Annotated in this window: 44 protein-coding genes; 21 read left to right on the forward strand and 23 right to left on the reverse strand. The window is 58.4% G+C overall.

Annotated elements, in window-relative coordinates; genetic code table 11:
- Both EOA23_RS03695 and EOA23_RS03700 read right to left on the reverse strand, forming a co-directional pair.
- A partial coding sequence (locus EOA23_RS03695) for an NAD(P)-dependent oxidoreductase (protein WP_189341484.1) occupies window positions 1–694 on the reverse strand: 694 nt, incomplete at its 3' end.
- A 4-nt stretch (window positions 695–698) separates the two neighbouring features.
- A complete protein-coding gene (locus EOA23_RS03700; protein WP_127302914.1) occupies window positions 699–1,424 on the reverse strand; it encodes a class II aldolase/adducin family protein in 726 nt (241 codons plus the stop codon).
- A 416-nt stretch (window positions 1,425–1,840) separates the two neighbouring features.
- On the opposite strand from EOA23_RS03700, the gene EOA23_RS03705 reads away from it, so the two are divergent.
- Complete coding sequence (locus EOA23_RS03705) at window positions 1,841–3,667, forward strand: EAL domain-containing protein (protein WP_126060778.1); 1,827 nt, start codon at window positions 1,841–1,843, stop codon at window positions 3,665–3,667.
- Between the two features lie 63 nt (window positions 3,668–3,730).
- On the opposite strand, the gene EOA23_RS35550 is transcribed toward EOA23_RS03705, so the two are convergent.
- The 5 genes from EOA23_RS35550 to EOA23_RS03725 form a co-directional block, all read right to left on the reverse strand.
- The gene (locus EOA23_RS35550) at window positions 3,731–3,883 is read right to left on the reverse strand and encodes a hypothetical protein (RefSeq protein WP_189341485.1); all 153 of its coding nucleotides are present in this window, start codon (window positions 3,881–3,883) and stop codon (window positions 3,731–3,733) included.
- Window positions 3,884–3,919: 36 nt separating this feature from the next.
- On the reverse strand, window positions 3,920–4,147 hold the full coding sequence (locus tag EOA23_RS03710; protein WP_127302916.1) for a hypothetical protein: 228 nt from the start codon (window positions 4,145–4,147) through the stop codon (window positions 3,920–3,922).
- A 64-nt stretch (window positions 4,148–4,211) separates the two neighbouring features.
- Window positions 4,212–4,931: a Crp/Fnr family transcriptional regulator gene (locus tag EOA23_RS03715; RefSeq protein ID WP_126060780.1), complete on the reverse strand. Its 720-nt coding sequence runs from the start codon at window positions 4,929–4,931 to the stop codon at window positions 4,212–4,214.
- 708 nt (window positions 4,932–5,639) lie between these two features.
- Window positions 5,640–7,940: a mannose-1-phosphate guanylyltransferase/mannose-6-phosphate isomerase gene (locus EOA23_RS03720; protein WP_127302917.1), complete on the reverse strand. Its 2,301-nt coding sequence runs from the start codon at window positions 7,938–7,940 to the stop codon at window positions 5,640–5,642.
- 13 nt (window positions 7,941–7,953) lie between these two features.
- Window positions 7,954–9,474, reverse strand: a complete 1,521-nt coding sequence (locus tag EOA23_RS03725; RefSeq protein WP_127302918.1) for a phosphomannomutase/phosphoglucomutase — start codon at window positions 9,472–9,474, stop codon at window positions 7,954–7,956.
- Between the two features lie 206 nt (window positions 9,475–9,680).
- Here EOA23_RS03725 and EOA23_RS03730 point away from each other — a divergent pair, with 206 nt between their 5' ends.
- The 3 genes from EOA23_RS03730 to EOA23_RS03740 all read left to right on the forward strand — a co-directional run bounded on the left by EOA23_RS03730 (window position 9,681) and on the right by EOA23_RS03740 (window position 12,954).
- Window positions 9,681–10,019, forward strand: a complete 339-nt coding sequence (locus tag EOA23_RS03730; RefSeq protein WP_126060783.1) for a hypothetical protein — start codon at window positions 9,681–9,683, stop codon at window positions 10,017–10,019.
- 143 nt (window positions 10,020–10,162) lie between these two features.
- Window positions 10,163–12,031, forward strand: a complete 1,869-nt coding sequence (locus EOA23_RS03735; protein ID WP_127302919.1) for a GNVR domain-containing protein — start codon at window positions 10,163–10,165, stop codon at window positions 12,029–12,031.
- 128 nt (window positions 12,032–12,159) lie between these two features.
- The gene (locus tag EOA23_RS03740) at window positions 12,160–12,954 is read left to right on the forward strand and encodes a sugar transferase (RefSeq protein ID WP_245456454.1); all 795 of its coding nucleotides are present in this window, start codon (window positions 12,160–12,162) and stop codon (window positions 12,952–12,954) included.
- Window positions 12,955–12,967: 13 nt separating this feature from the next.
- Here EOA23_RS03740 and EOA23_RS03745 read toward each other — a convergent pair whose 3' ends face one another.
- From EOA23_RS03745 to EOA23_RS03755, 3 genes are all read right to left on the reverse strand, one after another.
- Window positions 12,968–13,204, reverse strand: coding sequence for a hypothetical protein (locus tag EOA23_RS03745; protein WP_127302920.1), 237 nt, complete (start codon window positions 13,202–13,204; stop codon window positions 12,968–12,970).
- 305 nt (window positions 13,205–13,509) lie between these two features.
- The gene (locus EOA23_RS03750) at window positions 13,510–14,823 is read right to left on the reverse strand and encodes a polysaccharide biosynthesis/export family protein (protein WP_245473977.1); all 1,314 of its coding nucleotides are present in this window, start codon (window positions 14,821–14,823) and stop codon (window positions 13,510–13,512) included.
- Window positions 14,824–14,837: 14 nt separating this feature from the next.
- The gene (locus tag EOA23_RS03755; RefSeq protein WP_127302922.1) at window positions 14,838–15,710 is read right to left on the reverse strand and encodes a glycosyltransferase; all 873 of its coding nucleotides are present in this window, start codon (window positions 15,708–15,710) and stop codon (window positions 14,838–14,840) included.
- Between the two features lie 294 nt (window positions 15,711–16,004).
- Here EOA23_RS03755 and EOA23_RS03760 point away from each other — a divergent pair, with 294 nt between their 5' ends.
- Window positions 16,005–17,189: a glycosyltransferase gene (locus EOA23_RS03760; RefSeq protein WP_245473983.1), complete on the forward strand. Its 1,185-nt coding sequence runs from the start codon at window positions 16,005–16,007 to the stop codon at window positions 17,187–17,189.
- Here EOA23_RS03760 and EOA23_RS03765 read toward each other — a convergent pair.
- Entirely contained in the window at window positions 17,182–18,312 is a 1,131-nt protein-coding gene (locus tag EOA23_RS03765) for a glycosyltransferase family 1 protein (RefSeq protein ID WP_127302924.1), read from the reverse strand. The genes EOA23_RS03760 and EOA23_RS03765 overlap by 8 nt on opposite strands.
- Window positions 18,313–18,502: 190 nt before the next feature.
- Between EOA23_RS03765 and EOA23_RS03770 the strand changes: the two genes are divergently transcribed.
- From EOA23_RS03770 to EOA23_RS03785, 4 genes are all read left to right on the forward strand, one after another.
- Complete coding sequence (locus EOA23_RS03770; protein ID WP_126060790.1) at window positions 18,503–19,771, forward strand: glycosyltransferase family 1 protein; 1,269 nt, start codon at window positions 18,503–18,505, stop codon at window positions 19,769–19,771.
- A gap of 257 nt (window positions 19,772–20,028) precedes the next feature.
- Window positions 20,029–21,459 (forward strand): DUF4214 domain-containing protein, encoded by a 1,431-nt coding sequence (locus tag EOA23_RS03775; RefSeq protein ID WP_127302940.1) that lies wholly within the window; start codon window positions 20,029–20,031, stop codon window positions 21,457–21,459.
- 238 nt (window positions 21,460–21,697) lie between these two features.
- Window positions 21,698–22,759: an SDR family oxidoreductase gene (locus EOA23_RS03780; RefSeq protein ID WP_127302941.1), complete on the forward strand. Its 1,062-nt coding sequence runs from the start codon at window positions 21,698–21,700 to the stop codon at window positions 22,757–22,759.
- Between the two features lie 5 nt (window positions 22,760–22,764).
- Entirely contained in the window at window positions 22,765–24,087 is a 1,323-nt protein-coding gene (locus EOA23_RS03785) for a DUF4910 domain-containing protein (protein ID WP_127302925.1), read from the forward strand.
- Here the strand turns inward: EOA23_RS03785 and rfbC are convergent.
- On the reverse strand, window positions 24,082–24,633 hold the full coding sequence (gene rfbC, locus EOA23_RS03790) for a dTDP-4-dehydrorhamnose 3,5-epimerase (protein ID WP_127302926.1): 552 nt from the start codon (window positions 24,631–24,633) through the stop codon (window positions 24,082–24,084). The two genes, EOA23_RS03785 and rfbC, sit on opposite strands and share 6 nt — an antisense overlap.
- Before the next feature lie 326 nt (window positions 24,634–24,959).
- Here rfbC and EOA23_RS03795 point away from each other — a divergent pair, with 326 nt between their 5' ends.
- The 3 genes from EOA23_RS03795 to EOA23_RS03805 are packed head-to-tail and all read left to right on the forward strand — an operon-like array spanning window position 24,960 to window position 27,717.
- Entirely contained in the window at window positions 24,960–26,255 is a 1,296-nt protein-coding gene (locus EOA23_RS03795; protein WP_127302927.1) for a class I SAM-dependent methyltransferase, read from the forward strand.
- Window positions 26,252–27,067, forward strand: coding sequence for a sugar phosphate nucleotidyltransferase (locus EOA23_RS03800; protein WP_042642461.1), 816 nt, complete (start codon window positions 26,252–26,254; stop codon window positions 27,065–27,067). Before EOA23_RS03795 ends, EOA23_RS03800 begins: the two co-directional genes overlap by 4 nt.
- Window positions 27,064–27,717 (forward strand): PIG-L deacetylase family protein, encoded by a 654-nt coding sequence (locus tag EOA23_RS03805; protein WP_127302928.1) that lies wholly within the window; start codon window positions 27,064–27,066, stop codon window positions 27,715–27,717. The genes EOA23_RS03800 and EOA23_RS03805 overlap by 4 nt, the downstream gene beginning before the upstream one ends.
- Window positions 27,718–27,794: 77 nt before the next feature.
- On the opposite strand, the gene EOA23_RS03810 is transcribed toward EOA23_RS03805, so the two are convergent.
- The 3 genes from EOA23_RS03810 to EOA23_RS03820 form a co-directional block, all read right to left on the reverse strand.
- A complete protein-coding gene (locus tag EOA23_RS03810) occupies window positions 27,795–29,153 on the reverse strand; it encodes a glutamate-1-semialdehyde 2,1-aminomutase (protein WP_127302929.1) in 1,359 nt (452 codons plus the stop codon).
- 222 nt (window positions 29,154–29,375) lie between these two features.
- Window positions 29,376–30,131, reverse strand: coding sequence for a response regulator transcription factor (locus EOA23_RS03815; RefSeq protein ID WP_189341488.1), 756 nt, complete (start codon window positions 30,129–30,131; stop codon window positions 29,376–29,378).
- Between the two features lie 603 nt (window positions 30,132–30,734).
- Window positions 30,735–30,953: a hypothetical protein gene (locus tag EOA23_RS03820; RefSeq protein ID WP_126060797.1), complete on the reverse strand. Its 219-nt coding sequence runs from the start codon at window positions 30,951–30,953 to the stop codon at window positions 30,735–30,737.
- Window positions 30,954–31,476: 523 nt separating this feature from the next.
- Here EOA23_RS03820 and EOA23_RS03825 point away from each other — a divergent pair.
- The 4 genes from EOA23_RS03825 to EOA23_RS03840 all read left to right on the forward strand — a co-directional run bounded on the left by EOA23_RS03825 (window position 31,477) and on the right by EOA23_RS03840 (window position 37,005).
- On the forward strand, window positions 31,477–32,925 hold the full coding sequence (locus tag EOA23_RS03825; protein ID WP_127302930.1) for a hypothetical protein: 1,449 nt from the start codon (window positions 31,477–31,479) through the stop codon (window positions 32,923–32,925).
- A 179-nt stretch (window positions 32,926–33,104) separates the two neighbouring features.
- Complete coding sequence (locus EOA23_RS03830) at window positions 33,105–34,127, forward strand: GNAT family N-acetyltransferase (RefSeq protein ID WP_127302931.1); 1,023 nt, start codon at window positions 33,105–33,107, stop codon at window positions 34,125–34,127.
- 50 nt (window positions 34,128–34,177) lie between these two features.
- On the forward strand, window positions 34,178–35,701 hold the full coding sequence (locus EOA23_RS03835; protein WP_127302932.1) for an oligosaccharide flippase family protein: 1,524 nt from the start codon (window positions 34,178–34,180) through the stop codon (window positions 35,699–35,701).
- A 167-nt stretch (window positions 35,702–35,868) separates the two neighbouring features.
- A complete protein-coding gene (locus EOA23_RS03840; protein ID WP_126060800.1) occupies window positions 35,869–37,005 on the forward strand; it encodes a glycosyltransferase family 2 protein in 1,137 nt (378 codons plus the stop codon).
- 50 nt (window positions 37,006–37,055) lie between these two features.
- On the opposite strand, the gene EOA23_RS03845 is transcribed toward EOA23_RS03840, so the two are convergent.
- The 5 genes from EOA23_RS03845 to EOA23_RS35485 all read right to left on the reverse strand — a co-directional run bounded on the left by EOA23_RS03845 (window position 37,056) and on the right by EOA23_RS35485 (window position 42,097).
- Window positions 37,056–38,021 carry a glycosyltransferase family A protein gene (locus EOA23_RS03845; protein ID WP_126060801.1) on the reverse strand — a complete coding sequence of 322 codons (966 nt, stop codon included), beginning with the start codon at window positions 38,019–38,021 and terminating at the stop codon, window positions 37,056–37,058.
- 36 nt (window positions 38,022–38,057) lie between these two features.
- Window positions 38,058–39,374 carry a polysaccharide pyruvyl transferase family protein gene (locus EOA23_RS03850; RefSeq protein ID WP_127302933.1) on the reverse strand — a complete coding sequence of 439 codons (1,317 nt, stop codon included), beginning with the start codon at window positions 39,372–39,374 and terminating at the stop codon, window positions 38,058–38,060.
- A gap of 287 nt (window positions 39,375–39,661) precedes the next feature.
- Complete coding sequence (locus tag EOA23_RS03855; protein WP_245473979.1) at window positions 39,662–40,819, reverse strand: glycosyltransferase; 1,158 nt, start codon at window positions 40,817–40,819, stop codon at window positions 39,662–39,664.
- 268 nt (window positions 40,820–41,087) lie between these two features.
- On the reverse strand, window positions 41,088–41,411 hold the full coding sequence (locus EOA23_RS03860) for a hypothetical protein (protein ID WP_189341486.1): 324 nt from the start codon (window positions 41,409–41,411) through the stop codon (window positions 41,088–41,090).
- 413 nt (window positions 41,412–41,824) lie between these two features.
- Window positions 41,825–42,097 carry a hypothetical protein gene (locus tag EOA23_RS35485; RefSeq protein WP_145966394.1) on the reverse strand — a complete coding sequence of 91 codons (273 nt, stop codon included), beginning with the start codon at window positions 42,095–42,097 and terminating at the stop codon, window positions 41,825–41,827.
- A 556-nt stretch (window positions 42,098–42,653) separates the two neighbouring features.
- Between EOA23_RS35485 and EOA23_RS03865 the strand changes: the two genes are divergently transcribed.
- Both EOA23_RS03865 and EOA23_RS35555 read left to right on the forward strand, forming a co-directional pair.
- Window positions 42,654–42,917: a hypothetical protein gene (locus EOA23_RS03865; protein ID WP_127302934.1), complete on the forward strand. Its 264-nt coding sequence runs from the start codon at window positions 42,654–42,656 to the stop codon at window positions 42,915–42,917.
- A 61-nt stretch (window positions 42,918–42,978) separates the two neighbouring features.
- Window positions 42,979–43,137 carry a hypothetical protein gene (locus EOA23_RS35555; protein ID WP_189341487.1) on the forward strand — a complete coding sequence of 53 codons (159 nt, stop codon included), beginning with the start codon at window positions 42,979–42,981 and terminating at the stop codon, window positions 43,135–43,137.
- Between the two features lie 578 nt (window positions 43,138–43,715).
- Here EOA23_RS35555 and EOA23_RS36305 read toward each other — a convergent pair.
- Window positions 43,716–44,237, reverse strand: a complete 522-nt coding sequence (locus EOA23_RS36305; protein WP_245473980.1) for a hypothetical protein — start codon at window positions 44,235–44,237, stop codon at window positions 43,716–43,718.
- 149 nt (window positions 44,238–44,386) lie between these two features.
- On the opposite strand from EOA23_RS36305, the gene EOA23_RS03875 reads away from it, so the two are divergent.
- Complete coding sequence (locus tag EOA23_RS03875) at window positions 44,387–45,574, forward strand: FkbM family methyltransferase (RefSeq protein WP_127302935.1); 1,188 nt, start codon at window positions 44,387–44,389, stop codon at window positions 45,572–45,574.
- 100 nt (window positions 45,575–45,674) lie between these two features.
- On the opposite strand, the gene EOA23_RS03880 is transcribed toward EOA23_RS03875, so the two are convergent.
- Window positions 45,675–46,388, reverse strand: a complete 714-nt coding sequence (locus tag EOA23_RS03880) for a hypothetical protein (RefSeq protein ID WP_127302936.1) — start codon at window positions 46,386–46,388, stop codon at window positions 45,675–45,677.
- Between the two features lie 77 nt (window positions 46,389–46,465).
- On the reverse strand, window positions 46,466–49,258 hold the full coding sequence (locus EOA23_RS03885) for a glycosyltransferase family 25 protein (RefSeq protein ID WP_127302937.1): 2,793 nt from the start codon (window positions 49,256–49,258) through the stop codon (window positions 46,466–46,468).
- Window positions 49,259–50,103: 845 nt separating this feature from the next.
- On the opposite strand from EOA23_RS03885, the gene EOA23_RS03890 reads away from it, so the two are divergent.
- Both EOA23_RS03890 and EOA23_RS03895 read left to right on the forward strand, forming a co-directional pair.
- A complete protein-coding gene (locus EOA23_RS03890; protein WP_127302938.1) occupies window positions 50,104–50,418 on the forward strand; it encodes a hypothetical protein in 315 nt (104 codons plus the stop codon).
- Window positions 50,419–50,506: 88 nt separating this feature from the next.
- Window positions 50,507–51,753: DUF4347 domain-containing protein (locus tag EOA23_RS03895; RefSeq protein WP_127302939.1), on the forward strand; the 1,247-nt coding region annotated here is incomplete at its 3' end.

A 51,753-nucleotide genomic window follows, 5' to 3' on the forward strand; every position in this document is an offset into this window, starting at 1 on the left:
CGTCGAGATGGTCGCCACGCCCCAGATTGACCACATAGGCGCCCGGCGCCAGCAGGCCGAAGACCCGCCCGTCGAGAATGCCGCGCGTGCGCTGGTTGGACGGCAGCAGGTTGACAAGGAGATCGGCCACCGTGACGGCCGGAACCAGTCCGCCTTCGCCATGAAAGGCGGTCACGCCGACACGTTCGCGGGGCGTGCGCGACCAGCCCGAGACCCGGAAGCCCGCTCCCGCGAGGCCCGACGCGACATGGCCGCCGATCATGCCCAGGCCAAGCACCGCGACCGACAAGGCGCCGCGGTCGCGGATCTCGGAAACAGCCCGCTGCCACCTGCGTGCGCCCTGGCTGCGGCGAACGGAAAAATCGTCCTGCTGGCGGGCGAATGCCGCGTGCATGGCGTAGTCGAGAATTTGCTGTGCTTGCGCGGGATCGCGCAGGCGCAAGACAGGCATACCGCCGGGAAGGCGCGGATCGGAGGTCAACTGATCCGTGCCGGCGCCCAGGCAGAGCACAGCGCGCGTCGAGGCAGGCAGCTTCGCCATGTCCGGCGCAAAAGCCCAGGTCACCAGCAGGTCGTAGTCGGTGTCCGGCGCGCATTCGGTCCAGCGGCGGAATTCCACGCCGGGACAGGCCGAGCGCAACGCGGTATCGAACGCCTCCGAATAAGCGAGAGGATCGGCAAGCACGACCCGCACGGCGTCAACGGCCGTGGAAGACGAGGCCCGAGAGCCGACGCAATGCCAGCCACTCCAGTTCGGCGGCGCCGTCCGGATCGGCTTCATATTGCGCGGCGGTGCGTTCGCACACGTCGCTGGACGGAAGACACACGGGCCGGCCGCTGCCAAGCACGGCAAGCTGGATGCGGCACGCCTGCTCGAGGTTGTACATCAGGGAAAACGCCTCGCCGACGGAACGGCCAACCGTCAGCAGGCCATGGTTGCGCAGGATCATGGCGCGATTGTCGCCGAGATCGGCGACGAGGCGCTGCTGCTCGTCCCGGTCGAGAGCGATCCCCTCGAAAGCGTGATATCCGACACGGCCGTAGAAGAGCAGGGCGGTCTGGTTGAGCGGCAGCAGGCCTTCTTCAAGGCAGCTGACCGCGACGCCCGCGGCGGTGTGCGTGTGCATGACGCAGATTGCGTCGGACCGTGCCGAATGGACCGCCGTGTGGATGACGATGCCTGCCGTGTTGATCGGAACCTGCGTGCCCCGCACCTGGTGTCCTTGATGGTCGATCACCGCGAGCGAGTCCGCGGTGACCTCCCGGAACAGGTCGCCGTAACGGTTGATCAGCAGGTGGTTCGGCTCGTCCGGCAATCGCGCCGAAATATGTGTGTGGATCAGGTCATCCATGCCGAAATGGGCAACGAGCCTGTAGGCCGCCGCAAGATCCTTGCGCATCGCCGTCTCGGTGGATGAAGTCATTTGCAGGTCGCCTCCTGTTAACGATCGGCATACCTGAACTCCTGTATACAGGTCAATGGTGCCAACTCGGCCTTGCGCCTGATCGCGATGCGGCCTGCCAGCGTCGTCGCGCTCGGCCGACGGCTTTCAAAAAGGCGGAGCTGCGACAGGAGATTTTCGAAGATGTTAACTTTAGCCGGGCAAAATATTAGCCGCCTCGGTACGCCACCGCGTTCGGCAATATAACATGCAACCCATGGCACCTTGCCTCGTCACATTGATTTGCGCCACGGGACCGGCCGATGCCGAACATCTACCCGATGTAGGTGCGGTACGCCGAACGACGAAGAAGTATGTGCGGGGGGCATCAAGATGCGGAACAGGATGATCGTGCTGCCAGTTCAACAGTCCATGCAAGAGTGACTGCGGAAAAGCCCATGCCGGAGCAGCTTCAACAAGCCGTCCTGGATATGATCGCCAAGGGACGATCGATCGAGGAAACCGCAGCTCATATCTGCCTTTATGCCGAACAACTTTCGGCAGACACGCTCTGCTCGATCATTACAATCGATCGCGAAGGGATCATCCATCCGCTGGCCGGGCCAAACATATCGAGTGACTACTCCTCGGCATTGGACGGGATACCGATCGGACCCAATGTCGGCTCATGTGGAACCGCCGCCTTTCGGCGGACGCCTGTCGCGGTCCAAGACATCTTCACGGATCCCCTTTGGGGTCCCTATCAGGCGCTTGCCGGCATTTTGGCCAGGGATCATAGCGTCAAGGCCTGCTGGTCCAGTCCGATCATGCAAAGTGATGGCCGCGTGCTCGGAGCCTTCGGATTTTATTATCGGGAGCATCGAGGACCGACAGACGAAGAATGGTTGATCGTCAACCGATGCGTCGATCTTTGCTCACTCGCGCTGGAGCGAGAGGAAGCAAGGGCCGAAAACCAGCGCCTGGCATATTATGATCTGCTCACAGGGTTGGGAAATCGCGCGCATTTCATCAAGGCGTTGGAATTGGCTTCCAGTGCGGGCGAAGATCCACTCGCAATCTTGTTGGTTGATATTGATCACCTCGGCCGCGTCAATGACACCTTTGGTCATGCGACCGGCGACGAAGTGATCCGCAGAGTGGGCCGCACCATTGCGCGGATTGCCGCGCCTGAAAAGACTTTCAGGGTGGATGCGGATGAATTTGCCGTGTTGATCGAGGGGATGAGCCCGGCCATCAGCCTGTCGAGGATCGCCTCGCAGATATTGAAGGCGACAGAGGAACACTCCTTTCCCGGCGAGGAGGCCACATTCTCCCTGTCGGTCAGTTCTGGCGGGGCGGTGTCCAATCAATCGCAGTCCTGCCAGGTGCCAATACTCCTGCAGCATGCAAATCTTGCGCTTCACCATGCCAAACAGGCGGCACGAGGAAGCTTCGTGCTCTACAATGACGATCTTGCCAGCACGATCGCTCAGCGGTTCCGCATTCTTCAAACGGCAACAAGCGCGCTGGCTGAAGGCCGCGTCGAGGCTCACTATCAACCGATCGTGGATCTGAGCACCGAAAGAACGGTGGGCCTGGAGGCGCTTTGCCGTGTTCGAACTCGGGACGGCGAAATCATCTCGGCCGGCCTGCTGTCGGACGCGCTGCAGGATTTTTCCATGGGAAATCTCCTGACCGACCGAATGCTGGATCAGGTGGCGAGCGCCATCAAATACTGGCTCGAGCAAGCGATACCGCTGCAATATGTCAGCGTGAACGTCTCGATGGCGGATTTTCAGAAAGGGAGCCTGCGCGAGCGGATTTCTCGCGCCTTTGCGCGTCATGGCATTCCGGTCGGGCACGTCGTTCTTGAGGTGACGGAGTCTGTTTATATGGATGACAGCGATGGCAAGGTCGCCCGGGCAATCGAGGAATTGCGTGCCGATGGGCTGCTCGTGGCGCTGGACGATTTCGGAACAGGCTATGCCTCGCTCACTCATCTGCTGAACTTTCCTGTCGACATCATCAAGATCGACAAGAGCTTCGTGGATCAGATGTCCGATGGCGGCGCGGGCGAAATAATCGTCAAAGCCATTATCGATATGGCGAACGGGCTTGCCATGCGTGTCATTGCCGAAGGCGTCGAGACGGCCGATCAGGCGATGCAGCTCAAACGCCTTGGCTGCCGCTTCGCTCAAGGATACTTCTTCGACAGGGCCGCCGACCGCGATAGAACGACCGAAGCCTTACGGCTCGACATGCCGCGAAGATCGTTCCGGGCATAACGGGCGCGCGGCTTGCGCGCTCGTTTTGGCGGCATCTGCTTTCGGATGCCTCGTCCTATCCGCTCAATTGTCCCTGAAAGAGCGAGTAGGGGAAGCCTGCACCGGGGCCAGCATATAGTCGAACAAAGTGTGTTCGCCGGTCAGGATCATGACTTCCGCCGGCATGCCGGGGAACAGGCGCACATCATGGAGCTCTGCAAGATCGGCAGTGTCCACTTTGACCTTGGCGCGGAAATAGGGCTCGCCGGTTTCTCATCCGTAAGCCGGTCGGCCGACACCGAGACGAGCAGAGGAGCTGGAACTCAGTCTCGCCAATCTGTTGGCGTTCTTCGCCACCTGCGCGCGGTTCGATGCCTGGTTGGCGCGAATGTCGGCCTGGGAGCGCTGCAGCGCCAATATCCGCGGCAGGCGCTCGAGGCCCTTCTTGTACATTTCCTGCGCGGAGGCGAAGGTAACCGGCGTTAAGATGCTCCTCGTCATTCTCCAGGAAGTCGGCCTAGTCTTGTAGAGCCGGAATTTTCGAGGAAGCGTTTTGGATGAGCGCTCAGTCCTTCACATAGGCGCCATCAAATCCCACAAACTTTGTCAGGCCCGCAGCGTCGAGCAGGCGGACATGACCCTGGCGGAACTCGAGGAACTTGCGCTCGCGGAGTTCCCGCAACATTCGATTTACATGGATCGGGGTAAGGCCAAGGGCGTCAGCGAGATCGTATTGCGTGAGGGGGCAATCAAAGCCGTTGCGGTCAACGGCGCCAACACGCCGCAGACGCCCCGTCAATTCAAGCAGCAAATGCGCCGTTCGCTCCAAGGCGGTACGCCGTCCTACATTGGCGAGGTGCTGAGCTATCACAGCACCGTTGCGCACCAGAACGTCCATGATGAACGAGAACAGATGAGGCGATTTCATAGCGGCCAGCCTGAGTGTCTTGGTAGGCGCCACCAACAACGACAGTTCGGTTAGGCTCGCGAACGTTTCGACGGTGCCACTTCCATATGATTGAGGCAGAACCACATCACCCGTTAAGGCAAAATCTAAAATTTGTCGCTGTCCCCCAGGTAGCTCGTGGGAAATGCAGCCCCACCCCGACTCAACGATGTATATACGATCGTTGCTGTCGCCCTGGCTGAAGATTACCGCGTCGGCTGGATATCGCTTGGCAGCGAACCCGAGCGTCTTCATCAACGCGGCGTCGTCATCGTTAAGTCCAACGTATGACGAACGGTGCTCGTCCCCTTTCGAAAAAGAACGTGAAGCAAACGTCATCCGTACCCCTCGCCCTCAACTGCCTGTATCCCTCCCTCAACCTCATCATGTATATGAAATTTCACGTGATGAGCAACCTTTTTAAGTCTGGAACGGGAAGGCATTGTGACATCAAACCGAGCGCTAACTCTGGCTCAAAACCAGTTATGGTCCGGTTGATATCCGCGAGGTCGGGTAGCATCTATGACTTACTTCTCTTAAAGTTCTCTCTCATTGACTCAACTATCTCACTGGCAACCAGACAGCTCCGGTTGTCCGCCTGGTCGGCAGCATTGCGCAAAGTCAGCGACGCGTCCCTCAGCAGCCCCCTGATCTCCGCCGGCGACAACACTTCCGAGGCCTCGAGTTCCAAAAGGACCGATTCACTCACATGCAGCGCAGCGAGCGCGACCGCCCGCGGCCTTGTTGCCAGCAACTTCAGGAGATCGCCACTACGCCTGCCTCTCGATTTCTTTTTTGCCATCGTCGTCTTAACTACCCGGACAAAAAGCTTCCTATTTTCAATATCTTGACGAGTGTGCGCAGTCCAAGAGACCGAGGGTTGGACCCTTCTCTTTAGGGGTGTAGCCAATGGTGACGGTAACCCAGTTTACAGCGGTGACCCAGAGGCAAGGGGATACCGAATTAGCGGTAGCTCGTGTTCTTCGGCATTAAGGACATTCCGCCGGGAGATCCGCCGCCGTCGCGAAGCGAGGCCCCGTCGCTTCTTCAGCCGTAGACCTGCTTCGATGAGGGGCTGTCCTTTTTCTGGGAAGGCAGCGGAAACGGTTCGACCTGTCCCTCGGTCTTGTCGAGATACTGCGTCAGCGCCGTCACCAGATGGTAGAAGATGCTGGCTGGAACCTCAGTCGCAAGCGACCGACCGCGCTCGTCGATCCTGTCCACCCACAGGCCAAGCGGTGCGGGATCGATATGCCATCTGAAAAGGCGCGCGACACGGGCTTCGATTTCGGGTTTCAGATCAGGCCCGCCGATATTGTCCAGCGCGATCGCCGCCTTGACAGCCTCGCATTGCGGCCAGCTGCGCGAGAGTCTGTCGAGAGGCATCCCTTGTCGCGACACGGCCGCATACGCCAGCCCTGTGGCTCGATTCAATCCGCTGGCAACTGCTGAGGAATAGAGTTTCCTGGCGTAAGCAGCCAAGTCCTTTTGCCCGCTGGCCCGCGCGAAGTCCGCGAGCAGGGAGGCCCATTCGAAATGATGCCCCGGTTCGGTCCATTGCCCTTTGTCTCCGGGCAACGGCAGCCAGTCGGCGTCAAAATATTCGCCAAGCGTCCAACTTTCCTGATCGAAAAAATGACACCGGAAGAGATCGATCACGCGAGCCGCTCGACGAAGATATGTGCGGTCGCCGGTCGCGTCATGCCAGGCAAGGAATGATTCGAGCATGTGCATGTGCGGGTTCGAGGACCGGACGCCGTTCCAGCCGGGTGTCTCCAGGAAGCCATTCAGGCTGCCATCCTCGAGGTGGGAATCGATAAAATGAAATGTCTCCTGTGCGAGCTGCAAAGCCGTCTGGTGACCGCATCTATAGGCGTGGGCAAGCGCAAGAAGCACGCAGGAATGGTCGTAGGCATCCTCCATCGGATCGGCCACGCTTCCATTGGAATTCAGGGCGCGCACCCAGCCGCCCCGGTCGGTGCGGCCGTGTTTTGCGATGAACTCAATTCCGTGGTCGATGAGCTTATCGGCGGCCCCGGCCCAGCCCCGTTCCTTGGCTACAGCGAAAGCATAGATCTGGCGGGCCATCGTCCGCATCCGCTTGGGCTTGCCCAATGGCCTCGCATCGAAACCGAGCGCTTCGTGAAAGCCTCCATGAACAGTGTCGACCCCTGCGGTCGACCATAGCGGAAGAGTCTCGTTGAAAAGCCAGTGCTCGACGCGCTTGCGCCATGATCCGCTGACAATGACCCGGTCTTCCGATGCCGTGAACTTTGTCTCCAATCGCCCGCTTTTCTCGAGCTGTTCCACGACTTTCTTCACATTCTGGCTATGGCTGACCGGGGCGACGAATATTGCGTCCGGGGTTGCGACCACCGCCACATCCTTCATTCCGATCACGGTGAGCAGCCGACCTTGGCTCCTGAGGTAGGAACCGTCGCAGTCCAGGGCCATGACGTCGCCCATTACCACGTTTCCGTTGCCGTCCGCGGGGCTGGACTCCAGCAATGATTGCCATGACCCAAGATCGTTCCAGCGGAACGAAGCCGTCACCATCGCGATGCGCTGCGCATGTTCCATGACGGCATAGTCGATGGATGTAGAGGGGATCGCCGAATAGAAGCCTTGGGGTAAGTAGAGGCCTGACACGTCGGTCCTTGCTGTCCTGAAGGCCCGTTCCGCAGTATGCCAGATTTCAGGCTGAAACTTGATCAAAGCTTTCTGCATCGTGTCTGCACGAAACAGGAAGATGCCCGCGTTCCAGTAGAACCTCCCCGACGACAGATATTGTTGTGCCGTCTCGATGTCTGGCTTTTCGACAAAGCGGGAAACCGCGGCCGCCCCATCATCATTGGCGGCAACCTCGATGTACCCATATCCGGTCTCCGGATGAGTGGGCTGGATGCCAAACACGACAATGCTTCCCGAGTCAGCGGCAGGCATGCCCGCCTCCACGGTCTCCCAGAACTGCGTTTCGGTCGATATCTCGTGATCGGAAGGGACCACAAGCACAAGCGCATCCTTGCCGTGTTCGGAAATCGTCTGCAGTGTCGCTATTGCGACCGCCGCCGCAGTATTGCGGCCCAGGGGTTCGAAGATCGGCCTTCCACCGTTCAGTCCGAGCGGACTTATGTCAGAGATAACGCGTTCGGCATGACGTTCGGACGCTATCAGATAGATCGGCGTTTCGCTGCTCGGCCACGCCTTCAGGCGGCGGACCGTTTTCGCCAGCATGGAGCCATCCCCCGACAGGTCGTGGAACTGCTTGGGGTTGTCTTCGCGCGAGAGCGGCCATAGCCGCGACCCGACACCTCCGCTCATGACAAAACTTACGATCCGGTGTGCCATGCTTCAGTTCCTCTCAGAATGTCTGGTTGTACGCTCCGACCTCTGGATTGCGGCGCAGCACCGCGTCGATTGCCTCGAACATCTGTCGCCGCCGCTCCGACGAGACGGGGCTTTCGACGACGACGACGATCTCGGGCTTGTTCGACGAGGCTCTGACCAGACCCCAGGTGCCGTCTTGAGCCACAACGCGCACTCCATTGATGGTCACGAGGTCGGCCAGCGGTTGACCCGCGAAGTCGGCACCGTCACCTTTCATTTTCATGAAGTCGCCAACCACCTTGTCGACCACGTGGTATTTGACTTCGTCGGGACAATGGGGCGACATCGTTGGGGTGCCGAAGGTTACCGGCAGGGCTCGGTAGAGTTCGGCCAGCGTCTTTCCCGGATTCCGGTCAAGCATCTCGCAGACGGCGATTGCCGTGACGAGGCCGTCGTCATAGCCGCGCCCGATCGGTGGGTTGAAGAAGAAGTGCCCCGACTTCTCGAAACCGGCGATTGCGTTAAGATCGGCAACCCGTCGCTTGATGTAGGAATGGCCCGTTTTCCAGTAGTCCGTGCGTGCGCCGTTTTGCGCGAGAACGGGATCCGTCATGAAAAGTCCGGTTGATTTCACGTCAACGACAAAAGTGGATCGTGGATGCAGGCTTGAAATGTCTCGCGCCAGCATGACGCCGACCTTGTCCGCGAAGATCTCGGCCCCCTCATTGTCCACGACGCCGCAACGGTCGCCGTCGCCGTCAAAGCCGAGGCCCAGGTCGGCACCGGTCTCCAAAACCTTGTCCCGGATCGCGTGCAGCATCTGCATGTCTTCGGGATTGGGGTTGTAGCGCGGAAAAGTGTGATCAAGCTCTACGTCCAGTGAGATCACGTCACAGCCGATCTTTTCCAGCACCTGCGGAGCAAAGGCCCCAGCCGTCCCGTTGCCGCAGGCGACGACTACGCGCGGCTTTCGGCGAAGCTTCTTTCCGGCGGTCAAGTCCTCGATGTACCTCTCGCGGACATCGGATACGAATTCATAGCTGCCACCACCGACAAGGTCGAAATCGCCGTTCAGCACGAGCGCCTTGAGGGCTGTCATTTGGTCAGGGCCGAATGTAAGCGGCCTCTGCGCGCCCATCTTCACTCCTGTCCAGCCGTTCTCGTTGTGAGAAGCCGTAACCATGGCGACGGACGGGGTGTTGAGCGAGAACTGCGCGAAATAAGCGGTCGGGGAAAGCGCCAGCCCGATATCTTTGACCCTTGCGCCAGCCGCCATCAGCCCTGAAACCAGCGCCATCTTTATAGACATGGAATAGCTGCGAAAGTCGTGACCGGCGATGATTTCCGGGCCGACGCCCATGCGGCGGATCAGAGTGCCGAGACCGATGCCCAGCGCTTGGGCGCCCATCAAGTTGAGTTCGGGCTCGTTCTCGGAGCCCGGATGCCCGAACCACCAGCGCGCGTCATATTCCCGGAAACCAGTGGCCTTGATGAGCGCGCTGTTTTCGAACGCGAATGTGTTCGGCTTGGCCTGGCTGACTATATTCAAGGTCACGGCTACCACTCCGAAATTGTCGCAACTTTTCTAGCATGGCGGCGTGCCCCGGCCCCTTCATGAATTCGGGTAGCTCTACACCCCGGTTCGCGCGCTATCATCCAATAGGTGATACCGATCGGTGATCGAAAGGATATCTCGCCCGGTCATAGCCATCAGGTATCGTAGGGTTGGTCCGCATCGGTGCCGACCCTGGTTGTGGCTGCATGATGCCGCTCACATCTCTCGAATTGATTTTTCGGAAGAGTGTCGATGACCGGCGCTTCAGAAGCTTGGCACGTGTGCTCGACGGCATTCAGTCGGAGGTCGAAAAGGAAGCGGAGCAGCTTCGCCGGGCTCGAAACCGGATGATGGACTGTGCGGCATTTTCCCTCGAGATGGTGGAAAATGGCGAGCGGAGCGAAGGCATGTCTGCCAAGCTCGATACTCTCGCCCGGGGCCTCGAGGCAAATCGGGCACGACAGTTGCTGCTGGGGCATCAGATGTCATTGCTGACCACAATAAGGGACATCATGCCGAACTTTCTCCGTTCTCATAGGGCGTAGGTCTACGCCAATTGGTGGCGTTTACCTTCCCTCGCGCCGGCGTACTCTTTTTGCATAGTTTGGGATCGCGGGGCCGCCATGAAGCACCTGTATCAGGGCGTTGTGCAGGAGGGATTGTCCTTCGTGCACGTCGAAGACGTTGAATGAACCGCCTTTTCGCCAACCAATGGCCTTTGGTGACCGATCAGCAGGCCAGTGCCGGACAGGAATTCATCGGCCTCTCGGACATAACCGGATTTCTGAGGCACTACGTCGGAACCATCACGGCCTGCCTTGCGGCGGCTTTCTTGGTGGCATGGTTTTACAATTTGACCACGGATCCGGTTTTTACAGCCAGCGCGCAGATTCTGATCGAGCCGAAACTGCCGCAACATCTGCAGGAAGGCGGCGAAGTGAATCTGTCATTGGACACCGCCCAGGTGGAAAGCCAGATCGCCGTGATGCAATCCGAGAAGATCGCGTCGATGGTCATCGACCAGTTGAAACTTGTCGATGATCCCAAATTCAATCAGCCAAAGGCTCCGACATTGCCGGAGAGATTCAAAAAAGTCGGGAAAATCCTTGTCGGGGCTCTTGGGAACAGCACCTGGGCCACATCCCTTCAGCGACGTCTCGGTTTGAGCGAACCCGATGCGCCCGTGACGCTGACCGAATACCAGAAGTCCCGGCGCAGTATGTCGATTTTCCGCAATGACCTCGACATTCGGAGGGTGGGCGTCTCGTACGCGATAGACATCTCTTTCACCTCCGCCGACCCCGAAGGCGCCGCTAATATTGCCAACGCGACTGCCAATGCCTTTGTGCATGAACAGATCGAAACCAAGGCGGAGGCGGCAAAGGAAGGTGGGGCGTGGCTTGAAAAACGCCTCCAGCAACTGCGCACACAGATGAACGAGGCGAGGGCGAGGGCACAAGAGTTCCGTTCCCGACACGATTACAGCGTGAGCGGTGAGGCCGGTGACGGTATCAATCCCGAACCAACTCTCGAAGAGCTGGAGGTGACTGCAGACACGTACCAGAAGATATATGAAAGCTTCCTGCAGGCTTATACCAATTCCGTAAGTCAGCAATCTTACCCGGTCGCCGATGCAAGGGTGATCACAGCCGCGACAGCTCCGCTTTCTCCTAGTGCCCCGAAGCCGAAGCTGGTGCTGGCTTTCGCGGCTGTCGCAGGGCTCATTCTTGGCATTGGCGTATCTTTCGTGCGGCATTCGTTCGATTGGACCATACGGTCGCCACGTCATATTCGCGACAATCTGGGAATGGAGTGCGTGGGTGAATTGCCCCCTACGAGGAAGCGGAGGGAATTCGGAAACGTCGACGAGGTGACCAGGCATCCTTGGTCGCGGTACAGCCAGAGCCTGAGGAAAGCGCGGACGGAAATCAGCCTCGCTGAAACGAGCAACCCGATGAAGGTCCTTGGACTAACCGCGGTCTCGAACAACAGCCAGAAGAGTGCTGTCGCAAGCAATCTCGCCACGCTTTACTCGATGTCCGGGCTGAAGACTTTGGTGATCGATGCCGATGTTCGGAGACCGACGACCACCACACGACTGGTCGGGCGTTCCGATGGCCTGGGCATGGAGTGCCAGAATCCCGTTCGATACAACATCGTCCGCGCTCTGGGGCGGCATTTCGACGTGCTTTCAAGTTTCGTCGTGGTTTCAAGAGATCTGCTCGTGCCTGGGAATATGCAGGCTTTCCTCAGCGAGGTTACCGCCGGCGATCCGGCTGCCCAGGAGCTGGCTGCCTACGACATAGTCATCGTCGACCTGCCGACGCTTGAATCCGGACCCGATGATCTCGTTGTTGGATCGGTGCTCGACGGTGTCGTGGTCGTAGCGGAGTGGGGCAAAACCCATGTCGATACGCTGCGAGAACTTGTCAGAACACTGCAAGCCTCCAGGACACAGATATTTGGCGTGCTTCTCACGAACGCGCGGTCGATGACGTCCAAGTACCGTAGGGTTGCGACCAGCCATGGCGCTTTCGGAAGTCGGCAAAGCGTGTAGAGCAATTCATACGTGAGGATTAGGGCGTAGCCCCTGCAGTATCGCGCTACCTCCTTTGCATTTCTTGCCCGAGAGTTCCGCACTTGGGAGACTGTCGGCGTCAAACAACTAAGAACAATGGCCGCCACATGACAAACGCCTTCGAAAAGCAGTCGCACCAGGGGGCGCTGATCTGGGGGCAGTCGGTTGTGCCGGCGGCGGTCGAGAGCGGGGCTGTCCTGAATGTCGTTTCCTCGCGCGATTACGCCAGTGCCGGGGCGGTATTGAATGACCTGTCGAATGTCATCAACGGGGGAACGACAAACCCTCCGGTTGGAGGTCTGGTCAAAAGGATCATGGACCTGGTCATAGCCGGGATAGCACTCGTTTTGGCCGCGCCTGTCATGGTTCTCGTCGGGGTGTTGATTAGGATTACGGCCGGAGGTCCGGCGATATTCTCGCACAGCCGTGTCGGGTTCGGTGGACGGCCGTTCAATTGCTACAAGTTTCGCTCGATGGTCGCAAATTCGGACCAGGTTCTCGACGCATACCTCGATGCCAACCCTGATGCACGCAAGGAGTGGGAAGATACCCACAAGATCAGGAACGATCCCCGCGTTACGTTCTTCGGGCGACTGTTGCGCAAGTCCAGCTTGGATGAGCTCCCCCAACTCATCAACATACTGCGCGGGGAGATGAGCTGCGTGGGTCCACGACCGATCGTCAGGGACGAGCTCAGGCGTTATGGCGATCACCAGGGAGAGTATCTCGCAACGAGACCCGGCCTCACCGGCCTTTGGCAGGTGAGCGGAAGGAGCAGCATGGACTATGATAACCGCGTCGCGCTGGACAGCCAGTATGTGCGGAACTGGTCGATATGGCTCGACATCGTGATCTTGCTGAGGACTATCGTCGCGGTCATGCGGGTCGACAGGGCCTCTTGAAACGTCGACCGGATCACTCTTCGTTTCGATTCCGGAGGACCAACAGGGATAGGCCTACGAGGTAGGCGCCGGCCAAGAAAAATATCAAAACCAGAGATTTGCCCACGGTCACATAGCCTGGCGATCCCAAGCTATTCCAGGCGACGATTCCGATCACCAGCAGGGCAGTCGCCGCGAGCAGCGCCGCAACCCTGAAGCGAAAACCCAGTAGTATTCCTGCCACCGATACGGCGAGTATGCTTGTGAGCACCAATATCTCCAGTGGCACCCGCAGAACCGGTTTGGCTTGCCGCGGCAGGCAGTTTCGTCAGGGATCAACAGCCCAGCGTGCGCCAACTGATATGCGCCCTCGGAGTGCAAGGCAAGTGTTAAGGAAAGTGCTTGGGAATGCCGTTCGAAATATCGAAACCGGCTCTTGCAGAGGTTGGCGTTTTCCAACAATGGCCGACGACATCACCATGCGTGACTGTGACCGATCATCCAACCGCGACCTGCAGCAGGAACGGCATCGGCCGAGCCGGATGTAGCAACGGGTCGGCGCCGATATAGATCCGGTCAGTTCGTACTTCCAACAGCGTTTGTCTCCGCCTGGACGCTGGCATCCGCTGCAGGCAAGCTATCCAGGCCCGATTTCGGCAGCGGGATTTCTACTTTCACGGTATCGCCCGGCTCGACAAGAGTTGTCTCTTGGGCAGCAAGCTCTTCCGTGCCACCGTCTTTCGGCCTCACAATCGTGAAGATCGGCTTGGCCTTTGCGGCGTTTTGCCGGAGCGCCAGCAGAGCGGGGGCAGTAACTTGTGTCTCGTGCAGCAACTGCACCGCGGTGTCGGATTTGCTGGTGACCTCGTTGAGCTGTTGCTGTGTCTCGCGCAAGCTCTCTGCGATCTCGCTGGAACGCTGGTTGCCGAGATTGAGGATTTCGATGTCGGTCTTGCTCATGTCCTGCCTGACACGCAGCATCGAGGTCTCGGCCGCCAACCGGTCGCTCTGCATCTGGGCGACGGTCCCCTCCAGGGAAAGTTCCCGCGGCGCAACCGCAAGACCTTTCTGGACGAGATTCGAGACACCGGCGAGTTCCTTTCGGATGAGCTCGATCTGTTTGTCATGGAAGGTCAGCTGTTGCTCCAGCGAGGCCAGTTCCTGTTGCAGAAAGTCCTTGAGTTCGCGCAGTGAGCGGAGCTGGGTCGCCAGTGAATCCTTGCGGATGGCGAAAATCTTGCGTTCCTGGTCCATTGCCAGCGCGACGGTTTCGTTCGAAGCCCTGTCCCTCAGTTCAGAGGGGAAAGTTATATCCTCACTGCCGGCCAATTCTGCCTGCAACCGGGCCTTGCGAGCAAGCAGGCTGACGTTGCTCAGAGCGAGCAGTCCGACCTCGCCCTGGCTTGAGATGACCTCTCGTTGGAGCCGAGACACATCATCCTCGCGTATCGGCAAACCGCCGGCGATACCCAGCGCCTGTAGCACCGTCAGGCCAGGCCGGTAGGGAAATTCGCCGGGTTGCTTCACGTTGCCGACAATATAAAACGGTCTGTATTGCGCGATCTCCACCGCCACGTCCGGCGGGCGGCCAAGGCCCATATGTTGCATCAGCCGATCGCCTATGGAGCGGGCCAGATCGCCGGGAGCGGTCCCTTCGGCGCGTATCTGCCCGACAAAAGGCAGGAAGAGGGTGCCGTCAGCGCCGACCACGAAACTGTCGTTGAGAGCCGTCCATTCGAAGATCACATCACGTGATGCGCGCCATTCGTAAACTTTCAGCCTGACCTTGTCCTGCGGTCCAAGGAGGTACTCTGCAGCTGACGCCGGCGAGGGGCAGGCAGCTGTTGCGGCTAATGAAATCCCTGCCACTGTTGAAAGCCATTTGCGCATTGTCATTCTCGCCGTCAGATTTTCAGGATGTATTCGGGTTCGATCCGGCCCATGGCGATGTGCAGGATCGCGAGCGCGTTGCCGACGAGCCGGCCTCTGCGATCGACATACGGCTCGGGCCAAAGGCTCTTTGCGAGGTTGGCCGTTATGTTCCTGAACATGAGGGGCAGGGCAAAGGAGGCAGGGACCGTGCCTTTCCTTATTAGATAGATCGCATTGGCGACCTGGGAGTAGCCGAATCGCTTTCCGCTGACGCGACCCGTCTTGATCCCGAGATGGACGCCCGTGATCGACGTCACGCATACAACGCGACCCCTGGATCGCATTTGACTGGTGAAGTCGATGTCTTCCTGCCAGCCATAGAGGACCAGGCGCTCGTCGAATCGCAAATCGCCAATCAGCGACGCGCGGAACGACATGTTGCATCCGTAGGCGCCAACATGATCGATCACTGATGGTCCAGTCGTTTCTCGGCCTTCTGAATCCCTTAGCGCAGCTTCTGCATCGTCCCAGGTCAGACCGGCATTGGTAGCGCCGTCCTTGACGACCCTGCCCATCACTACCGCCCATCCGTCATTTCCAGCAAAAGCCTGCTCGATCTGCTCCAGGTATCGGGCGGACGGAACGAAATCGTCGTCGAAGAACGTTATGATGTCGAAGCGGCCCAACGAGGGCACAAGAGCAGTGTTGCGTTGGGCAGCCAATCCTTTGGGCCCGAAAACACTCGACACCGAGAAAGGGCAGTGGTCCGGGAGTTCGATGTGCGTGGCATCGGGCGCCGACAGGATGACCTCGTCGGGAAGCCTTGTCTGGCCACCCAGATATCCCAGCAGGCGAGCAACTTGCTCGCTGCGACCGAGGGTCGGGATAATCACCGCAAGTTTCATTTTTCGTCCAGGTGTCGCTTGCACTGACCCTAGGACGACGCGAGGGCTCAAACAGCCTGCATAAAAGTGGGCCCGATCAACTCGGCCTACCCCTGGGCACCCGCTTTTGAAGTATTGGTCACCGGCAGCTCGCGACCATAAGCGGTAGGTGGAAAATGACCCGGAGCAATCCGTAACCGATCGGACAACTTGCGATGCTCGTGGGACAAAACAGAAACTGAGGCTCCAAGGAGGAAGGGGACATCAATGCTGCATGAACGCTCTTCCGACCTGGCCGTCGCAGCCACGGTCGAAATGCCCATTGAGGATTTTCCGGCTGCCCCGCCGCCCGACTTCGACAGATATGCCAGGATAGCGGTCGTCCACGACTGGTGCCCCAACTTTCGGGGCGGCGAGCGGGTCTTGGCGCAGATTTGCAAGCAATTTCCCAATGCAGAGGTGTTCACACTTTTCGATTTCCTCCCGACCGAGGTGAAAGAGCAATACTTCCGCGACGTGGAATTCCACACCTCCGCGGCCAACCGGATACCGATGGTCCAGAAGTTCTACCGGTCTCTGTTTTTCTTTTGCCCCTTCCTGATCGAACAGTTCGACGTGACCGGGTATGACGCGGTGATCTCCTCTTCGGCCGCATTTTCGCGGGGCGTGATCACCAGACCTGATCAGCCGCATCTGTGCTACGTGCACAGCCCCGTCCGCTATGCCTGGGACGAGCAGTTTTCCTATCTCCAACAAGGCAAGCTCGGCTTTGGCCCGAAGGGAATGCTTTATCGGTACATGCTGCACCGACTGAGGACGTGGGACACGAGAACCGCTCACGGTCCGGACCTGATGCTGGCGAATTCGAACTATGTCCGTTCCCGGATACAGCATATCTATGGACGGGACGCGCGGGTTGTTTTCCCGCCCGTCGCGCTCAAGGAGTTGCCATGTGTCGACGACAAGGACGACTACTACGTCTCTGCGTCCTTCCTCGCGCCTTACAAGCGCACCGACCTCGTCATCAAGGCCTTCAACGAGATGCCATCGCGAAGGCTGGTTATCGTTGGCGAAGGCCAGCAATCAGCTAGCCTACGGTCGCTGGCAGGTCCGAATGTCACATTTTCGGGGTTCCTTCCCCGCAAGGAGTATGTTGCTACGCTTGCCCGGGCAAAGGCGATGGTCTTTGCGGGGTGCGAGGACTTCGGCATTGCGCTGGCCGAGGCGCAAGCCTGCGGGACGCCGCTGATTGCCTTCGGCCGCGGCGGCGCGATCGATATCGCGCGGCGCCTCGGAGCAGATCCCGAACCGACCGGGGTGCTGTTCAGGGCTCAGACCATCGAGCATCTGAAGGAAGCGGTCAAACGGTTCGAGGAAAACAGCCACCTTATCACGCCCAAAGCCTGCGCCACGAACGCACAGCGCTTTTCGGAAGAGAATTTCGACCGGGCCATCCTGGAATCGATCGGCGCGGTCCAGTCCCTTCATAGCATCATGTGAGCTCGTGCAGCCTGACGACCTTGGTCTCTGTATCGATGCCGTCGGCAGCGGCCATCGCCTGCAGGTAGCGCATCGCGCTCGCTCTCCAGCTATATGCCTCGGCTCTGGCTTTTCCCTTTGCTGCCAACCGCAGGCGCAGCGCTTTGGAGTTGCGCAGCCCCATGAAGCGGTCGAGCCATGCCAGTGGGTTGTCGGCAGCGGCATAAAGAGCTGCATTTCCGCAGACCTCCGGCAGGCTGGCACGTTCCGACACCACAACCGGACAGCCGAGCGCCATCGCCTCGACAACCGGAAGACCAAAGCCTTCGGTCAGCGAAGGAAAGGCCAGGCAGAGCGAGTCGGTCAGAAGCGCAGCCAGCTCACTATCGGAAATGCGTCCGAGCCAATGGATGTTTCCAGCTTCAGCCCTGGCTGATCCTGTTTTGAAAATGTGCGAACCCGGCATGCCGACAACCGCGATTCTAAATCCGGCTTTGCCAAGGCGGTCGGACATGCCCAGAATGAGGTCCACATTTTTGTGTGGCGCGGCGCTGCCGATCATGACGATGGTATCCCGCGAGGCCGCCAGCCGCGTCGCTGCCGAGTGTTCGGGCTTCCACTGCAAGACGTGTTCGTGGCCGTTCGGGGCAACGAAGGCCTTTTGCGCCGGGACAATGTCCCGGCGAACCAATTCGCCCAGCGAAAAATTGGAAACAGTCGAGATGTTGCATGCTGTCTTGCCAAGGCATGGCAGCAGCGTTTTGTAAGAGGCCCTGAATCCAAGTGAATAGCTCTGTGGAGCATTCCACACATTTGCATCATGAATGCAGACAATATGCTTGCGAGACAGAAGCGGTCCGGTATTGCACAGACTGAGGAGCCCGCCTCCGCGCAACGAGGTTGCTAGTTGGGTCTGCTCCCACAGATGCCCACCAGTGCTGCCAATTTCGCAACGTTCGATGGAATTGAGCAGGACGTCCGAGCTGCCCGGCGGACAGTGGAGCCTGATCTCGAGTCCACGGGTAAGTGGCGCACGCTCGGCGATTAAATCGTCCAGTGAACGGACGATCTCCCTTGCATAACGCTGGACGCCAGTTGTCGATTGGGAAAGGAAACGTCCGTTGATAGTCCAGCGCCGTGCCATGTCACCCTCTCGATGTCCTAGTTTGAGACCGCCGGCGCGTGCGGTCACTACGGCCGTTGGGTCATTCGCAGGCGCGGAGGATCATCCAGCCAGGCGAGGGGCAGACGCTGGAACTACCTCAAACGTTTGAGGGCCGTCGTGTCTCCCGGAGTGTTAGGGTGGCTGCTCGTTCGGCAAGGCGGAGAAGGCGATGGGCAATTCTGAGTTCAATGCGGCGCCGGCCGGGCGGTCCAGGCATTTGAACGGCCACAGCACTGCCGCACTGGTTGCCCAGTCGCTTCCAGAAAGCTCGCAATACCTGATTGGCCATCCCGGCAGGACATCGGCGGACTTCGAGCCGCCAAGACGACGTTGGACGATAAATGGCGACTTCACCACGCTTCGGCGCAACGGGGTAGCGCGTTACGGACTGGAGGTGACGACGGCTCTCGACGCCCTCATTTCGGAAGGGCATCCGCTTGGCCGTGACCTGGAAATCGATCTCGTGGTGCCGCGGCCGCTTGTCGAACCTCTTCCTCTGAAAGCTATAACAGTCCGGGTCGTTCCCGAGTTCAATAGGCCGCGACTTCCGCAGTTCTGGGTGCAAGCGCAACTGCCTTGGCATGTGCCTGGCGGATTGCTCAGCTTTTGCAACCTTGCGCCAGTCGTGATGAGGCGTCAGATCGCATGCATCCATGACATGCACACGAGGCTGATGCCGTCGAGCTATGCGCGGGGATTCCGTTGGGCGCATCGCCTGATCCTTCCGCTGGTTGGCAGGCGAGCCGCACGGATCACCACGGTTTCGCAACTCTCGCGGAGCCATCTGGTCAGGTTTGGGATTGCACCTGAGAAAAACATCGTCGTTACCTACAATGGCAGCGACCATGCGAAAAAGTGGGATGCGACCAGATCGTCCCTCGTCGTCAATCGAGACAGGCCATATGTCGTTTGCCTTGGCCGAGGTGATCAAGAATACAAGAACATGGGACTTTTGGCTAAGCTTGCCCCTCGTCTCGATGAAATGGGACTCGACCTCTGGATGCCAGGCGATGTCGACGAGGAAACGATCTTGCGGCACGTCCCCGAATTGCCGGGGAACATCATCCTTCTCGGGCGCATAGGCGATCACGACTTCAAAAAAGCGCTTGAGGGCGCGGTTTGCTTCCTGTTTCCATCCCGGATCGAAGGTTTTGGGTTGCCCGCCGTCGAGGCGATGGCGTCGGGATGTCCGGTCGTCGCCTCGACTTCGCCGTGTCTGCCCGAAGTCTGTGGCGATTCTGCTCTCTATGCAGATCCGGACGATGTCCAATCGTGGGCGGAAAACGTTGGGAAGCTGGCGCTCGACCCGGATTTGCGCAAGCGAATGGTTGGCAAGGGCCATACCAGGGCGAGCAGCTATTCCTGGCGTTGGATTGCATGGAAGTATCTTGAGCTCATGATCCAGGTCGACGCGGATTTCGGGGAAGTCTACGGATAAAGGCTCAGAAGGTGTAGCCGGCCCGGTGGTTGTCGGACGAAGCGAATGTCAATTCGATTCATCCGCGGCAGTCACCGCCAATCATCCGAGCGCTGACTCGAGAAGCGCAATCAAATAGTCATGCCGCCTGATGGCTAGGCTACAGCCTCCAAAAGAGGTAAAGCGCGGCCTCTCATACCCGTATGGGCAAATTGCTTCCGACTCCTGCAGTTCCGACTATCCCGATATTGAAAGTCGCGTAGGGAGGCATGATTGCCATGTCGTTTCGTTTCGCAGCTGCGGCTGCTTTGCTGCTGACAACAGCCGCGCCCGCATCTGCTGATTTGCTCTGGGGGGTGAACGGCCATCCGGTGGTTTCCTACCCGGGTGTTCCAATCGAAAAACAACTCGATTTCGTCAAGGATCTCGGTCTCAAATCATATAGGGTCAACATCACGGCCGAAGACGAGGCAGATACCCTGGCCCAAGTCGTCGAGGCCGGGAAAAGGAGAGGGATCGAAATCCTCCCAGTGATTACACCCGGGATGGACCTGGACAAGGAGAAACCGGACCAACTTTATGTTGAGGCCCAGAAATTGGCGGTTGCGCTCGGCACCAGGTTCAAGAACGACATCCGCGTTTGGGAACTGGGCAACGAGATGGAGGTCTACGCCATCATAAAGCCGTGCGAGCAGCGTGACGATGGATCGCAATATCCATGCGGCTGGGGGCCGGCAGGTGGAACTGGAGTGCTCGACTACTACGGTCCGCGCTGGGTGAAGGTAAGCGCAGTCCTTAAGGGGCTGTCCGATGGCATGACGGCCGTTGACCCCAGCATAAAAAAAGCCATGGGCACGGCTGGCTGGGGCCATACCGGCGCCTTCGCGCGGATGAAGCAGGATGGGATCGCCTGGGACATCTCTGTCTGGCACATTTACGGGGAAGACCCCGAATGGGCTTTCCGCGAGATTTCTTCCTACGGCAAGCCGATTTGGGTTACCGAATTCAATAACCCCTACGGAAGTCAGCGGAGCGAGCGGCAGCAGGCTGACGGTGTCAAACAGACGATGACACGGCTCCGCGATCTCCAGGAGAAGTACAAGCTGGAGGCAGCGCATATCTATGAGCTGCTGGACGAGACTTACTGGGCCCCGAGCTTCGAAGCCAATATGGGTCTGGTTAGACTCGTCTCGAATAACAAAGGCAAATGGATAACCGGCGAACCGAAACCCGCCTATAAGGCTGTCCGCGATATCACGCGCGGCCCGCAGCCGTTGCCCAAGCCGCAGCGGGGGTGCAACCCCGAGGCGACGTTTGCCGATGGGGACACTTATGTCCACCAGGCAAGTTTTGCCTATTGTCTCGTCCTTGGCCATGACGGCGACACCGCAGGATTGGATCGCTGGTCGGCAGCGCTCGAGAACGGAGACGCTCGGCTTACCGACTTGGTCATGGAGTTGATTCGCTCCGAAGAATTCGAGGCCAAATATGCTACTATAGGCCTGACGGACCGCGCCTATATTGGGTTTCTTTACATGCTTTTGTTGGATCGCCCAGCGGACGGCTACGGGATGGAAACCTATTCCCGACAGTTGCGCGGAGGATCAATGACGCGCGACGCCATTGCCTTGGGCATCGTCGGCTCTAGTGAGTTCAAATCGCGGCACGCCGTCATGCGCGACGCTTCGGACATGCCCGCGCCCGGCTAGGCGAGGAAGCGACCATGGGATGGCTGGTGGCTGGCAAGTCCATTGCCATGCCACCTGCCACAAAACTTCAGGCCATCGCCGGCAGATACGCCTTCGAAAGGCTTAGCCTCGACCTCCCCGAAAGAAGTAGCCGACGGCTCGTCCAACAGGGCGTCCTGACCGCCTATTGGCGTTCTCCCCGAGCCTTGGCCGCCCAAGTAGCTTTCACGGTAATCAATCCACTCTTGAGAGGTGTACGATGAAAGTCATGGTAACCGGCCATCAAGGCTATATCGGGTCGGTGATGGTGCCGATGCTGCTTCGCGCGGGGCATGCGGTGACCGGCTACGACAGCGACCTTTACCGGCGCTGCACCTTTGCGGCGGGAGGGGAGCGAGCATCCGTTCCATCCATTCAAAAGGACGTCAGGGACGTGCAGCCTCGCGATCTCGAAGGTTTCGACGCCGTAATACACCTGGCAGCCCTCTCGAATGACCCGCTCTCCGATCTCGATCCGGAGATCACATACGAGATTAACCACAAGGGCAGCGTTCGCTTCGCGAAAGCGGCCAAGGAAGCGGGCGTGTCACGCTTTCTCTTCGCATCGTCCTGCAGCAATTACGGACAGGCGGGCGATGACATGGTGGACGAAACCGGAGAGCTCAATCCGGTCACGCCCTATGGCTGGTCCAAGGTACTTTCCGAACGCGATATTTCCGAACTCGCCGACGGGAACTTCTCTCCGACCTACTTCCGGCCCGCCACGGCCTATGGCTTGTCGCGCCGGCTTCGCTTCGACATCGTGCTGAACAATCTCGTTGCCTGGGCGGTGACCAAAGGCGTGATCCTGCTCAAATCCGATGGGACCCCGTGGCGGCCCATCGTTCACATCGAGGATATTTCCCGCGCTTTCATCGCCGGCCTCGAAGCCCCGCGGGATGTGATCCACAACGAGGCTTTCAATGTGGGGCAGACGGCCCACAATTACAGGATCCGCGACATAGCCGAGATCGTCGCCGATGTGGTGCCCGGCTGCCGCCTGGAGTTCGCGGCCGATGCCGGCCCCGACAAACGTTCCTATCGGGTAAGCTTCGAGAAGATTGCGCGAGCTCTTCCGAGCTTCCGGCCGCAATGGGACGCCCGCAAAGGCGCCGAACAGCTCTACCGGGCCTATCGGCAATCAAATGTCACCTTGGAGGAGTTCGAGGGTCCTCGCTTCCAGCGCATCGGCCACATAAGATATCTGTTGGCGAACGGACTTCTGGACGAGCGCATGCGTGCCGTGGAGGCCTCAATGGCCCTGGAGGCTGCGGCGGGCTAATCCAAATGACGTATGTGGGTCCAGCTGGGCTCGGCTCGGCGCCGCCGGCCGCCGCCGGGGCCGGCCAGGAGATCTATGACCTGGCCGAACGGCTATTTCCGATTTGCCGAAGCATCACCGGCGATGGCGTGCGGAAGACCTTGGACGTTTTGTCCGGGCACATTGACTTGCGGCGGCATGAGGTTCCCACTGGCACGCAGGTATTCGATTGGACGATTCCGAAAGAATGGAACATCCGGTCGGCCAGGATCGCCGCGCCCGACGGTCGGACGATCGTGGACTTTGCCGATTCCAACCTCCACGTAGTCAACTACAGCGTACCCTTCAAAGGTACCTTGCCGCTCAATGAGTTGAGGCAGCATATCCATACCTTGCCTGAACAGCCGCAAGTGATTCCCTACCGCACCAACTACTACACCCCGACATGGGGGTTCTGCATGGCGCATGATCGTTTGCTCGAGATGACCGACGGTCTCTACCAGGTAGAGATTGATGCTGAGCTCAAGGACGGCAGCTTGACCTATGGAGAATACCTGCACCGCGGACAGACCGAGCGGGAATTCCTTCTTTCAGCCCATATATGCCATCCCTCACTGGCCAATGATAACTGCTCGGGCCTCGCTCTCCTGGCGACGCTGGCGAGGACCCTCAGAACCCGGAAGACAAAGTATAGCTACCGCTTCCTCTTTGCTCCAGGAACGATCGGCGCGCTCACATGGCTGTCGCGCAATGAGAACCGCATACAACTCATCGATCATGGGCTGGTAGTGTCTTGCGTGGGTGATGCTGGATGCCCGGCATACAAGCGCAGCCGTCGCGGCGACGCCTTCATTGACCGGGCTATGGCGCACCTGCTCGGCGGTCGGCCCGGAGCGAAGCTGATCGATTTTTCCCCCTATGGCTACGACGAAAGGCAATATTGCTCACCGGGCTTCAATCTTCCCGTAGGCATGTTCCAGCGGAGCATCCACGGCACCTTCCCCGAGTACCATACGTCGGCCGACAATCTCAGCTTCATCGCGCCGGAGTACCTTGAGGATTCCTTGGCGGTTCTCATGGATCTGATCGACGTGGTCGAAGGGGACTGGACGCCCTTGAATCTCTTCCCCAAGGGCGAGCCGCAACTCGGCAGGCGGGGCCTCTACAGCGCCTTGGGAGGGCAGAAGGCGTCCGGCATAACTTCGATGTCCCTGCTATGGGTGCTCAATCTGGCCGATGGACAGCACTCGATTTTGTCGATGGCCGAGCGCTCCGGACTGCCGTTCAAGGAGCTGGCAGCCGCTGCCAGGTTGCTGTCGGAGCATGGGCTCTTGGCTGCGATCCTATAAGGCCTCGATTGCAGCCCGCTGCTTGACGAGCGGCCATGTCCTGTCCCTTTCCGACATCGCGGTCGGCATCAAGGGCCAGTTTATTGAAAAGGCGGGATCGTTGAAGCGGACGCCCGTCGCTGAGTGCGGCGTGTAGAATTGCGATATCAGGTACGAAACCTCGGTATCGTCTGTAAGTGTCTGCAGTCCATGCGCGAATCCGGCGGGAATATAGATCTGCCTCATGTTTGCGGCCGTCAGTTCGAAGCCCAACCACTTGTAGCGCGTCGGCGAGTTCGCGCGCATGTCAACCACGACGTCGAAGATCGCGCCACGGACGCAGGAGACGAGTTTCACCTCGGCATAGGGGTCCTCCTGAAAATGTAACCCCCGCAGCGTTCCTTTTTTGACCGAATGTGCCCGGCTGTGCTGGACAAAGCGCGTCGCCAACCCGCAATCGGCCATTTCCTTCTCGCAGAACAGGCGCGTAAAGGAGCCGCGATCGTCGACCACGGGTGTCGGCTCGATCAGCCACACGCCTTTCAATTCGGTCTCGGCAAACTGCATGTCGCTTCAAGCCCCTTTGGCGGGCAAAAACCGAGGGAATTCTTGGCGTCGCGAGTACCGGCTGGAAGAGCTACCAAAGCCTTAGGTGGCTTCATCGATAGCGGTATGCCGGATGGTCAATCCTACTCGTTCGGCTTGCCTGATGGGGTCACTGCCTCACCCCCTTGCCCTTTAAGGATTAAGGCAGCCGACGCATTGGCAAATCGGACTCAAAGGCGCGTCGCCTTAGGCTTGCGTAAATTCCACGGAGACGCGACGGCAGCAGGTACTTCGTCAGGCCACCGCGTCTCCAATTTTTTCTCCAGCAGGCGGACAAGGAGCAGCCAATGAACATACAAGCCGTCGAAGTCGTCCGCGACCAAAACCCGATACGCCGCGGCGTCGGCTGCAGGCTTTGTGGTACGCGTCTGCGGCATACGCTGGTCGATCTCGGCATGTCGCCGCCTTGCGAAAACTTCCTGCGGGCCGACCAGCTGGATCAGGTGGAACTGTACTATCCGCTGAACGTCCTAGTTTGCGACACCTGCTATCTGGTGCAGCTCAAGGAGTACATGAGTCCCGAAACCATCTTCAGCGAGTATGCTTATTTTTCTTCTTTTTCGACAAGCTGGGTGGCCCACGCGAAAGCCTATTGCGAGGCCATTACGAAACGCCTCGGCCTTGGTTCCGACAGCCTCGCGGTCGAGCTCGCCAGCAACGACGGCTACCTGCTCCAGCACTTTCTTCCGCTTGGCGTTTCCGTTCTAGGTGTCGAGCCTGCCGCAAACGTTGCGAGCGCCGCGCTTGAGAAGGGTGTGCCGACCAGGGTTGATTTCTTCGGGGTTCGCCTGGCTCTCCAGATGGTGGCCGAGGGCCTGCGCGCCGATCTTATCATCGGCAACAATGTTCTGGCCCAAGTGCCCGACCTGAATGACTTCGTCGCAGGAATGAAGGTCCTCCTCAAGCCGGAAGGCGTCATCACCATCGAGTTTCCGCACATCGAGCGACTGATGGCCGAGAACCAGTTTGATACCATCTACCACGAGCATTTCTCATACTTCTCGTTATTGACCATCGACCTTATGGCTACCCGCCACGGGCTGCGGCTGATCGACGTCGAGGAACTGCCTACGCATGGCGGTTCGCTTCGCATCTATCTCGCCAACGAGGAAAGCAGCTGGCCCGTGAACGACCGCGTTCAACTGCTGCTCGATCGCGAAAAGCGGCATGGGCTGATCGACATGGGGACCTACGCCTCCTTCGGCGACAAGGCGCAGCGAGCGAAGCGAGATCTCCTGGCCTTCCTGATCTCGGCCAAGAACGAGGGCAAGAAGATTTGCGGCTATGGCGCGCCCGGCAAAGGCAACACGTTGCTTAACTATTGCGCAATCGGCCCCGACTTTCTCGACTTCACGGTCGACCGGAACCCCTACAAGCACGGTCGTTTCACGCCCGGCATGCACATACCGATCAAGCCGATAGAGGCGATCGACCATGCCAAGCCGGACTACATCCTGATCCTTCCATGGAACTTGAAGGACGAGATCATCAAGCAGATGCATCACGTCGCCAGCTGGGGCGCGAAATTCGTGGTGCCGATTCCTTTCGTTACAGTGATCGATCCATCGGAGTTGCCGAGATGAAAGTCGTCCTATTCTGCGGCGGGCGCGGCACGCGCATACGTGACTATTCCGACAGCATACCGAAGCCGATGATTCCTCTGGGCCACCAGCCGATCCTGCGCCACGTGATGCAGTGGTACAGCGAATACGGGCATGACGAGTTCATCCTTTGCCTGGGCTATAAGGCCAACGTCATCAAGGATTTCTTCCTGAACACCAGGCCGCAGACCTTCTCTGACTGCGTCGTCACGCAAGGCGGTCGGGATGTGAAGCTGCTCGGCGATACTCCAAAGGACTGGAGCATTACGCTGCTCGACACGGGTATCTGGCGCAACATTGGAGAGCGACTCTGGGCCGCCAGGGATCATGTCAGGAACGAGAAGATGTTCCTGGCCAACTACTCCGATGGCCTGACCAATGTCGACCTCGACGACGTGATTGCGAAGTTCGAGGCCAGCGGCAAGATCGGCTGCTTCCTCGCCGTGCGCGCGCCGCTGACATACCATCTGGCCGACATCGCTGAAGATGGCCGTGTGCGCGAGTTCCGCACGACGGATACATCCGAGATATGGATCAACGGTGGGTACTTTGTCTTCCGGCCGGAAATCTTCGACTACATGCGCGACGGCGAGGAGCTCGTCCTCGAACCATTCAAACGATTGATCGACGACAACATGCTGATGGCCTACAAGCACGAAGGCTTCTGGCGCTCGATGGATACGCTGCGCGACTGGCAGTCGCTCGAGGACATGGTCGAAAAAGGCGATATGCCCTGGAATCGCAAGGTCACCGCCGAGAAGATCAAGCGTAGCATGGTGATGGCTGCATCATGAAGGGGCTTGGCCTCGCGCGCCGAGGGGAGGAACTCTCGCTCCTCTGCCTTGGAGCCCATTCCGACGACATTGAAATAGGCGCCGGCGGCACAATTCTCAGCTTGATCGCTTCAGGAGTGAAACTCCACGTCCATTGGTGCGTGTTGAGCGGCGGCGGCCCCCGTTCGGCCGAAGCCAAGGCATCGGCCGAGGCCTTCCTTGAAGGGTCGAGCTCATCCAAAGTCGAGATCGCGGATTTTGAAGACAGCTACTTCCCAATCCATAGCCGATCGATAAAACACTGGTTGATCGATGTGAGGTCGCGCATCAATCCCGACATAGTGCTCACGCATGCCAGGCTCGATGCCCACCAGGACCATCGGGAAGTCAATCAATTGACCTGGAATGTCTTTCGCGACCATCTGGTGCTCGAATACGAGATTCCGAAGTGGGATGGCGACCTCGGCCGGCCGAATGCATATGTTCCGCTTGCGGCCGACGTACTGGAACGCAAGATCCAGTTTCTCCATAAGTACTTCGGGACGCAGCGCTCCAAGGACTGGTTCGACCGTGACACTTTTGTTGGGCTTGCCAGATTGCGCGGAATGGAATGCAGAGCGCCCGAGCGTTTCGCCGAGGCGTTCACGGTCAGAAAAGCCAGGATTTTCTAACAGTCAGCAATGCCCATCGCCGAAGGGACTTCCGCCCCGAGCGGACCCGCGCAGCGGCGCAAGTGCACGCCGCTCGGTTAGCTGGCCGCGGCGGAAACCCGTACTTCGGCCCCTTCGTTAAATCGACGGAAGACCACCTGGGATGGCCGGCCGACCAAAAACCGGTCCGTCCCCGCTTCCAGGGCCTGGGCATACACCGCCAATGCGCTGTCGACCGCCTCTATGGTCTTCATGATCGCCGGGTTGTCGTGAGTGTAGCTGACGACCAGTGACGGCATCAGCACTCCGCGCTTGATTGTCTCTTGAAGGAAAAGCGAGCGATATGCCTGCGACGGCTTGCCGTTGGGGTCGAGTGTGGCGAATGCCAGGCAAGAGGGGCGGCCGACGACCTTGAAGTGGTCTCCCACGCCGTGGCGTTTGGCAGCCTCGGTGATACCGTCCTTGAGCTTTGTGCCTTGGAGGTGCAGGTGCTCTATAACAGGTTCGGACTGGTATGTTCGCATGGTCGCGATGGCCGCGGCGAGCGCATGGGTCTCCGCGCCGTGCGTGGTTGACAACAGGAATACCCTTGGGCGGTCCATATGCTCTAACCCGCCAAGCCGCATATATTCGCGCTTGCCCGCCAATGCTGACACTGAGAAGCCATTGCCGAGCGCTTTGCCGAACGTCGTCAGGTCCGGCTCAATGCCATAGAGTTTCTGAGCTCCAGCCGCGTGCCACCGGAATCCGGTGATCATCTCGTCGAGAATGAGCAGCGCGCCGTTTTCCCGGCAGAGACGTTGCACTTCATGCAGGAAGCCGTCTGCCGGGTCGTCTCCGCGGGATGGCTCGAGGATCAGCGCGGCCAGCTTGCCCGGATATCTGTCGAACAGGTCTTTTACGCTGGCGATGTTGTTGTATCGGAAGGTGACGGTGAGATTTCGGACCACCTCCGGAATACCGGCATTCATCGGTGTCGTGCCGATGAACCAATCGTCCGTCGAAAAGAATGGATGGTCAGCGCAACAGGCCACGAGGTCGCGCCCTGTATAAGCGCGGGCCAGGCGCACGGCGCCGGACGTCGCATCCGAGCCATCCTTGCAGAATTTTACCATCTGCGCGTCGACAAGCTCCAGAAACGTCTCGGCGCAGTCGACTTCGATCTTAGCCGGTCGCGTGAAATTGGAACCGCCACTCAACGCTGCCTCAACCGCTCTCAGGACGGTCGGGTAGGCATGCCCCAATCCAACGGAACGATTGCCCATGCCATATTCGATATATTCGTTGCCGTCGACGTCCCAGACATGACATCCAAGTCCACGCTCAATGAAACCCGGGGCGAGAATGGGATACTGATCATCGCCCTTCGCGTATGTATGGCAGCCACCTGGGATCAGTTGGCGCGCGCGACCTTGCAAACGGACAGATTTGCGAAAACAAGGGCTCTGCTCAGACATGTACCACACTCCAGCTGTTGGAAAGTCTACATGTCCGGTCCAAAATTTCGCGATCATCAAATGGCTGCCGATTTAGCACTTATGGTGGATGTTGGAGCCCAATACCGGCGTTTTATGCCGAAAACGCCATTTTGCAGCGGCTGCGGAACAGCCGATCACGAAACGAGGCTAACAAAGACGGCCCGCAGAAGTGAACTCTGGCGGGCCGTCTGAAACCACCTGTCATTCTTCCGCGAGAGCACCTTCCCCGAAAAGGTCGTTCACCTTGTAGGCAACCTCAGTCCTGTTGGTCGCCTTCAGTTTCTTCATGATATTGCGGATGTGAACTTTCACGGTGCTTTCGCGCAGGTTCAGTTCGTAGGCTATGATCTTGTTCGCCTTGCCGCGCCGAAGCGCCTGAGCCACTTCAGCTTGCCGGTGCGTGAACATAGTCGTCAGCGGACGTGCGTCGCGGCTGCCTGAATCGATCAGATGCCGCATGGACAGCACGCTACTGGCCGGTACGAAGATGCCGCCAGCCGCCGCAAGGTTGACGGCTTCGACACAGACGTCAATGCCAACAGAAGTCGGAATGTATCCGCGCGCGCCGCTTTCAAGGGCGGTCAGTATCTGTGTAAGATCTTCCGTGTCAGCCAGCAGAATCACTGGAACAGAACTGAACTCTGAAGAGATCATTCGGACCTCTTCAGCTATGCTTTGATCGGTAACTTTGCGTCCACCAAGATTAAATAGGATGGCGGCTAGAGGAGGGTATGCTTCCTTCTTTATTCGCCATTCTTCGATCCGGCCCATGGCGGCAACAGCCATGCCAAGCTCATGATCCTCCAGAGCCGATGCTAGACATTCCCGGTCTAGCGCCCTTCCGTCAAGAATAAGTAGGCATTCCTTGTCTAGTTGTTCGTTGCTCTTTGCGCTGCTCGACGAGATTTCTGATTGATTTGTCGAAGCAAGATTATGCAGTCCGATTGCAGAACTCATACTAGCACCCCAACTTTTGCCCAAAACGACCGCCTCATGGCGGCCGACAGCCCCCTCAAATCCTAGATTTTTTTGAAAGTTTCTACCAATCTGAGAGTCCAGCCAGGCCCCCCCAGCTTGGACGCTCATCGCTTCTCCCGTACACCACCTAAAATTCAGTAGTTGATGCTTTACTAGCGAGAGCTAATCTAAGTTAATTTTTTGTAAATTTTTTTGGCTCTCAAGGGATCCCGCTGATGGGCAGGCCATGCGGGCCGAAACCATTGGGCCGGGTTCCTGGACTCGTGCACAAAAATGATTTCAGGCAAAGCAGCGCCGCCAAGCTCATCCGATAGGCGGAAGCAGGACCGTTAATCCACGGCGGCTTCTTACTCCAAAGGCTTCGTTGACGTCATGCATTGCCAAAGAAGAACATCTGTTTGCCAGCGTTTGCCCGGGCGTACGCCGGTCTGTCTGCGGATAAAGCGAAGACAGGGTAGGGGAGCCATTCGCCCGCCCCAATGGCTCCCCTATCGCTTTTGCGGTGAGCGGCACAGCAGAAAATCCGCCTGCCAGCATTGTCTGGCAGGCGGATAGATGCTCCCAGAATTGACGATTGGAACCTCAGGCGTGTCCCTGGGGTTCAGTCTCGCTCAGCCAACGGCAGACCGCCTCATGGCTACGGGTCACTGTCTCAAACGCATCGATCAACTTCTTGGCGGCTTTGTTAGCGACGTGCGATTCAGGATACTGGGCGGTCACAGCCTGCGCTCGCTCATAAATTTCCTTGAGTTGCTTCACCTGCTTTGGTCCAAATGCGCCGTGTACAACACGGGTGGTCATACGGATTGTCCTCCTCATGCTGGAACTCTAGAGAACCCACTCCATTGCCCAGAGCTCCCGATATCTCCAATTATCACGACATTTCACGATCGTAAGCAGAAATGTGCCCGCGAGCCTGTGTATAAGGGGGACATAACTCGCCGTCGAGCCGTTCTTTAGTGTGCGTTCGCGAGTTAGCCGTTTGCAGGAAGGGGTAGGCAGGATCCCGGCAGGCCGACGTGTCGACACATTCTGAGCCTGCAACCGCCAGCAGCCCAAACACGAGCGCTTCTCAGCCGCAGCGGATGGCATGCAGCCGGCGATCGTGGCTCGCGGTCGGTTGACGGGCCTCAACGGGCCGAGCCTGGTTGCAAGCCGTGGGGTATTTTCGGTTCTCAAGGAGACCTACGGCTTCTTGCGGAATGCAGGACTACGCCGTTTGGCTCACTTGCCCAAGGTTCGTGCCCGTCGAAAGATACCTGCCGTCGGGTAGTGTCTTTCGTCAACATTGGCGGGACCAACCGAGCGAAAGGCTCGATCAACAATGCAGGTTTCTTTGCCGGGTCTGCTGGTGTGCGTGGCCGTTCTTGCCATTGCATACTATGCCCGGGGAGTGCTGATTATCGGGCTGATTGCTTCCCAGGCATTCGGCGCTACGGCCGTCATGACCCTGACTTTCCTGGGCGGGTCATCTCCGCTCATCTACACCATGTTCGAGGCTCTACTCGTCGCGGCCGTCGCAGCCAGACGCCGTATATGGTTCGACCTCGGAAGCGTCTTCGGGAGTATCCGCCCGGTCTGGATACTCGCAAGTCTCATGGTCTACGCGATCATCGGATCGTGGCTGTTTCCCAGGTTCTTCGCCGGGCAGACCGTCGTCTTCGTCCAGTCGAAGACCAGGGGAGCGGTGGTGGAAGCGTCCTTGGCGCCAGTTTCAGGCAACATCTCGCAGACGGGCTACTTTATCCTTGGCGGGCTTGCTGCCATCGCGCTTTGCGTCCTGACGCTGCGCTCTGACCGTATCGATCAGATTCGCCGCGGCTTCTTCGTTTTATGCTGCTTGCACGCCGGGATGGGATTGATTGACTTTGTCGGTAAAAATGCAGGGCTGGGTGATCTCCTCGCCCCCATCAGAACTGCCAATTATGCGATTATAACGGGTGCGTACGAGGCTGGATTCGCTCGCATCACGGGACCTTTCTCCGAGGCATCTTCCTTCGCCGCTGCTACTCTGGCCTGCCTTGCGTTCTGCTATACCTACTGGCGAAAGACCAAGTCGGTCGTTGCCCAATGGTTGTCGGGCATCTTGCTCTTCCTGACCATTCTGTCGACGTCGTCGACCGCCTATGTTGGGCTTATGGTGCTGTGCGTTCCCGTCGCCTTCTCGATGTTGGCCTCGGTCTTAAAGGGGAAAATTGAGCGCGAGGATATACTGATAGCCGTTCTGATGATTGTCGGCACGGCTGCGGTGTTGGGCATCAGCCTCTACAAGGCAAATGTCCTGGATTCCTTTGTTGGGCTCTTCAACAAAACCATCGTCAACAAAGCGAATTCCGGGTCAGGCCATGAGCGAACCTATTGGAACCTGAAAAGCCTGCAGTCCGTCATCGACACCAACGGCCTCGGCGTGGGTTTCGGCAGTTCGAGGACATCGAGTTGGCCGATCGCGGTCCTGTCCCAGCTCGGGTTTTTCGGATCAGCGATGATGGCGATGCTGCTTGGTGTCTTGGCTCGAGGCGTAGGCGGGGTGCGGCGGTGGTTGGACCCCGAGACGGACGCTGTGGTGACGAGTGTCAGGAATTCCGCTCTTGCCGGTTTAGTCGCCGCCTCAATATCAGGTGGCAATGCCGATCCAGGCATTCTCTTCTTCGTCGCGCTGGCCGTTGTTTGGGTCGCACGGGTGCGCGCATTGGGCGCCACGCAACCGTTTGATCGAGCCGGTGGCCAGTATCCAGAAACAACGCCTTTTGCGCGCGCCATCGACGCCGCGTAGGTTAGATGACACTCCGCAACGACGCCAGTTGCCTCACCAGGTTCAAGTGAAGCGTTGCGGCAAACCATCGCAGAAATTTGAACTACTGCTTTCGTACGCAATCGCAGCCTTTTTGGGAGGTTTGCACGCTATCCGCCGGCCCGTAGTGTGAACGCGACATTTGAATCCGGAGTAGTCGCATGCAGGCGCAACCCGAAGCGATAGGGACCAGACCAATCCAGCCGGTCGTTGAGGAGAACCAGCCGGCGCGCGCCCAACGGTCCCGTCCTCACGTCACCTCGTTCAGGCAATGGAATTCGCAACTGGATGATGCATTGTCGCGGCTGCCTGAATCCGACGCGTGCCCGCATGAGCTGTTCCGGATACTGGCCACAAATTCGATCGACAATAGAAAGCTCATCGCGCTTGTGCGTGAGCGGGACGCGCCTGTCGCAATAGTGGCCTTGCGCCGGACGCCTGATGGATGTTGGGTGCCCGTAACCCGCTACATCGTTCCCGGATTTGTCTTGCCGTCGCAACCTGGCCGGCTTCTGGATGCCGTGGCAAGCGTAGGCGTTACTGTCGAGCTTGGCTTCTGGCGCCTGGAAAAGGAACCGCAAAGCCACGGCGCGGTGCGGGCGCTGTGGTCTGAACCAACCTTCGGAATGGATGCCACGGACGACTTTGAAGCGTACTGGCGAAAGACTGGTCGATGGGACGCAATACGAAAGTCTCGCAGAAAATGCAGCGGCTTCTCCGTTGGGATCAATCAGCCGGGCGCGGCGAGATTGATTGTCAAAGAGTGGGGTAAGACCTGGGGGATCGATGGCGCGGAGATAGCGGACCGTGTCGCGGCTGCGGAGTACATGGAGGCCACCGGCCGTCTTGTGTCCATCCTGCTCAGCGACGGTGATCGTCGAGTCGGGGGCGTGACTTGCCTGATACATGAAAATGAACTAGTTGCCCAAGTATATTTCAGAGATCATGAATACGATCGCTTTGATATAGGGACATATTTAATCTATCTGACATTCGAGATGGTCGGCAGATTCAATCTGCGAGGTATCGACTTGGGTGGGGGCCACGACTACAAGCAACGTTTTGCTCCGATTAAAGGAGTCAAGCACGAAATGCGAATCTGCGGCAACATCATGAGATACCAGTTCGGCCGGGCAGTGCGAAAGCTGCGTGGAGTAACAAATATCAACCGGCCTGCGGAATAATCGGAGATCAAGACCCTTCGCCAGACACTCCAATCCTGTGAAGTCGATCAATGAATTCAGTTAGACGAGCGCTAATTTATACCACTGCTGATCGATACTTCGGTCTTGCCGTCAATTTTGGCCTGACGATGGTCGTGTCGAGGCTTCTTACGCCGAGCGAAATCGGTATATCGGTGACTGGATCGGCTGTTGTCGGTCTTGCGTTGTCGCTGCGAGAGTTTTCCAGCACTGCATTCATAGTTCAGCGGCCCAATCTTTCGAAAGAGGACGTGCGCGCAGCATTTACCGTGATGTTGTCGCTTACGTCCTTGATCTCAGCAGGGCTCCTTCTATTTGCCCCGTTGATCGCCCATGTCTACGGCGAGGATGGCCTTGGGCCCTATCTACGTCTGATATCGGCAGCTCTTGTCATCGAGGTGGTGGCCGCTCCCATACTGGCGCTCATGCGGCGCGAGATGGCATTCGGACAGGTTGCCTTGGTGAACATTGCGATTGCTGTCTCCAGCGCGGTCACCGTCCTCACCCTCACGTCGCTCGGGTTCAGCTACATGAGCTTTGCCATGGCGTGGTTCGTCTCGGCCACTTTCGGCAGCATCCTCGCGCTCCTGCTCCGGAGTGAGTTCTGGATATTCAAGCCGCTGTTCAGCAATTGGCGGGGCGTGATTGCCTTCGGTTATTACAATGGCCTCATCGTGATGCTTGCCCGAATGTACGACCAGATCCCATATCTGGTGCTGGGACGATTTCTCTCATTCAATGCAGCGGGCCTTTTTAACCGGACGCTTACGGTTGCCCAGCTGCCCGACAAGATCTTTCTGGCCAGTTCAATCTCCGTTGTTTTCTCGGGATTTTCATCGGAGGCAAGGAAAGGTGGGGACCTCAAACATCATTACCTGACCGCGCTGACCTACACCACGGCGGTCCACTGGCCGGCGCTCGGCGTGCTTGCTATCCTGGCGCACCCAGTCGTGACGTTCCTCTATGGAGACCAGTGGCTCGAGATAGTGCCGCTGGTCCGGATCGCTGCGATTGCCTCCTTTTTCTCGTTCAGCTATGCATTGAACTACTGCGTGCTCCTGGCGGTTGGCGCCATTCGCGATGCCTTCTTGCGTTCGCTTGTCATATGGCCGGTTTGCGCCGTCCTGCTTTTGGTCGCTGCTCCTTTCGGTTTGCGCGGCATGGTGCTCAGCCTGCTTCTGACGGTTCCTTTCCAGGCTATGGTTTCGCTACTTTTCGTACGACGCCACATAAGCATGACTTGGACAGAGTTCGTCCTTGCCTTGTGGAAGAGTGCAGCGGTGACGATCGGCAGCGCCATTGGTCCCGCCGTGGTCGCCCTTGCGTGCTACCCTGCGCAGATCCACCTGGCTGCCGCAGTGGTTGCAGCCGTCCTTTCGGGGCTAGGCTGGGTGCTGGCGATCTGGCTAGTCAAACATCCGGCAATGCACGAACTAGACCACGTCGCCGAGTGGCTGGCCCGGATGCTGCGGACAGGGCGGCAGCCCCATCCGGATTTGTTGGTGATCGCCGAGCCCGTCCAGGCTGCGGCGGTCCTGCCGAGCGAGGTGAAATGAAAGCTACAGTTATGTCGATGCCGCATCTCCTGCCGAACCTAGGGTCCGGCATGAGGAAGTGTTGTCCTGGACAACCCTAGGCGCATTGCCACAGTAGACGGTGACTTACCCGTTTCGAACATGCCACGACGCCGGGGGGTGCAGGCAACATTCGAGAGTGATCTTTGATGTATCGACCCCGCGCTGAAGTATCTATTATACTACCAACCTACAATCGCGCTGACACAGTCATGCGCGCGATAGATAGTATAATTGGGCAGACTTTCGAAGATTGGGAACTCATCATCGTTGACGACGGGTCAACCGATTACACCGCGCAACTGACTTTTGAGTTCGACTCGCGTATCCGTTTAATTCGGCAGAGCAACCAGGGCGTGGCCGCCGCGCGCAACGCCGGCATCGCAGCCAGCACTGGTCGACTGATTGCTTTCCTCGATTCCGATGACGAGTGGCTTCCGCATTTCCTGTCCCTATCGGTTGCCTTCTTCAATGAATTTCCGGACGATCAGTACCTTACTTTCGAGTTTTTTCAGGACGATACCGACCATCGGATGATCAAGGGGACGATCGTCAATTGTTATCGGAGCATAGCCCGCGTGATTGGCTCTGATGCGTTCGAACTCCCGGATGGCCAAACCGACGACTATCTGCGCGTTTTTCATACAAAGCGCGCGCTCGGAACTTGGGCGACGCGATGCTCGACCGACAGGGAAGCGTCCGAAGCATTTCTTTACCAGGGGCACATCTTTCGCTACACGCGTTGGGGGTATTTCGCTTGGCTTCCGGCCACGGTAATGACTCGCCAGGCGCTGGAGCTCGTCGGCCGCTTCGACGCCTCCAAGCGCAGCGCGGAAGATTATCCCTTCCAGGCATTACTCGCTCGTCATTTCCGCACGAATTTCATCTCGTTACCTTCCGCACGCAAACACGAACATGGTTTGCATTCCGATCCCCTCAAGGAAGATCACCTTGCGACGGGGCCGAACGCCTACGCTTTTCGCGTTAATCGTCTGCAATATTTTGACCAGCTTCATTGGAACCAAAATCGCAGTGATCCCGAACTCTCGCTGTTGCGGAAGCATTATATTTACGAGACGGCCTGCCTCGCACTGAGATCAGGATATCGAAACAAATCCATAGCGCTGTTCAAAGAGGCTGCATGTTTTCGTAACCGGCTCTGGCACGCCTATTTTTTGGTGGCCCTGGCTGTTTGCTGCCCGTCCGACAAGACAGCTTCCGCTGCTTACGGCACATTGCGCCTTGTCTTGCGGGTCTTGCGGCAATTTCCCTGGGAAACGGCGTAGCAGGGCAGGCATTTGCAGCGACGAGCAGTAACGCTCGGCGACTTGCGAGTTCAGCGAATTCCGGCCGATAAGAGTTCGGCTACCCGCTTGAGGGCACCATTCGTGCGAAACAAGTGGCTTACCGGCGGTATCAGTGCCAATGATGGTCTTAGGCTGAGGCTGTATTTGAACAGGCCAAGGCCAACGGCGGTCTTGCCTCTGTAGATGTGCGAAGCCGCCGACCAAAATGCGGTTTCAGCTGTTCGCCGTGTCGCTACGCGATGTAGTTCAAGAGAACGCGGAATATTTCGCCCTTCCCGACGAAAGAAGCTGTCGAAGGCTGCCTGTTGCTCCCGAAGATCCTTGAGACGATCTTCCCACAGAGCATTACTCAAATTCGCAGCGTGTAGGCGCTGAATTGCCAAGGCCGCGTGAAGGCATACAACCGATCCCATGCAGCCGAGTCTGAGGGCCATCTCCAGGTCGTCCATGTGCTTCAGCGAAGCTCGGTAATGCCCTGCTGCTTTTTGCGCCGAAGTCCTCACCAGTATTGCGTGCACCCCGGGATTCTTGCCGATTGCCTGGCAGCAGAGCTCTATATAGTCCAGCCCGGATTGAACGCTCCAGCCTTCAGGCTGGTCCGTCGGTTCGGGTGGCATTTGGCCCGCCCACGGCGTGCTGGCGCCGACAACAAAAATCGCACCAGGGTTTTGTTCGAGCGCCTCGATCCCACGCTTCAGAGATCCTGCCTGCATGAGGTCATCGGCGCACAGAATGACAAAGTAGTCCGCGCGTGCCAAGTCGATCCCTTCATTGAACGAGGCATGCGGGCCGAGATTTTCCGGATGGCAGACGAGCTCTATTCTCGGATCCGACTCAGCCAGATGTCTTGCAACCTCGACACTGTTGTCAGTCGAGGCATTGTCGATGATGACAATTCTGACCTCGGAGACACCTTGGGAGAGCACGCTGTCGACGCATTGAGGCAAATAATCCGCGTAGTTGTAGCAGGGGATTATGACGTCCACACTTGGCATCCCAGAGTCTCCAGAAACTGCTAGCCAGCAGCATGTTCACGACAAAATTTCCGACAGAAGTCGCTTGTCTTGCAGATCGAGTTGCTCCATGAAAGCGAGATTACCCGCACGGATCGCGTTTTTGATCTTCTGGGTCTCGATGATGCCCTTCTCAAATTGGGCGATAAGCACCTCGACGTCGAATGTGTCGACATGCTGGCAGTATTCATCGAGGCCCATCTCTGCCAACAGCGCGTCGTTCTTCGCCGAATATCCCAGGGAGATAACGGGTTTTTCCATCTTCAACGCGCAGACGATGTTGTGAAAGCGTGTGGCGATGACGATATCTGTCTCGGAAATCTCTTCCATCAGATCATGCAGCGAACTCACCAACCCGGTGGATACGCGTTCCGACGCAGAGCCGGCGGCGACCACGCGCAGCCGTGCAAGCAGTGCATCCACGGCCTCCATGTCGGTGGTTTCTCCCGTCAGCAATTTGACGCGATGTCCGCGTTCCAGCAGATGGGTGACGAACTGTGCCAGTTTATCCAGATAGAGATCGAAGATTGCCCCGCCGTCGTGAGCAAATCCGTACCAGCCATCGTATTTCATCACCCCGAGGCCGACGGTCAGGACGCCGGTTCTTGAACTGACCGAGGTCGACTCCGCCGAATTGGCCGGCTTCGGGGTAGGCAGTTTGAAAACGACGTCGGGATAAACCGCGTCGTTCTCCACGTCCAAACCCGCATTCCGCATGAATTCCTTCGAGCGGGCGTCGCGGTAGGATCGATAATGCGCCAGCTTCGCGGCCGAGACCATCAGCCATCGGCTGACGGGATGGCCAATAGGACCGGCTCCTATGCTGGCAAAGGCCACCTTCGTGCCTGACATCCGTGCTGCGAAACACCACATCAAGATATCAAGAGGCATCCCATGCGGCGGCTCACCGAAGTCGTCAAGAATTCCCGTTCCGGGAATGATCATGACGTCGGCGCGCCGGATATCTCGGAATGCCTTGGCGAGGTTGCGAACCCTCCCTAATACCTTGAGAGGAGTCCTGACAATCTTATGCGATAGCTCACCAAAGCGCCCGGATCGCCGGATTGGAATGGCGGGCATTCCAAGTGAGTCCCTGATGGCGGAGGGGTCGGTGCATATGCAAAAAAGCCTCGCATCGGGCCGCTCGCGGCGGAGGAACTCCACCATTGCAAGAAGCGATCCTTCATTGCCGAAATTGTTGCTTCCAAAATTCCCGAAGAGGGCAATTGTGGAAGTCGTGCTTGCCGGGCGTTCCTTGCGGGACAACCAACCTCGCGTGGCAGCGGGCGTCGTCGCCGCCAGATCGTCTACATGGATGTCGGCGCATGTGTTCATCTAGATTCCGTTAGCGCGAATTCTCAAGGCGCTTCGCGCCGAAAGAGGTCAGGCGACGCTTTCATGTCCTGGCAATGATGCATGTTGGTCGAGATACATTGAACGCTGCAGCGCAGATAGTAACCCCAAAACTCAATGTAAGAGCGCGGTCACGTTGTCGGCTATTTGCCAATTTTGATGCAGCACGGCTACCACTTTTGGATAACGCCTAATATGGGATGTATTTCGTGCCTCGAAACATCGGACTTCGATGGACACGCCTTGGGCAATTAGGTGGAATTTTGTTCCTACCGCGCCTGCAACAGGCTTCTCCAGCGCTGCAGAAAGCGCTCTTTCGAGGCGCGTGAGGCGACCTCGCGCAGCTCGCGGCTAGTCTTCGCTTTCTCGGCTGAGCTTCGTGAAAGCGCATTCCGCATTGCCTGTCCGATTGCGGCCACGTCCTTGGGTGGTACTTGTAAGCAGACGCCGTCTACGGCTTCCACCAATGCGCTGCCTTCGGAGACGATCGGGAGCAGCCCCATATAGGCGGCCTCCAAAGCGGGCATGCCGAACCCTTCGAGGAGGCTCGGCAAAACGAATGCCTCGGCGTGCGCGTAGAGCCAGCGCAACTGGCTGTCAGGAACGTACCCCGGCATCACAACTCCCGGTATCGATTTCGCAAGATCAAAGATCTTCTCACGTCCGTCGCCTCGCGGACCGCAAAGAACGTATTGCACACCTTGCTCGCGGAACCTGCAGTCCCGATACGCCTCGAGCGCAGCGATCTGGTTCTTGCGTGTTTCAAAAGCGCCGACAGTCAAGAAGAACCGCCCGTCGATACCTGAAAGGGGCTCCAGGGGTCCGTCAAACAAGCCTGTACGCACGTATAGCGGAATGGTGGTAAGAAATCGAAAGTTTAGCCCGTAGAGGGAAACGAACTTATCCTTTGACCAATCGCTGACGAAAACAATCCCGGGTCTTTGTCTGCGAATTTTTTCGTACGCAATACGATAATTCGCAACCGTCACGGCGTCATACAGGAAGCTATGACTCAAAGGGCCTACGTCATGGCAGAGCACGATATCTTTTTCAGTCAGCTCTGATCTCAGCACAAAGAGCGGATCGAGAAAGACCTTGGTGTCGTGGTCGGCGGTCTTGCCGCCGATCAAGAAGTGTCGGCTGTCCTTGAGCCAACTGATTTCCAGCATCATCAGCCTGGCGGCGATCTTGCGCGCCAGCCCCTCGGGGGCAAACGCGCCAAGTCGCCAATATCGAACCCGAGCGTGTTCCGGGACGAACTCCTGGCAAAGGTCTTTGGCGATGTGCCAAGCACCGGTCCTGTTCAGAATCGATAGCGAGTTTTCAAAGAGCAGCCGACCTGCGGCTGCGCCGGCGAGTGGTGTGGGGCTAGCCGCCGCAATAGTTGTCTTCTCGACAATGCCCCGACTGTGGGAAAGATGCAGCAAGTTGCAACCCGAACAATAGCTTCAAACCGGTGGCGACTTTCAGTTCGCCTCAAGCTATCGGTCAATAGTCCTTCGTCAATGAGACTCGTGGATCGAGGGCTCGTCCAAAAGGGGGAGACGTGTCTAAGCTGATCGGATGTTGGTGTTCGGGTCGGTCGGAAACCAGGAAGCGATTTCACCATCCTCCATCGTAGCCTTTTGCAGAAAGTTGCCGATCATTGTGGGATCTACCCTATGCAGTCTGCCATGAGAGGATGCTACGCCGATGTCAGTCGATCGTTTCATGGCCGTGGACGGCCGCAGCATGAGACAGGATAGGCTCTATAAACCCGATATCGATGCCGAGCGTCATCGGTCCGGCACCTTGGGCGGCTCGCTCACGACCAAATAGGATGAGCCGTTCGCGATCGAGAGCCGCGATGTTGCATTTCCCCAGGTGTCGTTGGAGCATATCGAGGGCGGCGGCCTTGGAGCGGCGAGGAGACTTGCCTACATCGCAGATGTCGCCGATATGGACGTCGATGAGTTCCCCGAAAGTTTTAAGGCGCGCTACACGAGACTTGGTCGGTGTCTCGTCGCGCTCCGTGTGCACTGAGAGATCGAAACTTGGCGAAAAGGGTCGTATTCTGGCGCAAATTCGTGTGCACTCGGCAGGTCCTAAGAAACTGAGTTAAATTGAAAAATGATGAAAAATCAAGAGCATAGGGTAGCCGTTGCGCCCATGATGGATTGGACGGACAATTAAGCAAAACCAGCCACTTACGAGAGGTCGTGTGCAAAAATCGCACACGAAAGTTCTGCTTCTCTTCTTTTTTCGTTCTCACGACAGAGCCGCCGACAGTCCTTGTCGGACGCACTTTTTGGCGACGAAATTGGCCGCTCGGTCGCGGGCGTTCGCTACGATATCCGCGGGACCTTAGTGCCCGGTGCGGCGTCCAAGTGCTTGTGCGGGAGGCATCGAGGGCTTGGTCTCTGAGGGCATCAGCCAGTCAGTCATTCCGGCCCTCAGGAAATCGGTGCCACCATTCCCTTTCCAGCCGCCTGCCGCCAAGTCGCCGGCCCGTGTCCGCGGCGCGTCATGCGCAGCCTGGTGCTCGGCGACGAATGCAGTTTCGGGCATCCGCTGGGCGGCCTCGGCGAAGCAGCAAGAGCCGTTTCCAGGTGACGGCTGTGGTCCTCGTCGAGCATGGCCGTGGCCTGCTTCACATGCAGGCGGAGGGCGGTGCTCGACGTCGCCGCGTTGGCAGTCGGTTCGGGCCAGGCCAGCCCTGCCTTCATTGGAATCTGCTGAAAACCTTGTATTGCCACGAGTGCTGCGCTGCCGGCCGCGACGATCGGAACCTGCAGTTCACAAACTACGCCGCGGCGCCAGAGCAGCGGAAACGTTGGACGCCTTGTTTCGTAAGGCCCAGGGCTTGGTCCCCGTCGCCGCTGGTACATCCGCAGTCGGCGACGGAGGTCGGGAGTGGCCGGCAGGCTGGCGGGGACGGCCAGCAAGCGCGGAGCCTAGCCGGCGAAGGCTCGGAAACAGTACATGGCGCCGCTTGTATAAATATACGTCTCTGCTGAGAGGATCGGCACTCATTCGTTGGCAGTAGGCCGGAATCGCTGGGCCGTCAGCGAGGCGCACTCGCCGATAAGGCGGCCCGGCGGTTCCGTTGGGTAGGTTGATGGATGACCGCCGGGCCTAACCGGCGCTGGGTGTCGAGGGCGAACGCGGCGCCGGCTGGCGAAACAATACGCCCCGACCGAAGTAGTAGGCACGTATCCATAAGGACGAACCTGGGAGTAGCTTAACTTCGCGCTCTTTCAGCTGTCTCATCTCGGGACCGAATTGCTGGCCGAATTACTGGCAAGGGATCTTTTCACATTGCGATTGTCTGCTCAGCCAGCGCGAAAGCCAGGATCACCGAAATGCATATACTCGGCGCCGCTGCAGATCGAGGATGTGCGGATCGACGAGAACGGTGATGTGACCGTCTCGACCATTGCTGACGACATCTACTCGAAGAATTCCACTCAGCGCTATCAGATCACGCTGACCGAAGCCGAAGTCAGCCTTCTCTCCCGCGGCGCCAAACGGCGCTTTCGAGTATGACGCTCGCGAACAAGTCGCGACTTAGGCAAGATTCCATGCGGCACCATCAGGATGCGCGGGTGTGACCGAGATCGAGGTCGAAGCCGTCGGCATGCCAAACTTTGGCAATAGCGGCGCTTGGGCCGCATGTGAGACGACAGCCGGGCGTACCTCGGTCCTGGCCGTCGGCTGCGGCATGACGGTGCGCCAGTTCGCCAAGCTGCCCCTGAATAGCCAGTAAGCCGTGCAGAAGGCTATCTGACGCTGATGGCGGCATCGTCCCAGGCGGTTCGTGCTGCCCCAGTGCCGGACCGCACCGGTGAGCTCGCGCTCGGATCAGGCGGTCGGAATCGCCGGGCCTCTGACAGTTACGTACGGCAAAGCACGCCAGATCGATACCGAAGATTGGTTCTCAGTCCGGCATCGTTATCACCTGGCGCTAGGCGATATTCGCAAAAGCTCGCCTAAGCGGAGCGGCAGGTAAGGTGACACATGCAACTCGGCACAGCTGCCTTTCCATCGGTGGAGATATTGGGCGACTGGAATGCCGCTCCGACCAGGCCAGCGATTGAGTGCGCCAACGGCCTCGACGGATTGTGGAACCCGCTCGTATTCCGCTAGAATGGTCAAGGACATCGCTTGTGCGAATGGATTGAGCCTTGGAACTTCGATCTCATTGCGGTGGCCGGCAAACCAAGCTGCAGGATCGCCGAGGCCCTGCGAGTCGGCGAGGGCCTCATAGCTTTTGATGATGTTCCGGCGGTATTCGGCAATGGCATCGCCGAAGGCGTTATCTCCAGCGAACGGCGGGTCTTGTTTTCAGCTCTTCGCCAGGCGCCTCAGGCCCCGCAGGGAGAAGGCCTCCACCATTGCTTCCTCCAGCCATTGGCAAGGCGGCGCAGGCTTGGCATCGGCCTGCCAGCTGTTGGCAAAGACATGGCCGAGCTCATGCCCGAACTGGTAGGCAAGCTTTGACCAATCGCGTTCGCCGATATCGACTATGGTCCATGCCATCCCGCTGCCGTCGGGGTGCAGCCAGATGGCGGGTGGACCGGTGGTATGCTCCTCGACACGCAGTCGCGTCGGCTGGCGATCGGAGAGAAGGAGCACACCGTCGAAACAGGCTTGCCGCATACGTTCGACGACCTGAACGGCTGCTCCTTCCAGCATGCGTCCCCAGTCGCCGGCGAGCTCGATTGGGGCAGTAGCGAGGGTCGGCCGCGGGCCGGCCTGGTTAAACTGGGAGCGCATGGCCGCCTGGAACGTCCTCCAACCACCCGAATGAGCCAACGATGCCGATGCCAGCGCGCCGGCGACCGATCCGACGAGCGAAGCCAGCAAATCTCGTCGCCGCAACTTTTGGCCTGGAGCCACCATGTTCATCGAACCTGTATTTGTCCCGCTCGGCGAAAAATGGAAGCCCCCCCAGCTTGTTCCGCAGTCATTTGAAGGTCTAGGTTGCAGGCCGGCGTGTTGGCTAGGGGCGTAAGGTGGGCGAGGCGATATTCTCCAAATCCTACGCTGGAGATGCTCTCTCAAGCTGGGAGATCGCCCACGAACTCTCAGCGAGCGTGGATGGTGACGCTCTGGTCGTTCGCGACAGCATCCGCTATGATTGGCATCTTCTACGCCTCTACGACCCGGCCTTTCTCTATCGAAAGGTTCGTATGAGGTGCGTTGTCAAATTCCTCCCCACGACAACCACCAGTTTCTATATCCATCATTATGGTGGGCTGGACATTGCTGAAATTGCGTCCGACGGCACGATTGTGAACAGGGGTGTCGGCACCGACCTTTCGGCCAATGCACTTGCGGACGGCGCATTTGAGGTCGACGCGACCTTCCTGAGCCGTCACGGGTCACTCTCTATAGGCTGTTCCAAAAACGGCGGTGGGGTCTATGCCGGAACCGGACTTGAGCAGTTTGCGCTGCTGAGTGTTCTTGTTGAAACGTTTGACGCCTACGGCGAGCTATCCCGCACGCCGGCGGATGAACGGATCACCCTCGTCGATGTTGGCGGTCAGGGAGGGCTGCAACTCAAATGGATGCTGCGGGCCGAGGAAATCACGCCTGTCGTCTTTGAGCCCCTGGCGTCAGAGGCCATGGCGATTCGCCAGACGCTCAGCCGGATACCTGGTGCACAAGTGGTCGAAAAGGCGCTGGCAAATACATCTGGCCCGCAAAAACTGTTCGTCACCGCCGGATCCTTTTGCTCATCGCTGCGAGAGCCTAATTTCGAGATACTGCAGCACTACCCTGTGGGTCGGGTCTTTGAAGTCGTCGGCACACAACAGGTCGAGTGCGTCCGGTATGACGAATTGTTCCGCGCAGGCGTGGTTCCGACGCCGGATGTCATAAAGATAGATGTCCAAGGCTTCGAGTACGAAGTTCTGCTTGGTTTTGGGCATCTTTTGGAATGCTGCCTGGCTATCGAGCTGGAAACCCATGTCGTCCCAATCTATCGAGGGCAGAAGCTGCTCGGTGACATAGTCGACGTTCTTGGCGATTTCGGTTTTGCCTTGCGCCAGCTCACGCAAGTAAATCACTTCGATGGCGATGCGGTCGAGTTCGACGCGCTTTTTACCAAGAGGCGCGACAGGATTGCTGCGCTCGCGTCGCCAGCAAAGAAAAAATTTGAGGTTATCGGCGAAGCCTTGGGGGTTCCACCGTATCGGTGAAGGCGGCGCAAAACTCTTGGAGATTGACGTCCTGGCCGATGCAGCCATCGACGGCGATGCCAAACCACTCGATATCTAACGGGCACGCCTATGTCTTCCGCTAGCCTCTCCCTGGCTTCAAGACGCTCAGCACTCGCTTGTAGCGTTCCAGATTGCCCCCGCTTTGTAAATGGATCGCATCCCCTTCCGACGAGTAAGGAAGGGAGCCGGTAGGATAAAAAGGGTCTGTCTCGGTCGGTGAATTCCATATGAAAATGGGAATTCGGCGAGAAGCAAAATATAGAGACAGGACTATATCGTCGCTATGCCGGCAGTCCATGTCGCTCGAAGTGTTGCGGACATACTCCAGGAAGTCGTCGCCAACGCATGCAGGAGGATAGAGGACCGTGCCGAATCCTTCGAACATCGCTACCTGCATTTCCCCGTATTTAAACGTAATGCTGCCGTCTGGATTGAAGTCCCCGCCATGCCGTGCCAGAATGCGATATTCAGTATCGCGGTGTCCTTTGCAGAGCAGCGCAAGCTGATTTTTCGGATAGGCAAAGTCGTCGTCTACCGACCATATGTAGGTCTCCTTCTCGTTGCCATGGCGCAGCAGGGTCGGAGCGATCTTTGTGACCGGGCCGTAATCGTCGGTGCGAAATATCTTCACCCGCTCCATTTCGGTGAGCCATGCCGGCACGGTGTATGGCTCATTAGTACGCACACATACATATGGAACATTCAACTCGACATGCTCGACAGCAACAGTCTGGCCGAGCACGCTCTCAAGCGCCGGACCAATTCGATCAATTCGCGAGGGAATGGTGGTCATCGAGGCGATTATTCGCATAGCCTTTCCTGTATTTCCGAACGGACCGCTACGCCGCTGCTTTTATGTCGGCTGCAGTTTCACTTCTTGTCCGTCGCTATTCGATCCGAAAGTTGCTCGTCGTCCACGATCACCAGCGGCGGCATGCAGAGGTAGGCCTGCATCGAGCCATATGCGGCGCACATCGCGCAGTCGATGCCGGTATCATCGATGATTACGTCCGTCCCAGGGAATGCGATGAGGCGGTGTCGCAGCGGCAGGCACTTTTCCAGGAGAATGCGCGCGCCTCTTGGCGTGATCGTGTAGGCTTGCAGCCCAAACGAATGCTCGGTCCGGATGAGCGATCTGGGGAACTTGTCGGACTGAAACAGCGCAGTTCTGTTGGTGTAGCGACGATCGTAGAACTCCAGCTTGGCTTTCGAAAAGCCAAAGTCCAACCAGAGAAAAGACGGATCGATAACATAGCCCCATTGTATCATGTCCCAGCCGGTCGGCGCCCGGGACATGATCTCTGCGGATTCCTCGATAAATCGAAACGATGCTCGGACGTCGTCCTCAAAGACGGTTATCGTCCTGTTTTCCGATACCGCACGCTTCCACAGATCGATGTGAGACAAAGCGCATCCCAGCGTCCCCGGCGGGTACCGACAATCCCCGGTGATCAGGCCTTCCTCCATGAGCGCGGCCCTGTCCAAGGAGGTGCCGTCAACGCCCGATATGCGAGCCGTATTGTGCATCAGGTGCCAGTTGTGACTCTGATACCGGTTCCAGCGATCGACGCTGCGGTCAAGATTGATCAGATGGATCTTCAGCGAGTCCGGTAGCTCGGGCCGCGCCAGCAGCGGAGCGGGCGCCGGGGCCGTTGCGTTAAGCAATTGCGGCGCGTCGCCCGCGTCGCGCAAAAGCTCTCTTGCCCGTTCGATCCCGCCGCTGACATGGTATTCGTGATCGCCGAAAGTAATGTAGCCGTAGACCTGCCGGTTATCGATGTACTGGACGATGCCGGCCCTCCTGGCACTGTCGGCGAATACGACATATTCGTAGCGCGATGTGCCGTCGTCATAGGTCAGTTCGGTCAGCACATCGGCGCGTACAAGATAGGTGCAGTGCACGAGCGGCATCTCGATAACGCCGCGTACATAGCGGTTGAGCACCCAGCCATATTGGTCGCATTGTTGATAATATCCGTTCGCATCGACCTCGGCGTGATAGTTCGAATAGTATTGGCCTGGCGAGATGGAGCGCAGCAGAGGCGCGACGATCGGCAGGTTCAGCGCGACAAGCTCCCGCAGCGTCGCCGGCCGCACGAAATTGTCGACGTCGACGACGAAATAGAAGTCGCAATTGTGCTCGAGGGTTTTCCGCAGGCTGATGTTGCGGATTTGGCCAAGCACCTTGAAGCGTGTCTCGTTCCATTCGTGCTCGCGAAACTGCTCGACCCGGTCATTGACATCCGAAGTGTCGAGCTCGACCGCCGCATAAAGGTGGCCGACGCGCTCCAGCCACTCGCGCAGGATCTGCTCGGTCTTGTCGGTGTTGTTGTTGGTGCGGATGTAGAGGACGATCGATTCTCTCGGGTAGTCGAGCGACTCGATGCACGCCAGGTAAAGCGGCAGCGCTGGCTCTTTCTGCTTGGCCAATATTGCGACCAGGACACGCGGCACGACCTCCAGCCGCGAGCGCAACGATCGCTGCGCAATCAGCGCGTGCTGCTCGACCAGGCTTTCCGCGCCAAGTCTTCCCAATACTGCTGGCTCGCGGATCTCGAGCTTCTCGGTCGCGAAACGCGCATTGGCCACCACCCGCTTCAGCATGTCCGGCGGCAATTTGTCGGAGGCAAGCAGCTTCAGGCACGCGTCGAGCGACTCGCGATACGCGCCCGCCCAATACGCGTTGACCGAAAACTCGTCGAGCAGCCCGTAGTCATAGACCCAGGGCTGGACGAAGAGGCCGGTCGGCTCGGTGAGGTCCAGGCCGCGACGCGCGAATTCCTGTCCTCGCGCGTTCCGGCCGTGGTTGCGGCAGTAGAGGCTTGCCGCGTGCAGCGCCTCTCCGCGTGCCGGCACTGTCTGGGTCGCGCGCTCATAGATCGCGACGACCTCTTCGAATGGCTTGCCGAGCGCCGCCATCAGGTTCCCGGCCTCGAGCAGGCTCACATAGACCTCCTCGTTCCAGAAACCCAGCTCTGCTCGCTTCAGATACTGTTCCAGCGCCTTCTCGCGTTCACCGAAATCGCGATAGCTTTGCGCGAGATAGAAGGTGTAGCGCGATATCAGGAACGGATCGGTCTCGGTTGCGAGCACGTTCTCCAGCACCGCAGCATCATCCTGGTATTTTCGTGGGTTTTGGCTGCGCGCTCCCCCACGTCCCGTGGTAATGCGAAATCCCTCGGCATTCTGGCGTGTGATGGGGCCAGGCGGAGCCTCGAGATATTCGTGCAGCACACCCTTGAAGGAAAAGGGTAAGCGGTTGCGGCAGATCTGCGGGCGATAGAACGAGATATTTCCATGGCACACTTCGACATCGTAGAGATCGTGTTCCATCCGGGACTTGAACACGGCTGGCTCGAAGTCGCGATCCAGGATCAGCGTATCGTCCGCATCGATGATCATCGCATAGTCGACGGTCTGCACTTCACGCAGCCGCTCAAGGGCGAAGCTGCGATTATAGGCAAAATCCCGCCATGGCTCGTCGATGACGGCTCCGTGGACATTGTTCTGCGCGAGAAAGCCTCTGATGAGGTCTTGCGTGCCATCGGTGGAGCCCGTGTCCACGATGAGCACATAATCGACAAGCGGCAGCGCGCTGGCGAGGCATTGCAGGATGACCTTCGCCTCATTCTTGACGATCATGCACAGACCGATGGTGCTCACGCCAATCCCCGCCGACCCAACTATAGTTGCACCCCTGCACCATCCAGGACAGCAATCCTTTCAGATGAAGATTCATCGAGCCTTCATGCGCCATCGCCCTAAAGCCTCAGCCATTTGTATGATGGTGCTCAATTTTTCGCGAGCGAAATGGCCGTATTTAAGCCCCGGTTTTTCAACGGGTTCGGACCCCAGAGTTGCTATTTCGATGGCGCCTGGCGAGGCTCTGTCAACCGAGTTTCTATTCATAAAGTGTAAACCAAGCCATTTACAATTTTATAAATTTCGCATCTACTAATATCTAATGCAACTGAGAGTAGCTGCGGATTAGGCGGGAGGGGCTGCCGGTCCGCACGTGTCCGCGAAGCGAGGAAACGAACTGGGAGCAAAGCCACTTCACCCCCGAGTGGGTTGGTGCTTGTGGTGAGCGAACGTTCCCTCGATTGGCCTGAAATCTGTATTCCAGGCCTTGATCTCCCAGGTGATATTCGTGCCAGCGGTCGGCTCCTTGCATTTCTCGTCGAGATATCTCGGCACGCGTGATGGAGTTGACAGTGGTTCGGTTAGTATCGCCCACCAAGCGGCGTCGCGTCGAAGCGGGTTCGCGCTTCGACATGCCCCAGGCTCATTCGAGCCAAGCTGCCCGCCGCCCCGGTCGCTCTGCCACCGGTAGCCACTTGCCCTCAGGGCATCCAGGCACGGGAGCGCCTTCATGAACTTGGACGATCTTTTGTTCCCGCTACCGTGGTCAGCCGGGCCTGGCTGCGACTGCTCGGCTGCTGACTGAAACCCAAAGCTACGAAACGACAGAACGGCGGCGCGAGCCGCAACGGATCGAGGAGGACGTGATGAGCTATACAGCAGGCTTTGCCGTCATGGATGTTGCTGTTCGGGGTGTCTTGCCCATCGGCGACGATACCGAGAACGTGACGTATTTCGTGCTCGACATGGCCAAGAGTGCCATCGTCGGTCAAGTCAACCTTCCCAAGACGGTCAAGCGAAGCCTCGCTGTCTCCCTTAACGTCAAGGTCCCGAGCACCGCCGGCGCGTTGGCGATCGGCACGTTTGACGACGGCGGCAATTTCCAGGTCGCTAGCTTCCTGCGCGTGGAAACACCTGTCGTTCCTCGGCCCGACGGTGCTGTCGGGCCGGCAGCGAGGTGATCGCGTCCAATCCCATTGCCACCTCTCGCCTGCCAAATCGGTGGGCGGATTCCCCTTTGAATTGAATTCGAAGCCACAGGAGCCAGCTATGGCCCGCGCCTCTGAAATTCTTTTTGTGGATCCCTCAGTCTCCGACCGGCAGACTGTTCTCGGCAATTTGAGGCCGGAAGTCCGGGCCGTCCTGCTGGATGATCGCCGGCCGCCGGCGCAGCAGATTGCCGCTGCCCTCGATGGCCACAAAGGGCTCGACGCCGTTCACGTCATGGCCCACGGCGTACCGGGATGCGTCCAATTCGCTGCAGGAGAATGGTCTGCCGCTACGTTTAAGGAAGGCGGCGAGGACTTTGCCGCCATTGGCAAAGCGCTCGCCGCGGATGGCCAACTGCGGCTGTGGAGCTGCGCAACGGCATTGGGTAATGTCGGCGAAAAGTTCCTCGAGGCACTGGAAGAAGCTGTAGGCGCGGACATTCGTGCATCGAGGTCGCTGGTTGGGGCGGCGAATCTGGGGGGGTCCTGGGAATTCCCGCAATATGCGACCTCGCCCTTGCCACCAATAACTTCAGCAGGCGTAGAGGATTACTCAGGGGTACTAGCATCGGGTGATCTTACACTTGCGGGTTTTACAGATGCTGGCAGCAGTAAAAGTATTAATACCTACTATCTTATTGATACAAATAATACAGCAACCGTTGCTGACGATACGATCGTCGGAACGTTTGTTCTTAATTCCTCAGCTAACGGCGTGGCGCCGTTTTTTGCCGTCACCATAACGGTTCCGGATATTACTCATACTTATCTTATATATGATTCAGGCTTTCGCCAATACGGCACGCTGGATCCGGTCGCCGACGCTGACCCCGGCACTCCGGGCGACCAACCAGGTTACAGTTTCAGCACCACGACCATCAACAACGTCGGCGCTCCGGGCAACGATGGCAATCACTTCAATGGTGGCCTTTTAACAATCGCAAGTTCTGGCTCCCAGGGGGCAACGGGCCCAGCGGGTGCGACTGGCGCTACGGGCGCAACCGGAGCAACCGGTGCTACGGGCGCAACCGGGGCCACGGGCGCAACGGGTGATACGGGTTCGACCGGTTCCACGGGATCGACGGGGTCGACTGGATCCACTGGTTCGACAGGTGCGACCGGCGCGACTGGTGCCACGGGTGCAACCGGGGCAACAGGCTCGACTGGAGCGACAGGCACGACCGGAGCGACCGGTGCCACGGGTGCAACCGGGGCAACAGGCTCGACTGGAGCGACAGGCGCGACCGGAGCGACCGGTGCTACGGGCGATACAGGTGCTACAGGGGCCACCGGCGCCACAGGCGCAAC

Source organism: Mesorhizobium sp. M2A.F.Ca.ET.042.01.1.1, from assembly GCF_003997405.1.
GTDB lineage: Bacteria > Pseudomonadota > Alphaproteobacteria > Rhizobiales > Rhizobiaceae > Mesorhizobium.

Coding starts and splice junctions, on each gene's coding strand:
- EOA23_RS03705 (WP_126060778.1), top strand. CDS start 1,841: ATGCCGGAGCAGCTTCAACAAGCCGTCCTGGATATGATCGCCAAGGGA.
- EOA23_RS03755 (WP_127302922.1), bottom strand. CDS start 15,710: ATGAAACTTGCGGTGATTATCCCGACCCTCGGTCGCAGCGAGCAAGTT.
- EOA23_RS03760 (WP_245473983.1), top strand. CDS start 16,005: ATGCCCATTGAGGATTTTCCGGCTGCCCCGCCGCCCGACTTCGACAGA.
- rfbC (WP_127302926.1), bottom strand. CDS start 24,633: ATGCAGTTTGCCGAGACCGAATTGAAAGGCGTGTGGCTGATCGAGCCG.
- EOA23_RS03770 (WP_126060790.1), top strand. CDS start 18,503: ATGGGCAATTCTGAGTTCAATGCGGCGCCGGCCGGGCGGTCCAGGCAT.
- EOA23_RS03880 (WP_127302936.1), bottom strand. CDS start 46,388: ATGACCACCATTCCCTCGCGAATTGATCGAATTGGTCCGGCGCTTGAG.
- EOA23_RS03715 (WP_126060780.1), bottom strand. CDS start 4,931: ATGACGTTTGCTTCACGTTCTTTTTCGAAAGGGGACGAGCACCGTTCG.
- EOA23_RS03830 (WP_127302931.1), top strand. CDS start 33,105: ATGCAGGCGCAACCCGAAGCGATAGGGACCAGACCAATCCAGCCGGTC.
- EOA23_RS03750 (WP_245473977.1), bottom strand. CDS start 14,823: ATGCGCAAATGGCTTTCAACAGTGGCAGGGATTTCATTAGCCGCAACA.
- EOA23_RS35485 (WP_145966394.1), bottom strand. CDS start 42,097: ATGAAGGCAGGGCTGGCCTGGCCCGAACCGACTGCCAACGCGGCGACG.
- EOA23_RS03730 (WP_126060783.1), top strand. CDS start 9,681: ATGATGCCGCTCACATCTCTCGAATTGATTTTTCGGAAGAGTGTCGAT.
- EOA23_RS03825 (WP_127302930.1), top strand. CDS start 31,477: ATGCAGGTTTCTTTGCCGGGTCTGCTGGTGTGCGTGGCCGTTCTTGCC.
- EOA23_RS03775 (WP_127302940.1), top strand. CDS start 20,029: ATGTCGTTTCGTTTCGCAGCTGCGGCTGCTTTGCTGCTGACAACAGCC.
- EOA23_RS03815 (WP_189341488.1), bottom strand. CDS start 30,131: ATGAGTTCTGCAATCGGACTGCATAATCTTGCTTCGACAAATCAATCA.
- EOA23_RS03840 (WP_126060800.1), top strand. CDS start 35,869: ATGTATCGACCCCGCGCTGAAGTATCTATTATACTACCAACCTACAAT.
- EOA23_RS03765 (WP_127302924.1), bottom strand. CDS start 18,312: ATGGCACGGCGCTGGACTATCAACGGACGTTTCCTTTCCCAATCGACA.
- EOA23_RS03795 (WP_127302927.1), top strand. CDS start 24,960: ATGAACATACAAGCCGTCGAAGTCGTCCGCGACCAAAACCCGATACGC.
- EOA23_RS03800 (WP_042642461.1), top strand. CDS start 26,252: ATGAAAGTCGTCCTATTCTGCGGCGGGCGCGGCACGCGCATACGTGAC.
- EOA23_RS03720 (WP_127302917.1), bottom strand. CDS start 7,940: ATGGCACACCGGATCGTAAGTTTTGTCATGAGCGGAGGTGTCGGGTCG.
- EOA23_RS03740 (WP_245456454.1), top strand. CDS start 12,160: ATGACAAACGCCTTCGAAAAGCAGTCGCACCAGGGGGCGCTGATCTGG.
- EOA23_RS03845 (WP_126060801.1), bottom strand. CDS start 38,021: ATGCCAAGTGTGGACGTCATAATCCCCTGCTACAACTACGCGGATTAT.
- EOA23_RS03820 (WP_126060797.1), bottom strand. CDS start 30,953: ATGACCACCCGTGTTGTACACGGCGCATTTGGACCAAAGCAGGTGAAG.
- EOA23_RS03780 (WP_127302941.1), top strand. CDS start 21,698: ATGAAAGTCATGGTAACCGGCCATCAAGGCTATATCGGGTCGGTGATG.
- EOA23_RS03890 (WP_127302938.1), top strand. CDS start 50,104: ATGAGCTATACAGCAGGCTTTGCCGTCATGGATGTTGCTGTTCGGGGT.
- EOA23_RS03810 (WP_127302929.1), bottom strand. CDS start 29,153: ATGTCTGAGCAGAGCCCTTGTTTTCGCAAATCTGTCCGTTTGCAAGGT.
- EOA23_RS03805 (WP_127302928.1), top strand. CDS start 27,064: ATGAAGGGGCTTGGCCTCGCGCGCCGAGGGGAGGAACTCTCGCTCCTC.
- EOA23_RS03850 (WP_127302933.1), bottom strand. CDS start 39,374: ATGAACACATGCGCCGACATCCATGTAGACGATCTGGCGGCGACGACG.
- EOA23_RS03735 (WP_127302919.1), top strand. CDS start 10,163: ATGAACCGCCTTTTCGCCAACCAATGGCCTTTGGTGACCGATCAGCAG.
- EOA23_RS03700 (WP_127302914.1), bottom strand. CDS start 1,424: ATGACTTCATCCACCGAGACGGCGATGCGCAAGGATCTTGCGGCGGCC.
- EOA23_RS03785 (WP_127302925.1), top strand. CDS start 22,765: ATGACGTATGTGGGTCCAGCTGGGCTCGGCTCGGCGCCGCCGGCCGCC.
- EOA23_RS03710 (WP_127302916.1), bottom strand. CDS start 4,147: ATGACGAGGAGCATCTTAACGCCGGTTACCTTCGCCTCCGCGCAGGAA.
- EOA23_RS03835 (WP_127302932.1), top strand. CDS start 34,178: ATGAATTCAGTTAGACGAGCGCTAATTTATACCACTGCTGATCGATAC.